55 protein-coding genes and 2 pseudogenes (2 of these 57 cut by a window edge) are annotated in these 57,671 nt (G+C 36.5%); 22 read left to right on the top strand and 35 right to left on the bottom strand.

Annotated elements, in window-relative coordinates:
* Positions 1-62, bottom strand: the 5' end (the start) of a protein-coding gene (locus tag ADM90_RS23085) for a DUF779 domain-containing protein (RefSeq protein ID WP_053997193.1). 298 nt of this gene lie to the left of the window's left edge; only the first 62 of its 360 coding nucleotides appear in the window; the start codon lies at positions 60-62; its stop codon lies off the left edge, out of view.
* A gap of 21 nt (positions 63-83) precedes the next feature.
* A complete protein-coding gene (adh, locus tag ADM90_RS23080) occupies positions 84-1,604 on the bottom strand; it encodes an aldehyde dehydrogenase (protein WP_053997192.1) in 1,521 nt (506 codons plus the stop codon).
* Positions 1,605-1,845: 241 nt separating this feature from the next.
* Here adh and rluF point away from each other — a divergent pair, with 241 nt between their 5' ends.
* Positions 1,846-2,547, top strand: a complete 702-nt coding sequence (gene rluF, locus ADM90_RS23075; RefSeq protein WP_053997191.1) for a 23S rRNA pseudouridine(2604) synthase RluF — start codon at positions 1,846-1,848, stop codon at positions 2,545-2,547.
* A gap of 26 nt (positions 2,548-2,573) precedes the next feature.
* Positions 2,574-3,293 carry a DUF6904 family protein gene (locus ADM90_RS23070; protein ID WP_053997190.1) on the top strand — a complete coding sequence of 240 codons (720 nt, stop codon included), beginning with the start codon at positions 2,574-2,576 and terminating at the stop codon, positions 3,291-3,293.
* 55 nt (positions 3,294-3,348) lie between these two features.
* Here the strand turns inward: ADM90_RS23070 and ADM90_RS23065 are convergent, their stop codons facing one another.
* The 5 genes from ADM90_RS23065 to ADM90_RS23045 all read right to left on the bottom strand — a co-directional run bounded on the left by ADM90_RS23065 (position 3,349) and on the right by ADM90_RS23045 (position 8,032).
* Positions 3,349-4,056, bottom strand: coding sequence for an ABC transporter ATP-binding protein (locus tag ADM90_RS23065; protein WP_053997189.1), 708 nt, complete (start codon positions 4,054-4,056; stop codon positions 3,349-3,351).
* Positions 4,056-4,835, bottom strand: a complete 780-nt coding sequence (locus tag ADM90_RS23060) for an ABC transporter ATP-binding protein (RefSeq protein WP_053997188.1) — start codon at positions 4,833-4,835, stop codon at positions 4,056-4,058. Before ADM90_RS23060 ends, ADM90_RS23065 begins: the two co-directional genes overlap by 1 nt.
* The gene (locus ADM90_RS23055) at positions 4,835-5,770 is read right to left on the bottom strand and encodes a branched-chain amino acid ABC transporter permease (protein ID WP_053997187.1); all 936 of its coding nucleotides are present in this window, start codon (positions 5,768-5,770) and stop codon (positions 4,835-4,837) included. Before ADM90_RS23055 ends, ADM90_RS23060 begins: the two co-directional genes overlap by 1 nt.
* 12 nt (positions 5,771-5,782) lie before the next feature.
* Positions 5,783-6,658 (bottom strand): branched-chain amino acid ABC transporter permease, encoded by an 876-nt coding sequence (locus ADM90_RS23050; RefSeq protein ID WP_053997186.1) that lies wholly within the window; start codon positions 6,656-6,658, stop codon positions 5,783-5,785.
* A gap of 144 nt (positions 6,659-6,802) precedes the next feature.
* Complete coding sequence (locus ADM90_RS23045; protein ID WP_053997185.1) at positions 6,803-8,032, bottom strand: ABC transporter substrate-binding protein; 1,230 nt, start codon at positions 8,030-8,032, stop codon at positions 6,803-6,805.
* A gap of 270 nt (positions 8,033-8,302) precedes the next feature.
* Between ADM90_RS23045 and ADM90_RS23040 the strand changes: the two genes are divergently transcribed.
* Positions 8,303-9,499 (top strand): IS256 family transposase, encoded by a 1,197-nt coding sequence (locus ADM90_RS23040; protein ID WP_053993757.1) that lies wholly within the window; start codon positions 8,303-8,305, stop codon positions 9,497-9,499.
* A 460-nt stretch (positions 9,500-9,959) separates the two neighbouring features.
* Here the strand turns inward: ADM90_RS23040 and ADM90_RS23035 are convergent, their stop codons facing one another.
* From ADM90_RS23035 to ADM90_RS23020, 4 genes are all read right to left on the bottom strand, one after another.
* Positions 9,960-10,424 (bottom strand): class I SAM-dependent methyltransferase, encoded by a 465-nt coding sequence (locus ADM90_RS23035; protein WP_235473803.1) that lies wholly within the window; start codon positions 10,422-10,424, stop codon positions 9,960-9,962.
* Between the two features lie 240 nt (positions 10,425-10,664).
* Positions 10,665-12,425 (bottom strand): CotH kinase family protein, encoded by a 1,761-nt coding sequence (locus ADM90_RS23030; protein ID WP_053997184.1) that lies wholly within the window; start codon positions 12,423-12,425, stop codon positions 10,665-10,667.
* A gap of 17 nt (positions 12,426-12,442) precedes the next feature.
* Entirely contained in the window at positions 12,443-13,126 is a 684-nt protein-coding gene (locus tag ADM90_RS23025) for a DUF4956 domain-containing protein (protein ID WP_053997183.1), read from the bottom strand.
* A gap of 19 nt (positions 13,127-13,145) precedes the next feature.
* A complete protein-coding gene (locus ADM90_RS23020) occupies positions 13,146-13,847 on the bottom strand; it encodes a polyphosphate polymerase domain-containing protein (protein WP_053997182.1) in 702 nt (233 codons plus the stop codon).
* A gap of 181 nt (positions 13,848-14,028) precedes the next feature.
* Between ADM90_RS23020 and ADM90_RS25420 the strand changes: the two genes are divergently transcribed.
* Complete coding sequence (locus ADM90_RS25420; RefSeq protein WP_268766667.1) at positions 14,029-14,154, top strand: hypothetical protein; 126 nt, start codon at positions 14,029-14,031, stop codon at positions 14,152-14,154.
* A gap of 55 nt (positions 14,155-14,209) precedes the next feature.
* Here the strand turns inward: ADM90_RS25420 and ADM90_RS23015 are convergent, their stop codons facing one another.
* The 5 genes from ADM90_RS23015 to ADM90_RS22995 all read right to left on the bottom strand — a co-directional run bounded on the left by ADM90_RS23015 (position 14,210) and on the right by ADM90_RS22995 (position 18,311).
* Positions 14,210-15,613: a sensor histidine kinase gene (locus tag ADM90_RS23015; RefSeq protein ID WP_053997181.1), complete on the bottom strand. Its 1,404-nt coding sequence runs from the start codon at positions 15,611-15,613 to the stop codon at positions 14,210-14,212.
* Positions 15,597-16,283, bottom strand: a complete 687-nt coding sequence (locus ADM90_RS23010; RefSeq protein ID WP_053997268.1) for a response regulator transcription factor — start codon at positions 16,281-16,283, stop codon at positions 15,597-15,599. The genes ADM90_RS23015 and ADM90_RS23010 overlap by 17 nt, the downstream gene beginning before the upstream one ends.
* Before the next feature lie 378 nt (positions 16,284-16,661).
* Positions 16,662-17,096 (bottom strand): hypothetical protein, encoded by a 435-nt coding sequence (locus ADM90_RS23005; RefSeq protein ID WP_053997180.1) that lies wholly within the window; start codon positions 17,094-17,096, stop codon positions 16,662-16,664.
* A 226-nt stretch (positions 17,097-17,322) separates the two neighbouring features.
* The gene (locus ADM90_RS23000) at positions 17,323-17,742 is read right to left on the bottom strand and encodes a hypothetical protein (protein WP_053997179.1); all 420 of its coding nucleotides are present in this window, start codon (positions 17,740-17,742) and stop codon (positions 17,323-17,325) included.
* A 206-nt stretch (positions 17,743-17,948) separates the two neighbouring features.
* Positions 17,949-18,311 (bottom strand): hypothetical protein, encoded by a 363-nt coding sequence (locus ADM90_RS22995; protein ID WP_152928073.1) that lies wholly within the window; start codon positions 18,309-18,311, stop codon positions 17,949-17,951.
* Positions 18,312-18,873: 562 nt separating this feature from the next.
* Between ADM90_RS22995 and ADM90_RS22990 the strand changes: the two genes are divergently transcribed.
* On the top strand, positions 18,874-19,206 hold the full coding sequence (locus ADM90_RS22990; protein ID WP_053997177.1) for a heme oxygenase: 333 nt from the start codon (positions 18,874-18,876) through the stop codon (positions 19,204-19,206).
* Between the two features lie 85 nt (positions 19,207-19,291).
* Here the strand turns inward: ADM90_RS22990 and ADM90_RS22985 are convergent, their stop codons facing one another.
* Entirely contained in the window at positions 19,292-20,305 is a 1,014-nt protein-coding gene (locus ADM90_RS22985) for a YeiH family protein (RefSeq protein WP_053997176.1), read from the bottom strand.
* A gap of 113 nt (positions 20,306-20,418) precedes the next feature.
* Between ADM90_RS22985 and ADM90_RS22980 the strand changes: the two genes are divergently transcribed.
* On the top strand, positions 20,419-21,303 hold the full coding sequence (locus ADM90_RS22980; RefSeq protein ID WP_053997175.1) for a LysR family transcriptional regulator: 885 nt from the start codon (positions 20,419-20,421) through the stop codon (positions 21,301-21,303).
* Positions 21,304-21,315: 12 nt separating this feature from the next.
* Here ADM90_RS22980 and ADM90_RS22975 read toward each other — a convergent pair whose 3' ends face one another.
* The gene (locus tag ADM90_RS22975; protein WP_053997174.1) at positions 21,316-22,233 is read right to left on the bottom strand and encodes a LysR family transcriptional regulator; all 918 of its coding nucleotides are present in this window, start codon (positions 22,231-22,233) and stop codon (positions 21,316-21,318) included.
* A gap of 121 nt (positions 22,234-22,354) precedes the next feature.
* Between ADM90_RS22975 and ADM90_RS22970 the strand changes: the two genes are divergently transcribed.
* Positions 22,355-23,545: a coenzyme F420-0:L-glutamate ligase gene (locus ADM90_RS22970; RefSeq protein WP_053997173.1), complete on the top strand. Its 1,191-nt coding sequence runs from the start codon at positions 22,355-22,357 to the stop codon at positions 23,543-23,545.
* Between the two features lie 75 nt (positions 23,546-23,620).
* On the opposite strand, the gene ADM90_RS22965 is transcribed toward ADM90_RS22970, so the two are convergent.
* From ADM90_RS22965 to ADM90_RS22955, 3 genes and pseudogenes are all read right to left on the bottom strand, one after another.
* Positions 23,621-24,055: a hypothetical protein gene (locus ADM90_RS22965; RefSeq protein ID WP_053997172.1), complete on the bottom strand. Its 435-nt coding sequence runs from the start codon at positions 24,053-24,055 to the stop codon at positions 23,621-23,623.
* 265 nt (positions 24,056-24,320) lie between these two features.
* Positions 24,321-24,849, bottom strand: a pseudogene (locus ADM90_RS22960) (RNA ligase family protein).
* 126 nt (positions 24,850-24,975) lie between these two features.
* Positions 24,976-25,927 (bottom strand): annotated as a pseudogene (locus ADM90_RS22955) (AAA family ATPase).
* A gap of 812 nt (positions 25,928-26,739) precedes the next feature.
* Here ADM90_RS22955 and helD point away from each other — a divergent pair.
* Positions 26,740-29,043 (top strand): RNA polymerase recycling motor HelD, encoded by a 2,304-nt coding sequence (gene helD / locus ADM90_RS22950; protein ID WP_053997171.1) that lies wholly within the window; start codon positions 26,740-26,742, stop codon positions 29,041-29,043.
* Positions 29,044-29,094: 51 nt separating this feature from the next.
* Here the strand turns inward: helD and ADM90_RS22945 are convergent, their stop codons facing one another.
* The 5 genes from ADM90_RS22945 to ADM90_RS22925 form a co-directional block, all read right to left on the bottom strand.
* The gene (locus tag ADM90_RS22945) at positions 29,095-29,850 is read right to left on the bottom strand and encodes an amino acid ABC transporter ATP-binding protein (RefSeq protein ID WP_053997170.1); all 756 of its coding nucleotides are present in this window, start codon (positions 29,848-29,850) and stop codon (positions 29,095-29,097) included.
* A gap of 13 nt (positions 29,851-29,863) precedes the next feature.
* Positions 29,864-30,565: an amino acid ABC transporter permease gene (locus tag ADM90_RS22940; protein WP_053997169.1), complete on the bottom strand. Its 702-nt coding sequence runs from the start codon at positions 30,563-30,565 to the stop codon at positions 29,864-29,866.
* 12 nt (positions 30,566-30,577) lie between these two features.
* Complete coding sequence (locus ADM90_RS22935) at positions 30,578-31,285, bottom strand: amino acid ABC transporter permease (protein WP_053997168.1); 708 nt, start codon at positions 31,283-31,285, stop codon at positions 30,578-30,580.
* Between the two features lie 84 nt (positions 31,286-31,369).
* On the bottom strand, positions 31,370-32,239 hold the full coding sequence (locus tag ADM90_RS22930) for a transporter substrate-binding domain-containing protein (RefSeq protein WP_053997167.1): 870 nt from the start codon (positions 32,237-32,239) through the stop codon (positions 31,370-31,372).
* A 64-nt stretch (positions 32,240-32,303) separates the two neighbouring features.
* Positions 32,304-33,458 (bottom strand): acyl-CoA dehydrogenase family protein, encoded by a 1,155-nt coding sequence (locus ADM90_RS22925; protein ID WP_053997166.1) that lies wholly within the window; start codon positions 33,456-33,458, stop codon positions 32,304-32,306.
* A gap of 285 nt (positions 33,459-33,743) precedes the next feature.
* Between ADM90_RS22925 and ADM90_RS22920 the strand changes: the two genes are divergently transcribed.
* Positions 33,744-34,490 (top strand): hypothetical protein, encoded by a 747-nt coding sequence (locus ADM90_RS22920; RefSeq protein WP_053997165.1) that lies wholly within the window; start codon positions 33,744-33,746, stop codon positions 34,488-34,490.
* 55 nt (positions 34,491-34,545) lie between these two features.
* Here the strand turns inward: ADM90_RS22920 and ADM90_RS22915 are convergent, their stop codons facing one another.
* A complete protein-coding gene (locus ADM90_RS22915) occupies positions 34,546-34,920 on the bottom strand; it encodes a VOC family protein (protein WP_053997164.1) in 375 nt (124 codons plus the stop codon).
* 621 nt (positions 34,921-35,541) lie between these two features.
* Between ADM90_RS22915 and ADM90_RS22910 the strand changes: the two genes are divergently transcribed.
* A complete protein-coding gene (locus ADM90_RS22910) occupies positions 35,542-37,491 on the top strand; it encodes a methyl-accepting chemotaxis protein (protein ID WP_053997163.1) in 1,950 nt (649 codons plus the stop codon).
* 50 nt (positions 37,492-37,541) lie between these two features.
* On the opposite strand, the gene ADM90_RS22905 is transcribed toward ADM90_RS22910, so the two are convergent.
* A complete protein-coding gene (locus ADM90_RS22905) occupies positions 37,542-37,961 on the bottom strand; it encodes a VOC family protein (protein ID WP_053997162.1) in 420 nt (139 codons plus the stop codon).
* A gap of 225 nt (positions 37,962-38,186) precedes the next feature.
* Between ADM90_RS22905 and guaC the strand changes: the two genes are divergently transcribed.
* Together guaC and ADM90_RS22895 are read left to right on the top strand one after the other, a co-directional pair.
* Positions 38,187-39,170 carry a GMP reductase gene (gene guaC / locus ADM90_RS22900; RefSeq protein ID WP_053997161.1) on the top strand — a complete coding sequence of 328 codons (984 nt, stop codon included), beginning with the start codon at positions 38,187-38,189 and terminating at the stop codon, positions 39,168-39,170.
* Between the two features lie 195 nt (positions 39,171-39,365).
* The gene (locus ADM90_RS22895) at positions 39,366-41,099 is read left to right on the top strand and encodes a methyl-accepting chemotaxis protein (RefSeq protein WP_200908586.1); all 1,734 of its coding nucleotides are present in this window, start codon (positions 39,366-39,368) and stop codon (positions 41,097-41,099) included.
* A 428-nt stretch (positions 41,100-41,527) separates the two neighbouring features.
* Here the strand turns inward: ADM90_RS22895 and ADM90_RS22890 are convergent, their stop codons facing one another.
* Positions 41,528-41,752 carry a hypothetical protein gene (locus ADM90_RS22890; RefSeq protein WP_053997160.1) on the bottom strand — a complete coding sequence of 75 codons (225 nt, stop codon included), beginning with the start codon at positions 41,750-41,752 and terminating at the stop codon, positions 41,528-41,530.
* Between the two features lie 358 nt (positions 41,753-42,110).
* On the opposite strand from ADM90_RS22890, the gene psiE reads away from it, so the two are divergent.
* From psiE to ADM90_RS22875, 3 genes are all read left to right on the top strand, one after another.
* Positions 42,111-42,566 carry a phosphate-starvation-inducible protein PsiE gene (gene psiE / locus ADM90_RS22885; protein WP_053997159.1) on the top strand — a complete coding sequence of 152 codons (456 nt, stop codon included), beginning with the start codon at positions 42,111-42,113 and terminating at the stop codon, positions 42,564-42,566.
* Positions 42,567-42,801: 235 nt separating this feature from the next.
* Positions 42,802-43,809, top strand: a complete 1,008-nt coding sequence (locus ADM90_RS22880) for a hypothetical protein (protein WP_053997158.1) — start codon at positions 42,802-42,804, stop codon at positions 43,807-43,809.
* 115 nt (positions 43,810-43,924) lie between these two features.
* Positions 43,925-45,058, top strand: coding sequence for a fused response regulator/phosphatase (locus ADM90_RS22875; RefSeq protein ID WP_053997157.1), 1,134 nt, complete (start codon positions 43,925-43,927; stop codon positions 45,056-45,058).
* A gap of 80 nt (positions 45,059-45,138) precedes the next feature.
* On the opposite strand, the gene ADM90_RS22870 is transcribed toward ADM90_RS22875, so the two are convergent.
* A complete protein-coding gene (locus ADM90_RS22870; RefSeq protein WP_053997156.1) occupies positions 45,139-45,993 on the bottom strand; it encodes a CheR family methyltransferase in 855 nt (284 codons plus the stop codon).
* A 5-nt stretch (positions 45,994-45,998) separates the two neighbouring features.
* Positions 45,999-48,740: an ATP-binding protein gene (locus ADM90_RS22865; RefSeq protein WP_053997155.1), complete on the bottom strand. Its 2,742-nt coding sequence runs from the start codon at positions 48,738-48,740 to the stop codon at positions 45,999-46,001.
* 201 nt (positions 48,741-48,941) lie between these two features.
* Here ADM90_RS22865 and ADM90_RS22860 point away from each other — a divergent pair, with 201 nt between their 5' ends.
* Genes ADM90_RS22860 through ADM90_RS22845 form a run of 4 tightly spaced genes read left to right on the top strand, consistent with a single transcriptional unit; the run spans position 48,942 to position 51,378 of the window.
* Positions 48,942-49,271, top strand: a complete 330-nt coding sequence (locus ADM90_RS22860) for a PadR family transcriptional regulator (RefSeq protein WP_053997154.1) — start codon at positions 48,942-48,944, stop codon at positions 49,269-49,271.
* Positions 49,268-49,675, top strand: coding sequence for a permease prefix domain 1-containing protein (locus ADM90_RS22855; RefSeq protein ID WP_053997153.1), 408 nt, complete (start codon positions 49,268-49,270; stop codon positions 49,673-49,675). The genes ADM90_RS22860 and ADM90_RS22855 overlap by 4 nt, the downstream gene beginning before the upstream one ends.
* A gap of 2 nt (positions 49,676-49,677) precedes the next feature.
* On the top strand, positions 49,678-50,334 hold the full coding sequence (locus ADM90_RS22850; RefSeq protein WP_053997152.1) for a hypothetical protein: 657 nt from the start codon (positions 49,678-49,680) through the stop codon (positions 50,332-50,334).
* A 12-nt stretch (positions 50,335-50,346) separates the two neighbouring features.
* A complete protein-coding gene (locus tag ADM90_RS22845) occupies positions 50,347-51,378 on the top strand; it encodes an alpha/beta fold hydrolase (protein WP_053997151.1) in 1,032 nt (343 codons plus the stop codon).
* 193 nt (positions 51,379-51,571) lie between these two features.
* Here the strand turns inward: ADM90_RS22845 and ADM90_RS22840 are convergent, their stop codons facing one another.
* Complete coding sequence (locus tag ADM90_RS22840; protein ID WP_053994015.1) at positions 51,572-52,696, bottom strand: IS4 family transposase; 1,125 nt, start codon at positions 52,694-52,696, stop codon at positions 51,572-51,574.
* A gap of 181 nt (positions 52,697-52,877) precedes the next feature.
* Between ADM90_RS22840 and ADM90_RS22835 the strand changes: the two genes are divergently transcribed.
* On the top strand, positions 52,878-53,285 hold the full coding sequence (locus tag ADM90_RS22835; RefSeq protein WP_053997150.1) for a MarR family transcriptional regulator: 408 nt from the start codon (positions 52,878-52,880) through the stop codon (positions 53,283-53,285).
* A gap of 147 nt (positions 53,286-53,432) precedes the next feature.
* Positions 53,433-54,092: a hypothetical protein gene (locus ADM90_RS22830; protein WP_053997149.1), complete on the top strand. Its 660-nt coding sequence runs from the start codon at positions 53,433-53,435 to the stop codon at positions 54,090-54,092.
* Positions 54,093-54,492: 400 nt separating this feature from the next.
* Here ADM90_RS22830 and ADM90_RS22820 read toward each other — a convergent pair whose 3' ends face one another.
* Positions 54,493-55,566 carry an ankyrin repeat domain-containing protein gene (locus ADM90_RS22820; RefSeq protein WP_053997147.1) on the bottom strand — a complete coding sequence of 358 codons (1,074 nt, stop codon included), beginning with the start codon at positions 55,564-55,566 and terminating at the stop codon, positions 54,493-54,495.
* A gap of 224 nt (positions 55,567-55,790) precedes the next feature.
* On the opposite strand from ADM90_RS22820, the gene ADM90_RS22815 reads away from it, so the two are divergent.
* Positions 55,791-56,435, top strand: a complete 645-nt coding sequence (locus ADM90_RS22815) for a DUF4386 domain-containing protein (RefSeq protein ID WP_327037055.1) — start codon at positions 55,791-55,793, stop codon at positions 56,433-56,435.
* On the opposite strand, the gene ADM90_RS22810 is transcribed toward ADM90_RS22815, so the two are convergent.
* Both ADM90_RS22810 and ADM90_RS22805 read right to left on the bottom strand, forming a co-directional pair.
* Positions 56,419-57,000, bottom strand: a complete 582-nt coding sequence (locus tag ADM90_RS22810; RefSeq protein ID WP_053997145.1) for a Crp/Fnr family transcriptional regulator — start codon at positions 56,998-57,000, stop codon at positions 56,419-56,421. The genes ADM90_RS22815 and ADM90_RS22810 overlap by 17 nt on opposite strands.
* Before the next feature lie 146 nt (positions 57,001-57,146).
* Positions 57,147-57,671 carry the 3' portion of a malate:quinone oxidoreductase gene (locus tag ADM90_RS22805; protein ID WP_053997144.1) on the bottom strand. It continues 957 nt past the right edge of the window, so 525 of the gene's 1,482 nt are visible here — the last part of the coding sequence; the start codon falls outside the window, past its right edge — the gene reads right to left on this strand; the stop codon is at positions 57,147-57,149.

Here is a 57,671-nt window from a genome sequence, read left to right as displayed (position 1 = left end):
TTTTCTTTTAATAAATCGATGAGTGCTAGCGCCTCTGCCGTAGCTAGTACACGTTCGACCACGCTCATGCACCTCCCTGTAAATTAGAAGAAGCCCAGTTTGTTTTCGCTATAGCTAACCAGTAAATTTTTCGTTTGTTGGTAATGAGCTAACATCATTTTATGGTTTTCGCGTCCAACTCCAGACATTTTATAACCGCCAAACGCAGCATGTGCAGGATAAGCGTGGTAGCAATTTGTCCAAACACGTCCTGCCTCAATTCCACGACCAAAGCGATAAGCTGTGTTCATATCTCTTGTCCAAATACCTGAGCCTAAGCCGTATAATGTGTCATTGGCAATTTCCAATGCTTCCTCTTTCGTTTTAAATGTAGTAACTGCCACAACTGGTCCGAAAATTTCCTCTTGGAAAATACGCATTTTATTATGCCCTTTGAAGACAGTTGGTTTAATGTAGTAGCCATTTTCAAAGCCTTCTCCTACATTATTCTTCTCTCCTCCAATTAGACATTCAGCGCCCTCTTGTTTACCAATATCTAAATATGAAAGAATTTTCTCCATTTGCTCGCTTGAAGCCTGTGCACCCATCATTGTATTTGGATCAAGTGGGTTACCAATTTTAATGGCCTCCACTCGCTGTATCACACGCTCCATAAATTTATCATAAATTGATTCCTGAATTAATGCACGAGAAGGACATGTACACACCTCTCCTTGATTTAACGCAAATAATACAAAGCCTTCTACTGCTTTATCTAAGAAGGAATCATCTTCATCCATAATATCCTCAAAGAAGATGTTTGGCGATTTACCACCCAGTTCTAATGTAACAGGAATTAGATTTTGAGAAGCATATTGCATAATTAAACGACCTGTTGTTGTTTCACCTGTAAAGGCAATTTTACCAATACGTGGATTGGACGCAAGCGGCTTCCCTGCCTCTAAACCAAATCCATTAACAATATTTACGACACCTGGTGGTAATAAGTCTTCAATTAATTCAAACAGCACCATAATAGATGCTGGTGTTTGTTCCGCTGGTTTTAAAACAACACAGTTTCCAGCTGCAAGTGCTGGTGCAAGCTTCCATACAGCCATTAGTATCGGGAAGTTCCAAGGGATAATTTGACCGACTACCCCGATTGGCTCATGAAAATGGTAGGCAACTGTATCGTTATCAATTTGGCTGATTGAGCCTTCTTGGGCACGTAAAACGCCAGCAAAATAACGGAAATGGTCAATTGCAAGAGGGATATCTGCATTTAATGTTTCACGTACTGCTTTACCATTATCCCATGTTTCGGCAACAGCTAGCTTTTCTAAATTTTGCTCAATACGGTCTGCAATTTTAAGTAAAATGTTTGCACGCTCTGTCGGCGATGTTGTTCCCCATGCGTCTTTAGCTGCATAAGCTGCATCAAGTGCAAGTTCAATATCCTCAGCTGTGGAACGCGCTATTTGTGTAAAAACTTGTCCAGTAACAGGAGTGACGTTATCAAAGTATTGACCTTTCACTGGGGGTGTCCATTCGCCACCAATATAATTGTCATATTTCTCTTTGAATTGAACTACCGATCCTTCAGTGTTTGGAAATGCATAAACCATTTTACTTCTCCCCTTTACACAATTTAATGAGAATTGTCTACAAAAAACATTATTTTATATCGGAATAACCATATTTTTATAGAAACCCTCTCATTTAATATATTGTCAGAAACAAAAAATAATTTCAACTTTTTCGAAAAATTTCCCATCTAATTTATTTTTAATAAGAAAGGCTTCTAGCATTCACGCTAGACGCAACGTTAAGGTATACTTAAATTAATATAAAATATAGGAGAACCATATGCGTATTAATAAATATTTGAGTGAAACAGGCATTATCTCTCGCCGAGGTGCTGACAATTGGATAGCGGAAGGGAGAGTAACGATTAATGGAAAGCTTGCATCAGTAGGTAGTCAAGTTGAGGCTGACGATACTGTTTGCGTTGATGGAAAAGAGGTAAAGAAGGAACAACAACTCGTCTATATTGCCCTTAATAAACCTGTCGGCATCACAAGTACAACGGAACGCCATATTAAAGGGAATGTGGTTGACTTTGTTAATCATCCTTTACGTATTTTTCATATTGGAAGACTCGATAAAGAATCAGAGGGGTTATTGTTATTAACCAATGATGGTGATATCGTCAATAAAATTTTACGTGCTGAAAACCACCATGAAAAGGAATATATCGTTCAGGTTGATAAGCCAATTACAGAGGCATTTATTAAAAAAATGGGTGCAGGTGTAGATATTTTAGATACAACAACATTGCCCTGTCATGTTGAAAAAATATCGGACAAAGTCTTTAAAATTATTTTGGAGCAAGGCTTAAATCGCCAAATACGACGAATGTGTACAGCGTTAGGTTATTCTGTTAAGCGTCTACAGCGAATTCGCATTATGAATATTGAGCTTGGAAATTTAAAGATTGGGCAATGGCGCGACTTAACCGACAAAGAACGAACAGAATTATTTAAACTACTCAACTACACACCAAAATAAGCGATTAAAGGGGAGGTGCGAGGACAATGATTGTTATTCGAAGCACGGAACAATTAACAGGGGTACGAATTAGTGGAGATTTTTGGGATTTAGATGAACTGATTAATGCCATTTACAAAATAACTGGGGATGAAAATAAATACTATGATTATCAAGGTCCTCGGCTGCGTATTTTAAGTGTTTGCTATAAACTAAGGCACGCTGCGCTTGGCGAACACCAGTTAGATTTTGTCAATAATGGGCTTAATAAAAATGTTCTTACACAGCATGAGTTAATCTTCCCAAATAAAAATGTCTATTTTGCAACTGAAATACTGTGGCCTGAAATCATTTTTAGCGCAATTGCCTTAAATGATTTTATTGATCTACACCAGCAGTTAAATGATTCGTCCATGTGGGATTATGACATTGCTATTATTCGTAAGTTTCAAGCAGCTATTGCTGATTGCCTAGAGCAAGAGATGAACGAGGAAGATTATGAGGTATTTTTAAAAATGCTGCATGCGAAAAATCCATTAACCTTCCGTTATGCAACACAATATGTTGATGTACTCAATTTAGAATATCTCCAATTAGACAAAGAGGAGCGTAAAGCCCATTTAGCTGCATTTGCAGTGCGATTCATGATTGAGGATCATGACTATGCAGCATTAAAGGCTCAGCTAATGGACGCTGCTATTACAACAAAACAGCCACTACACAATATTCAAATTCAGCTCAAATATCCAGAAGAAATTTTATGGTAAATAAGCGAAAGGGGTGCTGGGAAAGACGAAATCTTCCTCACACCCCTTCCTTCAATTATAAACCACCTAAATAAGCTGCTTTTACTTGTTCGCTTTCTTGAAGCTCTTGTGCTGTACCTGATAAAACTATTTTTCCTGTTTCCAGTACATATGCACGATTAGCAACAGATAACGCCATATTAGCATTTTGCTCAACAAGTAAAACAGTTGTACCCTCTTTATTGACCTGCTCAATAATATTAAAAATATTTTTAACCATGAGCGGTGCAAGACCCATTGAAGGCTCATCCATTAATAACAGCTTTGGCTTTGCCATTAATGCACGCCCCATTGCAAGCATCTGCTGCTCACCGCCTGACAGTGTACCCGATTGCTGCTTACGACGCTCCAATAATCGTGGAAATAACTCAAAAACATGATCCATATCTTTTTTAATTCCTGCTTTATCATTACGCAAATAAGCACCAAGCTCTAAGTTTTCCTCTACGGTCATATTGGCAAAAACACGACGACCTTCTGGAACATGAGAAATGCCTGACTTTACAATAGTTTGAGCAGCCTTTCCTGCAATCGAGAAGCCTTCGTACTCAATAATACCACCCTTTGGCTTCAGCAAGCCTGACAATGTCTTTAACAATGTACTTTTGCCAGCACCATTTGCACCGATTAATGTGACAATTTCACCCTCGTTTACTTCTAAAGAGAGGCCCTTTAATGCTTGAATATTGCCATAATAAACATCTATATTTTGTACTTTTAGCATTAGCCGATAACCTCCTCACCAAGGTATGCTTCAATTACCTTTGGATTGTTGCGAATTTCCTCTGGTGTTCCGTCAGCAATTAATTGTCCATGATCGAGTACATAGATGCGTTCACAAATGCCCATAACTAAACTCATATCATGCTCAATCAGTAAAATGGTTAAGCCAAACTCTTTACGAATAAAGGCAATTAACTCCATTAAATCATGTGTTTCTTGTGGATTCATCCCTGCTGCTGGTTCATCCAATAAGAGTAGTTTGGGATTTGCCGCTAACGCACGAGCAATCTCTAAACGACGCTGCATCCCGTACGGTAAGTTTTTTGCTAGCTCATCCTTATAAACATCTAAGCCAAAGATTTTTAAAAACTCAATTGATTGATGCTCCATTTCTGCCTCACCCTTAAAATGTGCTGGCAAACGGAAAATAGAAGACCACATGGAATGCTTTGCAAGTGAATGGTTGGCTACCTTTACATTATCTAAAACAGATAGCTCTTTAAAGAGACGAATATTTTGGAATGTACGGCTAATCCCTTTTTGTGTTACCTGATAAGGTGCAAGCCCATTTAATTTCAAACCATCAAATGTAATTGTCCCTTCTGTTGGCGTATAAACGCCCGTTAACATATTGAAGCTTGTTGTCTTTCCAGCACCATTTGGCCCAATAAGCCCCACTAGTTCTCCTTGATTGAGGTACATATTCACAGCCTGTACCGCCTTTAAGCCGCCAAATTGAATACCCATATTTTCAACTTTGATAAGAAGGTTCCCAGTCATTATTTTGTACCTCCTTTTTTACCAAACTTAAATAAATCCGTAATTTCCTTTGTGCCCATTAAGCCTGTTGGACGATAAAGCATCACGATAATTAATACTAAACTGTAAATAATCATACGTGTTTCAGGGAAGTTTGCTAGGTATGTTGATACCACTGTTAAGAAAATAGCTGCAATTACTGACCCTGAAAGACTTCCTAAACCACCAAGTACCACATAAATTAAAATATCAAACGACTTTAAGAAGCCAAATGTCGTTGGTTGAATGATGTAAAAGTTGTGAGCAAAAATAGCACCAGCCAGCCCAGCAAAGAAGGAGCCGATAACGAATGCAACTACCTTATAGTAAGTTGTATTAATACCCATCGCATCTGCTGCAATTTCATCCTCACGAATCGAAATACATGCACGACCATGACGAGAATTTGTAAAGTTAGAGATGACTAAAATCGTTAACACAACACCAACAAATGCATATGTCCAGTTAGACAAATACTTTACCTGCATCCCTGCTGCGCCACCCACATAATCCGTATTTAAAAAGATAATACGAATAATCTCTGCGAATCCTAGTGTTGCAATCGCTAAATAGTCCCCTTTTAAACGTAAAGTAGGAATCCCCACAATTAAGCCAGCCCCGGCTGCTGCAAGTGCACCTAAAAGGATTGCCAATGGGAATGGTAGCATTAGCTTTGTTGTAATAATAGCGGATATATAGGCACCCACTGCTAAGAAACCAGCATGCCCAATCGAGAATTGTCCTGTAACCCCGATAACAATATGCAAGCTGACAGCCAGCATAATATTAATACACATCGTAATCAGCATATTTTTATAATAGATATCGATTGCACCTGTTGAAATTAACACTTGGACAACTGCATAGATGACTAGCGCTAATACGGCATAGCCCCAGAAAACTTTAGACTTTTTCATAATACCGCTCACCTACACTTTCTCACGGGCGTTTTTACCAAAGATACCCGATGGTCTGAAGATTAAAATTAAAATTAAAATAACGAATGCCGCTGCATCACGCCATAACGAGAAGCCAAGCGCACTTACTAATGATTCCACAACACCAAGTAGCATACCGCCAACCATAGCACCAGGAATAATACCAATACCACCAAGAACGGCTGCAATAAATGCTTTCACCCCTGGAATAACGCCCATTAATGGGTCAATCTTTGTATAATACACACCAAATATAACACCTGCTGCACCTGCTAAGGCAGAGCCTATGGCAAATGTTGCAGAGATTGTATTATCTACGTTAATTCCCATTAAACGCGCTGCATCCGCATCATGAGAAACGGCTCGCATTGCTTTCCCGATTTTAGTTTTATGTACGATGAATTGTAAAAGAATCATCAGCACAACTGCGACCGTTAAAATTAGAATAGATGTACTACTAATTTGTACACCGAAAATATCCAATGATTTATTTTTAAATACCTCAGGGTATGCTGCTGGTTGTGCGCCTCTGAAGAAAATTGTTGTATATTCGATTAATAACGATACACCAATTGCTGTAATTAACGCCGCAATACGTGTGGCATTCCGCAAACGTTTATAGGCAATACGTTCAATTAACACACCCATAATCGCACAGACTGTCATCGCCAATAACAGTGCAGGAAAGAAGCCAAGCTCCCATTTAGCAATTGCGTAAAAGCCAATAAACGAACCGATCATGAAAACATCACCATGAGCAAAGTTAATCAGCTTAATAATTCCGTATACCATCGTATACCCTAACGCTATTAACGCGTAGATACTACCTAGTGAAATACCATTCACAAGCTGCTGTATCCATTCCATGTGCGTTCACTCCTTTTAATTTTCTGAAAATTGAAAAATAAATGCATACATCTATAAAAATTTATGCTCTCTACTATCATTCTAGTAATCTACAGCATAAAAAAGGAAGGCGTGTTTACCCGCCTCCCCCTTACTTACAAAACATTAAGGATTTACTTTAGAGTTGAACACTTGTTTACCGTCTTTAAATTCAAGAACTGTTGCTGTTTTAATTGGGTTATGGTCTTCGTCAACTGAGAAAGTACCTGTTACTAAAGAAAGATCTTTTGTGTCAGCTAATGCATCTTTAATCGCTTCTCCATCTGTAGAGCCCGCACGTTTAATTGCATCTGCAATATAGTAAATAGAATCATAACCAAGTGCGTTGAATGCATCAGGTGCTTTGTCACCATTTGCCTCTTTAAATGCCTTTACAAAATCTTGAATTTTTTGTTCTGGGTCTTCTGCAGAGTAGTGGTTTGTAATATATGTGTTATTCAATGCCTCTGCACCAGCTAGCTCTACTAAAGTTGGTGAATCCCAACCATCAGCACCCATTAAAGGTACATCAATACCCAATTCACGTGCTTGCTTAACAATTAAACCAACCTCTTCATAATATCCAGGAATAAAAATAAAGTCAGGATTTTTTGATTTAATACTTGTTAACTGTGTACGGAAGTCTGCATCCTTCGCTACGTATGCTTCTTCAGCTACAATGTTTCCACCATTTGCTGTAATCGTTTCTTTAAAGGATTTTGCTAAGCCCTTTGCATAATCAGATGCGTTATCTGCAAAAATAGCTACGTTTTTCACATCTAACTCATTTGAAGCAAAGTTAGCAGCTACAATTCCTTGGAATGGATCGATAAAGCAAGTACGGAATGCATATTCATTCACAGTGCCATCGTCTTCATTTACTGTAATATTTGGTGCTGTACCAGAGCCAGTAACAATCGGAATCTTATTATCATTTGCAATTTGTACAGTTGCTACTGTATTACCTGAAGTGGCAGGCGCTAGCATAGCTACTACGTTATCTTGTGTGATAAGTTTCATAGCTGCTGCAGTTGCCTCAGCGTTTTCGGATTTATTATCTACTTTAATTAGCTCAATTTTCTTACCATCAATACCGCCATTATCGTTAATTTCCTTTACAGCTAGTTCTGCACCTAATCCAATAGAGGAACCATAGGAAGCTACGTTCCCTGAAAGTTCTAGGTTGGCGCCGATTTTAATTGTATCGCCATCTGATGATGAACCACCACCTGATGAAGATGAGCCTCCACCAGAGCCTGAATCGCCTCCATTACCACAACCAGCTAAAACGCCAGCAAGCAATGATGATGCTACTAAAAGTGAACCGAACTTCTTAAGCTTTTTGCTCTCTTTCATAATTAAATTCCCCCTGAAAGTTTTTCAAATATTAGATATTTCTGATAATTATAAACAATAAATTGCATTTGCTCAATAGAAAAATAATTATTTATAACTATCTTTAATAAAAGAAAATATTATTCATTTAAGCCTTTTACATTGTAAAGCATTCTTTATATTTGAGAGTATAAAATATTTTGTGTAAATAGAAAATTCCATAGAAAAAGGAAGACCCTTTCTTGGTAGAATTAAGTCACCACAACCAATCCTAGAAAAGAGGTCTTCCCTATGAATCAGTTTACAACAGAAATTGTCGATGCACTAGTCAAAAAACAAGATATTACCGAGGTTTTTCGTTCGCACTTGGAAATGGCGATCAACTCGCTACTGGCGACAGAGCTGACGGAATTTTTGGATTACGAAAAATACGATCGTATCGGGTTCAACTCAGGCAATTCTCGCAATGGGTCTTATTCGCGTACACTTCACACGGAGTACGGCGATTTAACGCTTCAAATCCCGCGGGATCGCAACGGTGAGTTTAAACAACAGACAGTGGTACCATATAAGCGCTCGAACGATACGCTGGAAGAAACGGTCATTCACTTGTTCAAAAAAGGCATTACGATGGCGGAAATTGCGCAATTAATTGAGAAAATGTATGGGCATCACTATACGCCGCAAACGATTTCGAATATGACAAAGGCTGTTTCAGAAACGGTAGAAGCCTTTAATAACCGTCCTTTGCACAATCGTTACGTATGCGTGTATTTAGACGCGACGTATATTGCCGTGCGTCGTGATACGGTGTCAAAAGAGGCCGTCTATATTGCAGTTGGTATTCGTGAAGACGGCTCTAAAGAAGTGCTTGGCTATACGATTGCCCCAACAGAATCGGCCTACAACTGGCAGGAGCTACTACAAGAGCTCAAAGACCGTGGTGTAGAAGACGTACTTTTATTCGTATCAGACGGCTTAAAAGGCATGGCAGACGCTGTGTTTAATGTGTTTCCAAAGGCAAAATATCAGGTGTGCCTTGTCCATGTGGCACGCAATATCATGCATAAAGTCCGAGTAGAAGATCGCAAGGAAGTGTGCGAGGATTTTAAAACGATTCACCAGGCAAAGAACGCTGAAGCAGCGAAAAAAGCGCTCGAGACGTTCTGCGAAAAATGGGGCAAATCGTATAAAAAAGTCGCACAAGGCTTACTCGAAAACCCGTATTTACTGACGTTTTACGGCTTTCCCAAGGCGATTTGGCGAAGCATCTACTCGACGAATTTAATCGAGTCGTTCAATAAGCAAATCAAAAAATATACAAAGCGCAAGGAACAGTTCCCGAACGAAGAATCGTTGGAGCGCTTTTTAGTGACGCAGTTCGAAGACTATAATCAACGTTTCGCCACACGCTGCCACATCGGCTTCAATCAGGCCCGTGCAAAGCTAGAAGAAATGTTTGAGCAGCTGCACGAACCGGCAAACTAGACCGGGACGCGCCAGCGCGAAATTTGAGTGTGTAGGAAAGGGCTAGCCCTTTCCTACACACTCAAATCAACACTTCGAACAAGTACAATTGAATACACAGGTGATGAGTTCCCTTGAACGGGTGAATCGTCATTTACACAAAAATATTGACAGTACCTTATATTTAGTCTAGTGTGATTTTTCAGTATAATTGTTTCTATGAATTATCTATTAATTTTATACATACAACTAGCAGTAGTGTTAAATGATTATTTTTTTTCCTCGATAAGCTTAACAAATCATTGATTTTCACTACAACAGTCATTAAAAACAAAAGCTGGCTATACAAAAATAGGAGTACCTATTTAATTAATGTCCTCCATAAATAATGATTATTTCCCTGAAAATAATTCAGTAGAATACATCAAAAAAAGATTACTTAAGAGGCAAAATAAAAAACTTAGAGATGACTTTCATTCCTCTAAGCTTTTTTTAAACCAAATACACAAAGGCGTTCATTAAGATTTGTTTCATTTTCTAAATGAATTTCATGAAGTAATTCAAAGGGCGTTCCATGATGTAAGAATTGTAAATAATCATAGGGTGGATAATATAAAATGATATGAATATCTCGCATTCGCTGCTCATAGGATTTCCAAATATTATGAATTACTGTACGGAAAATATGAATCGAAAAGGGATTGAAAAAGAAAAAAACATTATCACATGATTTTACTTCATAGGCTTCAGCAATAGTATGAATAAATGAGATAGGCGCATGAGCATGTTTCTTGTGTAGATAACTTCGCTTATTCTCTTCAGCCTCTCTATAAAATCCTATATCCATTTCTATTCCAATTGTTGGCACACGGAATTTATCATAGACATAAATGGGTACACGTCCTTTCCCACATCCCATATCAATAAAAACAGGATGAGCTGGCATCTCATAGACAGCAAATAACTGTTCTAGTCCAGTATAAGGTGTTGGCTCATAGCGATGATAATGGGACAGCTTAGGGAATCCATATTGTTCCCCAACAGTATTAATATGTAAATATTTATCAAACTAATATTTATCAAACTGATATTCATTCATATAAAAAGGCTCCTCAGCAAAGAATGCTTTATTTTAGCATGAGAAAAGGCAATAACCATATCCAAACGCATTGGATATGGTTATTTTTTAGCGGCCTCTACGTTTAAATTTAACAACAAATAAGATTGCTAGGAGGAGGAATACTAAGGATACCGTTACTGTAAGTACTGTATTTTTATCAATAACAGTTGCTTGATTCGATGGTTCACCATTTGCACCTGGCATCCCCATTTTAAATCCGTTTCCACCAGGACGTTGCATAGGTTCGCCATTCTGTCCCTCCCCTGGACCATTACCTTCCCTGTTAAACGGTGGGCCTTGCGCTGGATCAAAATCCTCTGGAAACTGACTCGGATCAAAGTTTTCTGGCATAGCACCATTTTCATTAGGTGCTGGCATATTTGTCGTTGTAGATGCTTCCACCACAAGCTCTCCTGATAACTGCTTTAAAATAGAAGCCGAGCGTTGTTTAGCAAACTCAGGCAGGCTGTTGTCACCCTCAACTGCTGCTAAAAACTGCTCTGTTGTTGAGAATTTTGTAGGGTCTGCCTCCACATAGGTTGTTAATAGCACCGCTAAATTTTTAGTAATGGATTGTATATACTCCTCTGTTAAATAAGTGGTTGCTAGCTTTTCTAAATAGCTTTCATATTTGGCACGGTACTCCTCATTTACAAGTAAAGCATTGAGCAATGGTCGCTCCTCTAACGTTGTACCAGAAACTGGGGTCGTCACACTAAAATTAATGGCACTCTCATCTAATAGGTTGCCTGACATGCCCATTCCCATATTAAAGACGCCACCTTGTTGCTGTTTATCTTCACCATCTGCCTGAGCAGGTTGTTCATTATTTTGGACAAAAGTTCTTTCCCTATTAGTAGAAGTATTGGCTGGATTTTGATCATTTTCTCCACCCATTCTACCACCACCAGCACCAAAGCCTCCAAATGCCATATTATAATCCCATGGAATAATAGAAAACACCCCATTTTGTTCATACAGATAGTAATTGTGCTTCATATTTCCTTGATAGCTATCTAAATTCACAATTGCTGTATTTACGGCAAAGTAGCGCAACATTTCATCGACATCAATGTATTGCTCAATATCTCCGCCATTATTGATAGCATCCAGCATTTCAATAAGCTTCGATTCATCACTATTGCCTTCATTGGTCTTTAAGCCAATACCTGTATAGTCTGCTAGATCATCACTAATATATTGTAAATCACTGCCTGTTCCATCTGGTTTAAATAAAAAACCATCATTAGAGCCATAGTTATTTGCTAAAAAGGTTTCATCCACGGCCTCCACACCTAAAAACAAGCCGCGTTCCTCACCATTTACAGTGACATACATATAGGAATGAGCTGGCGTTGGTAAGCCCATTTGCTCCATCAATTCATAGGAAATATATTCTCGCATCAATGTAGTGTCACTATAATTATTATTTAAGTTTAATTTTTTCAAACCATATAAGCTTTGTGTATTATCATAATAATCAAAATCAATTTTTAAACTATAGCGATCAGAGTCACTATTCACAACCGAACGTAACGATAAATTGCCCTTTGTGCGAATAGCAACATTTTCTACTTTCTTGCCGTTAACTGTGATAGTGGCCTGCTTTAACTCCTCCTCTGCTGCATTTTCAAGCATATCAGCCCAATCTTCCTCAGCTATTTCAATATCAACGGTTGTGACTTTATTTTTATTAAATACCAAATTCTCATAGGAAAACTCAGTTTTTTTTGTTTCAATGCCTATATTCGGAAGCACCGCATATATCACAGCAAAGAGAACAAGCAGTATCGCCATGCACAGATAGACAATGCGTGTTTTTATCATAGTCTACACCTCTTTTATTACGCCGTGAAATTCCCATCATAGCTAAGCATAATGGCAGATTGCACACCTGGAACCTTTGTTAAACGATCCATCAGTTTAGCATCATTTTGCTTGATACGAATTTCATAAGTTGTTTCAATTTCCCCCATTTGCATAATGGATTTAGACTTCAGCGCGAATTTTTTTGTTTCAGCAGCAATAATGCGCTCTACCTCTGCATTAGCAAGCTCTTCCTCAAGCTTTACAATTAATAAATAAGGATTTTCTACAGTAATTTTATTGACAAATACAAGCAATACAAGTCCAATTAACACAGCGCCAATAATCACTAAGGGTATAAAGCCTGCGCCACATAAAATACCAGAAACAATTGCCCAGAATATATATACTAAATCCATTGGGTCCTTAATTGGTGTACGGAATCGCACAATTGATAGGGCTCCAACCATCCCAAGCGATAGCAGCACATTGGAGCTAATCCCCATAATGACAAGTGCTGTGGCCATTGTCATAATTAACAAGGAAATATTGAAGGAATGTGAGTAAATCACACCATTAAAGGTTTTCTTATAAACCACATAAATAAAAAGCCCGATAAAAAATGCTACTACTAATCCAATCACAGAATCAATCAATGAAAATGATGTTGTTTTTTCTAAAAAATTGGATTTAAAAATATCACTAAAATTAATTGTATCCATCATTCATGTCTCCTTTATATTAGCCGTACATACGACTGAGTTGATATTTTGAATAGGCTTCTGCACGTGTATCCACAGACTGTAGTAAATACTTGATGATATCTGGTAAATATTCATCATATTTCACTTCTAAAATGACAAGGTTTGGCTCCAATACATCCACCATAGGTAACTCTGGATTAAACATATCTGTATTGCGTAGACTTGATTGCACCTTACTATCAAAAGTTACGCGCACATTGCCAAATGGATAGATATAGGCCTCTCGTTCATAATCTACTACTGTTGTTGGCTTAAGCTGGCTATAATGCATCTCTTGGTATAGGTCTCGAATAAGCGCTCGTTTATCTTCCTCCATCCACGCTATATCTCCAACGCGCATTTTCTCATACTCTGCTTGTGAGATGGCACATTTTGTTTTAAAGGTTAAATTATTGCGCTTACTCTTGCGCTCCAAATTAATAATGGCACTGGATTTACCATAGATACGCACTCGATATTTATCGCGATTAATATAGCCCTCTTTTTTCTCATTGAGCACTTTATTGGCAAAATTATCGAAGTATGTGCTCCGAATTAAATATTTGCCATTCTTGCCTGCATGTTTATCTAGTTGCATCACATATTGAAGCTTAGCCTTTAATAACGCATAATCTGGATAGGAGATCGCCTGCTTAATTTCCTTGCGACCATTTGGGTTAAATGAAGTAACAATAGGCATATACATCACCTTTCTTTCGTTTTCTTTAGTCGTGCTAGTGTTGCTTACATGACCTACTATAAAGGGCCTTTGTGTCAGGCAGATGTCAGTCTACTATTTTCTTTTTGTCCTGTTGAAGAAAGCCTGAAACGTTTTCTTAATTTTTCCGTATAGTGAATAAAGAATGGTAGGAGGAATTTTAATGAATCATAATAATAAACTACTAAATAAAAAAAGGTATAATCCCAATATTATAATTCCTATTTTCTTTGGTGCAGGGATAGGTACATTCCTAGGATTAATCGCATATGTAAAAGATTGGCTCTAATTGGACTTAATTCTTTTTATTTTGCCTACAAACATAAGAAAAGGCTACTACGCTCTTATGACGTAGTAGCCTTTTGCAATACAAATTCAAAGCATGTCCCAGAGGTGTCGCTTTCGATTAATCGCAAGTCACCACCAATCGATTGTGCCATCATTTTACTAAGTGGTAACCCTAGACCTAGTCCTCTAATAGTATATTTTTTATTTTCCCCTCTATAAAAACGCTCAAAAATAAATGCCTGATCTTCCAGCGGGATACCATCACCTGTATCTTTCACCACAATAGCTAGTGTAGCCCCCTGATCCATTACAGTGATTGTAATCGTGCCATTGTCCATTGCCTGTTTGGCATTGGTAAATAGATTTGTCATAATTTGCTGAACACGTACAATATCTGCCTGAACCATTACGGCTTGCTCTAGTAAATGTAATTGTACATCTACCCGTTCCTCTTCTTGCATGACTTTCCACTGCATCACCGCATCACGCAGAAGCTGATTAACATTCACAACCTCAAGCTTGACTGGAATAGCATCCACAGCAAATTGATTAAACGCCAGTAAATCACCGACCATTGTTTTCATCTTCATTGTTTCGACCATCGCCATATCAATAAATTCCTTTGCATCCTGTCCAGTTACAACGCCATCTCTAACAGCCTGTAATAAGCCACTTATAGATGTCACAGGTGTTTTCAGCTCATGCGTAACACCTGCTAATAATTCCGTTCGGGTTTTCTCCAGCTGCTCTAGCTTATGTGCCATATTTTCAAAGGAGGTCACAAGCTCATATACCTCTTCTTCCTTACTATCCTGAGGCAAATCAATGGTATAATTTCCTTCCTGCACTTGCTTTGCGGCTTTCGCTACTTGCTTAATTGGATAGGCTAAACGCTTTGATAAAAAATAAATAGCGATCCAGCCTAAAACAGCTAACGCCCCAATTAACAGTGCAAGCTGACCATATGCCTGGTTCACTCTTGTTAAATTGTCGCTTTTTTCCATCACAAGTACCCAGCCCATTAACTTATGATTACTTTCTATTTTTCTTTTCACAACATATTGAATAGATGCTTGCTCATCCGTTATTTTCGCTATGCCCTCTTTGCCATCCAATAAGCTAGCAATATTTTTAACACGATCAGGTGGCACAGGACGATTACTTGTCAATATATTGCCTGCTGTATCTACCACATATAAAATAGGATCAATTTCCCTCATAGTAAAACGTTCTCGATCACCGATAAAGCCCGGAATACCATTTGGCTCAGATGTATCAGTAAGACGATAAACGGTTTCATCTGCTAAAAACGCCATCATCTCTAAGCGATTTTCAAAGGTTGTATGACGAATCCATGCTGCAGAAATCAATGAAATAATCGCTAGCCCGATGAAAAGGGTGAGTAAATAGCGGCTTGTCCAGTAATGGAGTAAGGCAATGCGTTTATTTTTTTGAAACACTTAGCTGATACCCCAATCCACGTAGTGTCTTTATTTCTCCCTCTGCTTCATCCCATTCCTTTAATGCCCTACGTAGCCTCTTAATAGCTAAATCGACGGCTCGATCGCTCCCCTCATATTCCCAACCCCAAATTTGATCGATAAGCTGGTCACGTGTAAACGTTTGGTTCGGATGGTCAGCTAAAAACAACAGTACTGATAAATCTCTTGGTGTTAATATAATTTCTTCCTCTCCTAAAAATACCTGATGTGCCTTACGATCAATTTGAAGAGCTCCATAGCGCTTTATAGAAGTTGGATCAAGATTCCCTGTGGTACGTCGTAACACTGCCTTTACTCTTGCCACAACTTCATCTGCAATAAAAGGTTTAGCAATATAATCGTCTGCACCTTGCTCAAAGCCCTCTAAACGATTATTCACCTCACCTAATGCGGTTAACATAATAATGGGACAAGCACTTAGCTCTCTTATTTCCTTTAAAATCAACCACCCATTTTTCTCGGGCAGCATAATATCTAGCAATACTAAGTCTGGCTGTACCTTATGAAATACATCTAATGCCTGTCCACCATTAAAGCATTGTGTCACCTCATAGCCTACCTTTTTTAAATAAACCGTTAAAACCTGGCTGATTGCATATTCATCTTCCACCACTAATATATTTGCCACAGCCATCCACCTCACTATTAGCCTTTTTTCTATCAGTATAGCACCGAATAATGTCAGGGAAGTGTCAGCTATCGATAATGTCTTTCTACTTTACTTATGATTGATTGCGCATGATAACCCACTCAAAAAATTTCCTCAGTAAAGAGTGCTTTATTTTAGCATGCCCAAAAGTAAAAACCATACCCAAATGCATTGGATATGGTTATGTTTTAGCGACTATTACGCTTAACTGTAACAACAAAGGGCAAAGGTCTTTTTCAACACTAGAAATTTAACAGAAAAGATGGGAAGGCGACAATAAACCTAAAGAATAGATAATCCATGAGCATTTATTCTTTAAGGTATGGAAAAAATGTGCTACTGATTTAAAGGTTTATTTTATTCGCATTTTGTAAGCGTATCCTGTTCGTGCCAATCTAACGTTTCCTTTCTTGTAGTCTCTAATGAACTTCTGTTAGTTGAATATACTGTTTGGATATCCTGGTCTGACATTTTACTAAGATCACAAACTTGCTTTAGCGTATGTCTTGTCTCATTGTTTTCTGTGATTGCTTGTGTACAACCTGGTATCCGATTAAACTTTTTTAATTCTCTTTCATAATAGGGTCTACCATAAACATCTGGATTCCCTGGTGCTGTCAAGGTCCAATCCAACAAATAGACTTTCCCCTCTTTAAACGAATACTTCAAAATAAATTCCTCATTCTCACCAGCTATTTTAGTACAAGTCAAATCTTTATTTTTATCGTTCTCGCACCCTGTTATAATTAACATACAAATTATAATGAAAAATAGAAATATATATTTTTTCATCGTATCCCCCATGGATCAGATCATGTTTTTGACATTATACGATCATGTGTTACCTACGATTCATATCATGAACTAGATTGCACTTTTACATTTATTACATCATTTAACTTGTTCCTATATATTTAAAACCAAAGAATGCTGTAAAATCAACATTCTTTGGTTTCTCATTTTGTCACATTTAGTCGATCATTCAACTTTTTGGACCTTTACATTTATTATCTACAATCTAATGTATCTGTACTCCATGTACATTTACGCCTTGCATAGCATCGTATTTTGATCTTGTAGTTGTATTCGTAAAGTCGATGACTGATCCCAATCCACTACTATTAATATTGTATGCTTTTGAATCCGCTAACGTAACCGCAGATTGGGCATGTTGGAAACTACCATAAGCAGTAAATGGATCCCTATTAGATATAACAATCATGGTTAACCCATGTGACATGGACGTTCCACCGCTTGGTAAAGACATACTAAGACCTACACCACCTGAAATATCTTTTATATTACTATGACCTTTAGTATAATTTTGAACAATAGAACCATTATGTTTTAAATATCCCGTAATACTGCTACGATCATTTAGACCTATACTAAGACCAGGTCTTATAGCGATCACATCGTGGGAACGAGTTGCAGGCATTTGACCCGCTAACCATTCACAGGTCACTTACTCGAAAGTGATCCAGCGGTAACATTAATTGTTAATCGTTTCATAGTCGTTTGGTGAACAGGATATCCTTTCAATTGAACTGGCGGATTTTCTATAAATTCCATCGCTTCCTTTTCAGTAACTTCTGTATCCGTTGTAGAAATTACATTTCCGAGGAAATCAACAACTGTATCTGTTTATATATATTTAGAATGACCTCTTGTTTCTAAAGTTGTATCATTTGCAAGTATATCTACCATATCTTGCGTGAATGTTGCGATTGTATCTTCATCGGATACCCTTGCCAAATTCTTGTATTGATCTTCCGTCAATTCAATATGATTTAAGTTTGTATAATAGGGGAAAGCTTTGTTTTCTGATGTTAGTGCAAATGTGGGCATAGCCTCTGTAAATATTATTATTAACGCCAAACATACTACAGATAAAATTTTTAATTTTGTTCTCCCTCCGTTTTTAAAAATTGAAACGTTAAATTCAAATTTTACTGTATCATGAAGACCATTTATCATCTCAACTCTCCCACTGTTTTTTCGTTTCATGTTGTGGCATCTTGTTAGTGAGGGTGGTGGATGTGTTGTAAAAAGATTTATGAATATTGCGACTACATAATCCGAATTTATTATATAATTCCGTATTATAACATTACTACTCATTTATATAAAAATAGTTAAATAAATATTTTTAATTTAAAAAATGGTGCCGATAAAATTATCATCCATCCCTTAATTAAATTTACAGGAAAAAAGATAACATTTCGATCACCAACACCATGTTTTTTGATGAATTGCATGTTTCCTTCTATACATCAAAATAAATGCCTAATCTTGTTGTTTTAGCAAATATAATTGGACATCTATACATTCTATCTTTTTGCATAACCTTCCACCGCTTCCAATAGAAATTGACTAATATCGACAATCTCATACTTTACTAGAATAGTATCCACCGCAAATCACTAACCAAATACTGTCGGGAAAATATTAGCCGATATAAGGGGCAACTATTGACAATGACTTCTTATGCCACTTATGATTGATTGCGAATGATAATCAATGATAACTCATTCAAATACTTAGTAACTAATAGTAAGGGGGGAAAAGCATGATTATTGTAACGAACCGCATTCAAGTAAAACCAGGCTTTGCTGCAAGAATGGCACCGAATTTTACAAAACCAGGTCCTCTACAACAATTTGAAGGCTTCCATAAAGTAGAGGTGTTAATTTCAACGGATGATCCTACTTATGACGAAATGAGTGTGAATATGTATTGGGAATCCAAGGAGCATTTCCAAGCATGGCGCAATAGCGATGCATTTGCTGCAGCTCATCAACGTCCAGGTTCGGGCTCTGAGGGTGACAAAGCTGATAGTCCGATTATCGGCAGCAAAATTGTAGTTGCGGAACTCGCATCTTCCATTGAAGCTTTACGATAATAAACAACAAGTAACATTTTATACATGATCTTCTGATTCTATCTGAAAAAGCCCTGCATATGAAAATTTTATGCAGGGTCTTTTCTTATAAAAAAATAACGAGTATATAGCCCATTATGGCTAGACAAAGTGAACCAATTAAGCCAGCAATAAAGGCCTTTACACCAAGCTCCTTAAAGGTTTTAATTTCAATATTTAAGCCAAGACCAGCCATCGCCATAGCAATTAAAATATAGGCAATATTCACAATGCTTTGTACTGTATTCGCTTCTACAATACCTAATGAATTAAAAGCTCCCATCGCTAAAAACCCTACAATAAACCATGGAATAATCGATAATGACAAGACCTTTTCCTCACCCTTATCCACCTTTTGATAGAAAGCGCCGATAATAATAGCAATTGGTGCAAGCAGCGCCACACGCGTTAATTTTACAATAACAGCTAGATCCACCGCTTCCTTACCACCAGTAGATGCAGCCGCAATGACATGCGCAATTTCATGTAACGTGCCACCTGCGAAAATCCCGTATTCAGTTGGTGTTAAATGAATAATGGAATAAAGTATTGTATAAATAAGTGTAAATACTGTCCCTAACAATGCCACAATAGCTGCCCCTACTGCCGTTTCCTTTTCATTTGCTTTAATTTGAGGGGCAATAGCTACTACAGCAGCGGCTCCACAAATAGCCGTTCCGCAAGCTGTTAAGATCCCTAGCTTCTGCTCGACTTTAAACATTTTCGTTAATCCATACACAACTATTAATGCAAATAGCAGATCAATAACTGCGATTAAAAAAACGCTGGCTCCTGTATGATAAATATCTACCAAATTTAAGCGCATGCCCAATAAAATGATACCGAACCGTAGCAGCTTCTTACTGGAAAATGTGATACCTGCTTGCCACGAAGCCTGTACTGTAAATGCTGCTCGCCAAGCCACTCCTAATACCATGGCTATCACTAACTGTCCCACCATTGAAAATAACGAAAATGTAGCAATATATTTTGCCGCTAAAGCGATAAAAAATGTTAATAAAATTCCTTTAAAAAAGGCTAGATGAGGAAAATATTTTATGTCATTCTGTCTATTTACCATGATGTTCACTTCTTTCTCCCTTGTTGCTTCCTACTTTATTAAAAAGCTCATCATTAGTAAAATAGATATATATAATTGTTATTATTAATATTTCTAATAATAGGGGTGAGGATATGCAATATGATGCTTTAAAAACATTTGTCACACTGGTAGAGGTCAATAATTTTACAAAGACCTCAGAAATACTTCATATTTCACAGCCAAGTGTCAGCCTACATATTAAAAACTTAGAGCAAGAATTACACACAACATTATTTATTCGTTCACCAAAATCTGTTCAAATTACACCAACTGGCGAAATTCTTTATAAACGAGCAAAACAAATCATGGCTATCACTGAAGCAGCTAGGGACGATATTGCTACCTATCATCACGAGGTACAAGGATCACTCATCATTGGAGCAAGCTTTACCATCGGAGAATATATATTGCCGCCCATCCTAGCCAACCTCCATCAGCAATTCCCACAACTTGAGATTCAAGTTATTATTGGTAATACAAAGGAAATCATTCAATATACTAAATTATTGCAAGTTGATATTGGGCTAATAGAAGGACAAGCTCAGGATCAGGAGCTATTTATACAACCATTTATGCAAGATGAGTTATTTATTGTGAGTGCAAGTGACCATCCTCTAACAAGACAAAAGCCCATTACGGCTGATAAGCTTCAACAACAAAGCTGGGTGGCGCGTGAGGAAGGCTCAGGAACACGTTATTATTTAGATCATTTATTTAGAGCAAATGGTTTACAGATTCATTCGCTTTTAACAATTAGTAGTAATCAGGGAGTCAAAGAGAGTGTTGTACAAGGCCTTGGTCTTTCCTTATTATCTGCCTGTGTAATTGAGCGTGAGGTAAAGAATGGTGATCTGACAACCCTTCCTCTCGAAGGGCAGCATTTTATGCGAACATTTTCCTATCTTTACTCACCAACCATGAAGAATAAGCGTAATGTTGACATATTGATGAATGCATTATTAAAAAAGCTTAGCTGACTTTTACTGTCGCTAAGCTTTCTTCATTGTTTTTCTAGTATTTAACCGCTTATGTTCAATGATCTCCACAAATTTTGTTGCTGCCCTAGAAAGAGGCACAGTTTTTAAATAACATATGCCAATACTTCTTGGTGGAATGCTTTCCTCTAATATTAGCTCATAAAGAAGTCCTCGTTGCAGATAATCCTTAGAAAACTCCTTTGTGACACAGGCAATTCCTAAATTACTGCGCGCAAATTCAAGCACAAGATCATGTGAGCCTAGCTCAAACTCTGGCTCAATATGAATGCCATAACCAACTAAATAATCCTCTACATATCTTCTTGAATTTGATTTTTTCTCAAGAAACACCAGTGGGAATTTTAAAAGGTCTTGATAGCTCAGGCTTTTAGACACTAATGTTTTATATTTTTCACCACAGACAAAAATATCCTGAACATCTGTACATACAGTCAATTGTAATGTTGCATCTTCTATCGGAAAATTACAAAGTCCAATATCTACCTCACCGGATTTAATAAAATTACAAATTTCAGAGGTTGTGCCATTTAGCATTTGTAGCTTTATATTGGGGTACATTGTATGAAATGCCTCTAAATAAGGCATTAAAAAGAAACGAGAAATCGTATCCCCTACCCCAATTTTTAACTGTCCTGTTGTTAAATTTTTAAATTCTAGCAGCTTTTCCTCGCCAGCGTCCAATAGCCCTAATGCAGAGTTGGTATATTCAAAAAGCAGGCTACCCTCTGTTGTTAATGTTACCCCCTTAGGTGTCCGATTAAAAAGACGTGTACCTAGCTCCTTTTCTAATTGCATCATAGCTTGACTAACAGCTGGCTGTGTCATATATAAATCCTTAGCTGCTCTCGAAAAGCTATTATTTTTAGCGACAACACTAAAAACACGATATAAATCTAATTTCCCTATCATATAAGCACCCCTTATAGCTCTTATATAAACTATTAATTTTACTTATATCATTACTGAGGCGTATAGTAAAATTATATGAGTTTTATTTCACTTTACGATTGTCGAATAAGGAGAGATTAAGTTGGAACGTGTAATCGGTACAGTAGTAAGAGGGCTTCGTGGTCCCATTATTAATGAAGGCGATAATATTGAACAAATTGTTGTAGATACAGTATTAAATGCGGCAAAAGTTGAAGGCTATGCTATTGAAGATCGTGATATTGTGACAGTAACAGAATCTGTTGTGGCACGTGCACAAGGGAACTATGCAACAATTGATGATATCGCTGTAGATGTGGCAGCAAAATTCGGTGACGATACAGTGGGTGTGATTTTCCCAATTTTAAGCCGAAATCGCTTCGCAAACTGTTTACGTGGTATTGCTAAGGGTGTTAAAAAGGTTGTTTTAATGCTAAGTTACCCATCTGATGAGGTTGGTAATCATCTTGTAGATATTGACGAGCTAGATGTAAAAGGCATTAACCCTTGGACAGATACATTAAATGAGGTTGAATTCCGTGAGCATTTTGGCTATAAAAAGCATACCTTTACAGGTGTAGATTATATTGAATACTATAAAGAACTTATTGAAGCAGAGGGCGCTACATGTGAGGTTATCTTCTCGAATAACCCTAAAACTATTTTAGATTATACGAAGAGTGTGTTAACATGTGATATTCATACACGCTTCCGCACAAAACGTATTTTAACGGCGAATGGTGCCGAAAAAGTTTACAGTCTTGATAATATTTTAGCTGAATCTATCAATGGCTCTGGCTTTAACGCTGAGTACGGTCTACTTGGCTCCAATAAAGCAACGGAGGATAGCATCAAGCTATTCCCACATACATGTCAGCCAATCGTTGATGGTATTCAAGCAAAAGTTAAAGAAGCTACTGGAAAAACCATCGAAGTCATGATTTATGGTGATGGCGCATTTAAAGATCCTGTCGGGAAAATTTGGGAGCTTGCAGATCCAGTGGTCTCCCCAGCTTTCACAGCAGGATTAAATGGGACACCGAATGAGGTTAAATTAAAATACCTAGCGGATAACGATTTTGCAGACCTGCGAGGAGAAGAACTAAAAGCAGCTATTTCTGATTATATCCAAAATAAAGATGAAGATTTGACAGGTCAAATGGCTGCACAAGGAACAACACCTCGTCGCCTAACAGACCTTATCGGCTCCCTATCTGACCTAACATCAGGCTCAGGCGATAAAGGAACACCGATGATTTATATTCAAGGCTATTTTGATAACTATACAAAATAAACAAAGAGCGGATTTGGCAAATGCATTATTGTCCAAATCCGCTTTTTATATATAGTAGATTCTTTGCTTATACTATTAACGCAAATTTTCAAAAATAGCTGAGCGATGACCTTGGATTGTTTTCATAAAGTTCGTCATCACCTCATTGCGTTTTTTCTTTAGACTTTGTAGATATTGTATTTTCATTTGATGCGAATTACTTACAGCATCTAATTGAGTCGTTAATGCTTCCATCTGTTGGTCTGACGTTGCTACCCCTTCGTTATATAGCGCTGCGATCTGTTCATTTAATCTAACCATTTCTTGATACTTCTGCTCAACAACCACTGTTTGACCTCTTAACTGCTCATCTAATAGCTGTATTCGCTTTGCTTGGATTTCCATTAAAGCTGTTTCTAAATCTATTCCCTCTATATCAAGTGACTGAATTGCTTTATGAGCAGAGACTATTTCTCCTCCACCTATCAATAAACTTAACACTACTGCATTACCAATTAATGTTTCCCTCATATCCATCTACCTCCCATTTTTTATCTACTCTTTATCAAAAATAACAGTTGAAGGTTAAATTTAGGCTAAAAAAATAAAAAAATATCAAAACATTGATTGAACAATACTTTGACATTTGCGTATTCATAGGAGGATGACAGGAGTCGAACCTGTAAGTCCCTTTTATATAGGGCTATGTGACCTTTGCATTCTTCCTCATAATTTAAAATGGATGATTATTTTTTATTCAGTTTTACATTGTTCTCAGTCCCTTCTCGCTCACTTATTAGATGTTTAATTTATTTGGAGTCATTTCTTCCTGTAGCCAATGCTCGCTTGTTAGAATATGTTGTGGTCTAACAAATTTCCCTAAGTTATATTGAAAATCATTATAATGAAAGGCTTCCACATTGCGAATTACATAACCCTCCTGCTCACCATCAAATATTGATTTTCCTGTAAATGTGCGTTTAATTTTCACTTCATCAAAAAGACCTTCATATAAAACAGGAACCGTTTCAATGCCTAATTTAGTTGCATATGCTACTGTTTCATCCCAGCTTAAGCATATATTGTCTTCATTCCAAATACTAAATAAATAAAAATAGCTTGTTAATGCTTGATAGTAATATAGAATGCTTAGCATACACATTTTCACCACATAAGCGCCAACCATCTGGGATTCGATAAGCAAAGCTTGCATGGAATGTTTTCACCCAATTTCTCGAAGGGTGATTTGCTGAATGAATACTTCTTGCATGCATATAATCTTTGTAAAGCGTTGTACCTTCATCGTCTAGCTTTTCAGTTACCACTACTTCCTATCCAATAAAATGGGCAACATTTTTCGCAACCTTATCATCATGTGTATAGCCTCTGCTCCATGGTAAATGAAAGCTCCGTGGATATTTAATATAATTGGTCATTTTCTCACTTCCTTGTTATTTTGCAAATTGGTCTGCCTCACGGAAAAAATAAAGCCTTGTCAATAAATCACCATCTAGTAAATGATAAATTTGGCTACTACCTCTATCACCACCATACTGGAGAAGCATATGAAACTGGACTAAATAAACAACCTTTAGCACAAAATCCTCCTTAAAGCCTAACTCAAATAAAAAATGGCAAACGATTTGTGCAGAAACATTTTCATGCCCAAAATAACCATATCGCTGTTGCAATGGTTTATATTTTTTACAAAATGGCTTGCCAATACCATGAAATAGTGCAACAATTTGCAATGCTAGCTTATCGTTTTCCATATAGTATTCATTTATATAGGAGAAAACAAAATACGTATGCTGGCATAGTAAAAATTGATGGTACGGATTTTCTTGATGAAAGCGATAAATTTCTCTAAAGCATAGGATAGCCTGTAACACCTGAAAAAGCTCCTCATAAGTAGGCTGTCGCTGACTAAGCCCGATAAATTGCTGCATTGAAATACCATAAGGTTCTGTCTCATGTACAATATGTACCTGATCAAATCCTTCTCCTACTGTCGGAAACTCTAAATGTTTTCTCATTTTTTCCATAATCACTAACGGTACTTGTCGCTTGCGCTGTTGATTTCTTGCAACACATTTAGCATAGGGCGTGTCAAAGTAATAGCATTCCTTTTGGAGTGAGCTTGGTAGCTTATGCAATGCAAATATTCTTCGCTCTCTTTCGATATTAGTAGCATCTACAATAACAGAGTGACCCTTTGCCATATGCTGATTCAGCCGCTCATACAAAACACGAAAAACTACCCGCGATTTCTGCTTGGATGCATCACCAAATAACTTCTGGCGTATCACTTGAAAGAATAAATGCATTTTCCTCTTTTGCTAGCTTTTGCACAAATGTACTTTTTCCGCTCCCAGGTAATCCTACTGTAAAAATAACCTTCATATTCTCACCTCTCTTCAAAGATCTATATCGTTTTCATAAAGCAATCCTTTAGCTTTCGCTTGCAATACTAGACTATTGAAGCTACTAGCAGTACAAAAGACAGGAATCATAAACTACCTTATTCCCCTGCCTTCTTGGTCTACTTTCATCCATACAATTTATTATTTCATTCCCCGAGAAATAATATTGTAAATACGTCCTATTCCTACCTTTTTAACCAAATTATAAACACTTTTTTTGAATATAAAGCGAACCTTCAATCAGTGGAGAATTTTCCTCACCCTCACCGATTGATGATAAAGGAATAAAAGTTTAAAATTTCTATTATGTTAATACAGGATTAAAAAGACTTCTCTACCTAGATTAGACACTAAAAAAAGACTATTCTACAGGGTACAGTTTATTAATAGATATTGATGGTAAACAATACTCACTTCATCTGAACGAATTTCCTTACATTTCTGCTGAGATAACGCTGACTACTAGGTTAAAAAATAAAATTATATACGGTAATACACAAAATTGTTCCATTAAATGGGCGTTTTGAAAACAATGAAGGCAGCAAGGGTTTTTGAGGATTTTTCAATAGTGTTCTATTATAATTTTGCTGAAATGAGGAATACTATTGAAATATTTCGCATATAAAAAAGACTGCTCCAACTATTTATGGAACAGCCTCTATCATTCAATTTGCTCTTACTTTGTACCTTTATTATAACATAAATTTACAAAAAATATTAGTCTATATTTCTTTCGTAACTAGCAGTATGATAAATTTCTTAAATGATTATGGAGAGGAATGTGAGGAGACGTTGGAAAATCAAAAGGACTGGTTAGAGGAAAAACATTACCTTGCACATTGTTTAACGATCATTGACGATAAAATAAAGGAGCTTTTGCATAAAGAAAAGGGCTTTAAAGAAAATGCTGGGACGATTAGAAAAACCTTTTGGGATGATGTTCGTGTCAATTTAGATACTGCTGAAGATGTAGATGAAACCTTTATGGCGATTAAACAGCAGGTGGAGCTATTATCAGATTCAGAGCTTGCACAGCAGCGTGCCATTCGTAATATGAAGGTTTATGAACGTTTACAGCAATCGCCCTATTTTGCGCGTATTGATTTTTTACAGGATGGTCAACAAGAGCCCTTAAAGATTTATATTGGTGTTGCTACATTATTGGATCAACAGGATGAAAATATCGTCATTTATGACTGGCGAGCGCCTATATCCAGTATGTATTATGATCACACCCCCGGCGATGCTTACTATACAACAAGTACGGAAGAAATTTATGGCAAGATGCTATTAAAACGACAGTTTATTATTAAAAATGGCGAGCTTCAATCAATGTTTAATACAGGGCTTACAATTGGTGATGATTTATTGCTTGATATTCTTGCGCAAAATGCCAATGAGCATATTCGCAGTATTGTTGCCACAATTCAGGCTGAGCAAAATAAAATTATTCGCCATCTTCGCTCACGCTATCTAATTGTAGAGGGTGTTGCAGGTAGCGGTAAAACAGCTGTTGCGCTTCAACGAGTTGCCTATTTATTGTATCGCTATCGCAATGAAATAACAGCTGATCAAATTTTACTGATTACGCCTAACCAGCTATTTAATCAATATGTCCATACCGTTTTGCCTGATTTAGGCGAGGATAATATGCAGCAGCTAACGTTTACAGAGTATATCGAAAAGCGTTTAGGCCGCCAGTTTCAGTTGGAATATCCTTATGAGCAGCTTGAACAGCTTTTAACGGAAAAGGATAGTACCTTTTATGAAATGAAGCTGAATAGTATTACTTTCAAAGCAAGCCTTGCTTACAAGCAATTAATGGATGAATATATCAGCTATTTGTCTAACAAAGGTTTATTATTTAAAAATATTGTTTTTCGTGGAGAACGAATTATTACAGCTCAGGAAATTGCTGAATACTTTTATTCATTCCCCTCCTCTCTATCCATACCAGATCGTCTACAGCTTGTGAAGAAATGGTTATTGCAAAGGCTCACAAAATTTGAAAAGACGGAATGGACAAAGGAATGGGTAGAGGAGGCCATGGATTTATTAGATACAGAGGCTTACACTAAATCTTATAGTAAACTATTATACGAAGGGCATTTTACGGAAAATTCCTTCGATGACTTCGATCAAGAACAAAAGAAATTAGCCAAGCAAATTGTTAAAAAGCAGTTAAAGCCACTACGCAACTCCATTAAACACTTAAAATTTGTGCATATATTAGGCATTTATCGTCAGCTCTTTGATTTGAATAATACTGTTTATCAAAAATTACAGCATCTTGTGCCAGATCATTGGGAGGACATTTGTCAACAGACACTCCCTAATTTAGCAAAACGTCTAATTACTTACGAAGATGCTGCACCATTTTTATATTTGCAGGATAAAATTGAAGGACAGCAGACTAATACAATGATTCATCATGTTTTGATTGATGAAGCACAAGACTATTCACCATTTCAATTAATATTATTACAACAATTATTTCCAAAGGCGCGTATGACTATTTTAGGTGATGGGCATCAAACCATTCATCCACATACTTTTGATAACCCTTCCCTGCTTAATCCCAAATTATATAGCGAGCAAGCAGAAAAAATGATTTTAACGAAAAGCTATCGTTCGACAAAGCAAATTATCCAGCTTACAGCTAAAATTTTAAATGACGGCAGTGAGGTAGAGGCATTCAATCGAAATGGTCCAGAGCCTTCCATTACCATTGTGCCAAATGAAGTAGAATTAACAGCTCAAATTATCCAAAATATCCACGAGCTATCCCGACAATTCGACACAATTGCGGTTATTTGTAAAACTGCTGCTGAATGTTCTGCTGCCTATAAGCAATTAAATCGCCACGTAGATAGTCAGCTCATTACCCATGATACAAAGCAGTTTAAAAAAGGGATTTTACTGCTACCAGCCTATATGGCAAAGGGAATCGAGTTTGACGCTGTCATTATCTATAATGCCTCTGCTGCTACTTATTCAAGGGAAACGGAGCGTCATTATTTTTATACAGCCTGTACACGAGCTATGCATGAGCTGCATATTTATTCTATCAATAAATTAACACCTTTCCTGCAATAACACTAAAAATCCACCTCGCTATCGTGCTGAGAGTGGATTTTTTACTTTTTATTAAATATAGAATGTATAATCCTCTGGAATGACGCGCTTTAAAAACTTTCTTGTACGCTCCTCTTTTGGGTTTACAAAAATATCATGGGGATTGCCTTCCTCAACGACAACACCGCCATCCATAAAAATAACACGATTAGCAACATCTTTAGCAAAGCTCATTTCATGTGTGACCACAAGCATCGTTGTACCCTCTGCTGCAATATTTTTCATAACCTGCAAAACCTCACCTACTAGTTCAGGGTCAAGCGCAGACGTTGGCTCATCAAATAAAATAATATCAGGATTTAATGCGACAGCACGTGCAATTCCTACTCGCTGCTGCTGACCGCCAGATAGCTGACTTGGATAGGCATCATATTTTTCAGATAATCCTACTTTATCAAGCGCCTTTTTCCCAATGTCCATCGCCTCTGCTTTTGGCACTTTACGTCCAATAATCAGTCCTTCTGTCACATTCTCCAATGCTGTTTTATTGGTAAAAAGATTATAGTTTTGGAAGACAAATGCGACACGCTGACGAATAGCATGTATATCCTTTTTCTTACTATGTTGAAAATCCACTTCAATATCGCCAAATGTCGCATGTCCTTGATCAGCCTTCTCTAAAAAATTAATGCAGCGCAATAATGTTGTTTTTCCTGACCCACTAGGACCTAAAATAACAACCACATCACCTTTATCAATTGCTAAATCAACGCCCTTTAATATTTCATTAGCCCCAAATGATTTATGGATATTTTTAATTTCTAACATGCTTATTCACCTCTTAGACATTCGCCGCTTTGTATTTGCTTAAATATTTTTCATAACGCTTAAATAAGTATTCGACCGTACTACATAAAATTAAATAGACAATAAAGATATCCAAATAAGCCTCTACATAATTGTAGCCTACATTAGCGGCTACCTTTGCCTTCAAGGTAATTTCGGGTAAGGACATAGCATAGCCTAGAGAGGTTGCCTTAATCAAATTAACTGTAGCTGTACAAATATTTGGCAGTGCAACAACTAAAGCCTGTGGAATAATGATACGACGATAAGCTTGGAACGTTGTCAAACCTACAGAATACGCTGCCTCTAACTGCCCCTTTTCAACTGTACTTAATGCAGAACGAAAAACCTCGATCAATATTGCTGTTGAGCTAAAGGCAAAAACGATAAAGGCATACCAGATTGGATTGATTTTATAAATATCATAGGCAATATTATATTTTTCAAAAATCATTTTTAACATTAATGGGATACTGCTATAGATAATAAAAATTTGTATAATAATCGGTGTTCCTCGCACAAAGGACACATAAATTTTTGCTAGATGATGGATAACAGGTATTTTATTAATTCGTGTTAAGGCTAGTAAAAAGCCAAGTGGTAGCGCAATTAGCAAAGCAACAACTGTCACAAGAAGCGCAACTGGCACACCTGATAATGCCACAAAAAATGTTTCAAATAAAAATTGCCAATTCATCGTTACGCCCCCTTACGTTGTTTCTAAGGTCTTCTTACCCTTACCAAATATTTTTTCTAATGTCGTAAAGATTTTTTCAATAATAACGGATAGCACCCAATACACAATGGCTAAAGCAATATAAACCTCTAATGCATGGGCATTAATATTACTTGCAATAATTAAATTTGCCTTACCAACAATATCAATTAAACCGATTGTATAGGCTAGAGCACCCTCCTGTAATAAAGCAATCATGCCATTGCCAAAGTTCGGCAATGCAACAACAAGTGCCTGCGGAAAAATAATTCGACGATAGGCTTGGAATGGTGTGAGTCCTACGCTAACAGCCGCCTCAAACTGCCCCTTTGGAATAGCTAAATAAGCTGAACGAATCACCTCTGACATAATCGCTGCAAATTGTAGTGTAAATGTTATCACGACAAAAATAGCTGTTTCAATTGAATGTAGATTCATGCCAAAATTCTCAGCTAATGCTGGCACACCATAATAGATCAGAAATAATAATACAATGGATGGGGTACAGCGCATAATTGTTGTATATAAATTTGCTAATTTCTGAAGTAGCTTGATAGAAGATAGCTTAGCAGCGGCTAGCAATACGCCAAATATTACACCTAAAATAATCGCAGACCCTGCCACTAAAAACGTAATCTTTAAAAACGGCAATAACACTGGAATCGAATTCCAAATATAGGATGCATCAAAGTATTTATCCATTACCTCACCAACTTTGCTTTTATGAATAGAGACTGCTGAGTGATTACTGACCCAGCAGTCTCTTAAACATTCTTTAGGGATTGACTAACGATTAACGTTCTCTAACACTTCAAATAAATCGCGACCATAAAACTCTGTGCTAATGTCATTTGTTTTCTTTTGTTCTTTAATTTGAGTAATCGCTTTATCGTAGGCATCAGCAAATTTTTGCTCCTTTTTATTGAACAGTGGCCATGTTTTAATAACAGCAAACTCGTTATAAACAACGGCATCTTTTAAATTATAGTAAGGGCCATCTTCCGCAAGAACCTGCTGTTTAAATGGACCTTCAATCATGACACCGCCATCAACACGACCTTCATTTACCCATTGCACAACATCGACCGTAAATGCATCACCAGCCTCTAGCTTTACTTTATTATCTGGATTCGCTGTATTGTACTCATCGATAATTGTGTATTGTGCATTATTAGCAGCAATCGGAGCTAGTGAATAACCCTTTGTCGCAAAATCTGTTAATGTTTTCACGCCCTCATCCTCTTTGCGCAACACAAGACCTGCACTACTTAGCCCTATAAACTCCTGTGGGAAAACAAATTTCTCTTTACGCTCCTCCGTAAAGAATGCATTTTTGACACCTACCTGATATTTACCTTGCTCCACCCCAATTAATAAATCATCACTTGTTGTCCCAACATACTCAAACTCATACTCAGGCAGTAACTCATCTACTAGCTTCATTACCTCTACGTCATAGCCTGTTGGATTGCCATTATCATCAATATAGCTAATAGGCTTAGTCGCCTGATCAAAAGCCACCTTAACTGTACGAACCTTGTCGCCATTACCTGAATCCTTATCAGAGGCTTCACTTGCATTACAGCCTGCTAAAAGTGCAATCGAAGCCAACCCCACCGCTGCAAATTGGAAAATTTTATTCTTTTGTTTTAACATACTGATCATTCTCCTTCATATTCCATGTATTTTCACTGGCAATAAGCCATTTAGCTTTAAGCTATTATTTTTGCTGCTCAAGCGCAGCCGTTGCTAATTTAATAATCGTCATATCATCCATTGGTGGATTATGAAGGCCAGCCCGCCCATTGCGGTAATAGCGTTGTAATGGATTGGACAGTTGCAAGCTTTTTGCCCCAACAACACGCATGGCCTTATCAACGATATCAATAGCTATATTTGTAACGGTATGTTTAGCAACCGCCATTTCATTTGTTAACAGTGCCCGTCTTGCTGGATCATCATAAGCATCAGCTACCCCGTATAGCACAAATCGAGCCTGATCTAGCTTTAATTCAATATCTCCCAAAAGCTGCTGTACATTTGGTAATGTGCCGATTGGAGCATTTAAGCTATTTGGTTGGTAATGGTTGGCAAAATGCAATGCATAGTCACGAGCTGCCTGGGCAATACCTAAATAGGTTGCAGGAATATGTAGTAACCAACCATTTATTTTACCGCCACTAGGATGATTGGGTAATTCTACTAAATACTCTTTTGCGACAACAACATCCTGTAGTACAAGATCATGGCTACTCGTGCCACGCATGGCGGACATTTCCCAATTTTCTTCAATAGATAACCCTTGTGCATCTTTATGGATAAGGAAAAAGCCGATTTGTTGCTGTTCTTCAATCCAAGCAGATGTGAGGAAATAATCGAGCACTGGGGATGCAGTTGTAAAGATTTTGCGGCCATTTAGGCGCCAGCCATCCTTTGTAGAAACTGCATTTGTTCCTGGTCGTCCTCCACGTGTTGGGCTTCCAGTTGCCGCTTCGCTAACAGCTCGGTTGATAAGGGCTCCCTTCTTGATTTTCTGGGCAAACGCTGTTAATAGCTCCTCAGCCCATAGCTTTTTCTCATATATTTCACCCACAACCCCTAGCGTCCAACCAAGGGAAAGGGAGGCATTTTCGTCATAGCTTGCTAGTGTTTCTTGCACAAGCACCATCTCATAGACCGATAATCCTTCTCCTCCGTATTCCTTTGGTAAAGTAAATCTTGGGTAGCCAACTTGTAAAAGTAATTGATGTGCTTTAAACGGAAAACGAGATTGCTCATCTACCTCAGCAGCTTCTGCTTTAATGGGCTCTGCAATAGCTGCTAACTGCTCTAATAAAAACCGTTGTCGCTCTGTTTTTATAAATAAATTTTTCAAATAAATCTCCTTCTTCCTCATGTATCAATTATGTCTTGATGACTCTTATGTCAAAATAATACAAAACTTATAAACTTACTATGATTTAAACGTAAAAAAATTTGCTATTATTTTTATAATGATCGGTACTGAATTTTCTGATTCGTTGAAACTTATCATACGTTTCAGCTTAAAAAATGTCAATGGGTTAATTGCAAGTTTTTTTATTAGTTTAATAAGCATTATAATTTTATGCACCAAGCTTTCTTTTCAACATATGCTAGCACTAAGGAAAGAGGTGGATAGATGACTAATCCTATACATTCGTCACAAAATATAAACGCTGCTGCTTATTCGACTCCACAGGTAATTCAAACAAAATTTGGAGATATTAATGGCGATGGCTTTTTTGAGACTATTTTTTTAATGGGCATAAAACAGCCTGATAGTCCCTTATGGCACAACCTCACATTAGTTATTTTTTATGGGCAAACACAACAAATGGAACAAATCCCATTGAAACAAAGCCTTGGCTATAATCCAACTATTTTTTTAGGCGATTTTACGGGCAATCATATTGAGGATATTATGGCTATTTCTGATACAGGGGGTAGCGGTGGTATTATTAATGGTGAAATATTTTCTTCTGTAAGCAATCGAGTTCGTTCTATTTTTGACGCAGAAACTTTTAGTGATAAGCTTAAATATACTGTCAATTATGTAGATAACTACAAGGCTGTTGTGCAAAGCAAAAGTCCCGCTAAAAGATACACGATTGATTTACAGTATAAGGGCGCCGATTATTTAGCAGAAATTTACAACAAAGATGGTACATTAAAACAGCCTATTGAGGGCTGGGTAGACCCTATTAGTGGGCTATATCCTGTAGATTATAATCGAGATGGTGTATATGAAATTTTGGCATATCAGGCCATTGCCGGTAGATATCATGCAGATGGGCTAGGCTATGTAGAAAATATTTTAACGTGGAACGGTCATGAATTTATTGTAGAGCGCCAAACTGTTGGGATATTCGGAGAAGATTTATCGTAAAAGACAAAATCTGCTCACCCTTTTTGACAAAGGTCGAGCAGATTTTACAAAGTTGTTATTTTTCAATCAAGGCAAAGTAGTTATTTTCAGGATCTGCAAAGTTAAAAACTCTTCCCATTGGCATCATTACTAAATCGCCCACTTTAATTCCCTTTTGCTGAAAATCTTGATACATCTCTTCAATTTGACCTGCGTAAAACATAATAGAAGGCGTACCTAAATTTAGCTCTGGCTGCATTTTGGCAATAAGCCCTTTATTGTGTAAGACAAAGGATGTTTGCGCTTCCTTTGTTGGTGCAATTTCAATCCAACGCATTCCTGCCTCCTCCTGCTCCGCAACAACAACAAAACCTACTTTTTCTGTCCAAAATTTAACTGCGGCATCTTGGTCGTTAACATATAGCATCACTTGCCCAATTTGGTGAATCATAACATCACTTCCTCCTCTTTTGAGCATTAGTATACCTCAATCAACTAACCATTAACACCAGGAAGAGCGCTCATAAAATCCCTCTTATTTTCTACTATATAATACAAAGAAATATCCTTAGTAAATCATCACTATCAAATAGGTATATCGACTTTTACTTCCCGGCTCCAGAAAGCTATATCACAAAAATTTAAGAACAAAAAAATGATCCTGTTCAAAACAAAGATCAACACTTACTATGGTGGAATATGTAAATTGTCTTAAATAGTAAGCTATCTATCAAATCTGGGTTTCTTTATAGCGTAAACCCATATTTTTTCATTATTACATACAAGACTCGCGGAGAGATTTTACGCAGAAAAGCTGCAATAGAAGGTGCTTTATTATAAAAATATAGTAGTGTTAATTTTATTTCCATATTTTTTGGAAGATTATGTTGATTAATAGTCATTTTACTCTTAGAATCAGATTAAAACCTTTGAGCTACTAGCGAACCCAATTAAATGAGTGATGTTTTCTTATACACAGCCCTGTCTATAATTAGCTTATCATTTTCGTGATCTTTTTCGCCTTAGTTGTTCAATAAATACATAGAGACTATCAAGGGAGGGTTACATATTTATGAAACGAATCAGTTTAAGAAAGAAGCTTATCTTTGCCTTTTTAATAATACTTCTTGTTCCTACCATTTTAATTGGTACGATTTCCTTCCAAAGCACCAAGAATCAAATTTTGGAAGAGCAACAAGCGAGCGCAACTGAAAGTGTCCATATGCTGAATACAAATATTACAAGCATGATTGCGCCAAAGGTACATGATATTGAGTATTTTGCAAAAAAATTAAATGAATCTTATTTACAGGACGATAGAAGAGCTGAACTGAAAAGCCTATTTCAGGAATATATCAATACCCATCCAGAAGTAGAATTGCTGTATATAGGTACTGCTGACGGGCGAATTCTCGATGAACCTGTTCATGATTATCCAAGTGATTATGACCCACGTGTTCGAACTTGGTATACGGAAGCCTTTGATAATAAAGGGCAAGTTTCGATTACATCTCCGTATGTAGCAAAATCTACAAATAATATTGTTGTGACCGTTATGCAAACCCTTCCTGACGAATCAGGTGTTGTTGCCCTAGACTTAAATATCTCTGTTTTAAGCGCACTAACAGACGAAACACGCATAGGTAAAACGGGCTTTGCTTCTATTATTGATAACAATAAGCTCTATATTGTAGAGAAGGATAAAGAAAGTGGCTCTGAAGCTACCGAAAGCTACATTGATAAGATTTATGCACAAGATGCAGGTACTGTGATGGAAAATAAGCGTCATTTACAATTTGCTACAAATGAGCTAACCGGCTGGAAAATTGTTGGCACAATGTTTACTGTAGAGGCTACAAATGCTGCCATCTCTACACTTCGTATTAACTTAATCATTATCACTGTTTCTATTATTGCAGGTATTATCTTTATGCTCTATATGATTAAATCAATCGTTCACCCAATTAAAAGTTTACAGCAAAGTGCATTGAAAATTAGTGAGGGTGATTTAACAGAGTTTATTGATATTCATACAAAAGATGAAATTGGGCAGCTCGGTGAAGCTTTTGTTGCTATGAAAGTGAACTTGAAAAAACTTATTCGCAATGTTGACCAAAGCTCACAGCATGTTCAAACAGCTGCACAAGGGCTGTCAGCAAATGCTGAACAAAATATTGCTGCATCCGAACAGGTAACAGAGGCTATGCAGCAGGTAGCCATCAGTACCGAGAAACAAACAACGGGTATCGATCAAAATGCTATTTCAGTTGAAGAAATTGCTAAGGGTGTTGTAGAGGTAGCAGATAGCGCCCTACAAGTGTCAGACCTATCCACTCAGGCTATTCAGTTAGCAGAAGAAGGTGGACAATCTGTTGAGCAAACCGTTAATCAAATGGTCTCTATTCACGACTCTGTTACACAATCAGATACAATGATTAAATCACTGTTTGATCGTACCAAAGAAATAGGCTCTATTATTGAAATTATTAGTGCCATTTCAGATCAGACCAATCTGCTAGCCCTAAATGCTGCCATTGAAGCGGCACGAGCAGGTGAGCATGGCAAAGGCTTTGCCGTTGTAGCAGATGAAGTACGTAAATTAGCTGAGCAATCCCATCAATCCGCAGAGCAAATTTCAGTACTTATTTCAGGAATTCATCAGGATACAGCTAAATCTGTACAAACGATGACAAAGGCTTCAACAGATGTGCAAGAAGGCTTACAATTATCGGAGGATACGAAGGAGAAATTTTCAAGTATTGTCAATAGCCTACGAGAAATGGCACCTAAAATGGAGGATATCTCAGCTTCCGCTCAAGAAATATCCGCAGTTGTCGAAGAAGTCTCTGCAACAGCTATCGAATTATCCGATCATGCTAAATTAAATGCTGCTGCATCTGAGGAAGTAGCCGCTTCAACAGAACAAACCCTATCTTCTATGCAGGAAATTGCTTCCTCTGCCAAAACATTACTTGATATGGCAGATGAACTACAAGGCTATGTAGATCGCTTTCACTATTAAATAAGCAAAGCTGTAGAGAAATTTTACATTCTCTACAGCTTTTTTATTATCTATGCATTTTCCTCATGACTAAATTGCCATTCAATACCAAACTTATCTACCAATGAGCCGTAACATTTACTCCAGAATGTTTCTTGTAGCTCCATCTTCACTTCTCCACCGTCTTTTAGCTTATCAAATGCTTGACGCATCTGCTCTTCGTTATCAGAAACAATAGCTAATGTAATATTGTTCCCTACTGTAAAAGGTGAGCCTGGAAATGTATCTGAGAACATGACCCTACTACCAAAAATGGAAAGTCGTGTATGCATTACAAGGTTTTTAGCTTCCTCTGGTAATGGATAATCAGGACTTTGAGGCGAATCTCCAAATGTCATAATTTCAGCCTTTTCTGTGTTAAAAACATCCTCATAAAATGCTACAGCCTCTCGACAATTACCATTAAAAATTAAATAAACATCTACTGCCATTTCCAACACTCCCTTGCTATATTTTAAAACATCTTTATTGTACATGGATGGCGACTCACAACACAAATTATAAGTAGAAACATCCTTATTTTTAGTCTCCACTGTAAAAACTTTATATTATTTTAGCAAATGCTTTGACATTTACTCAAAAATCATGTAAATTACCAAATGACGAACAATTTAAATTAATTATTAAAAAATATTCGTATTTTAGGAGTGTATATAATGGATAATGTATTTGACTACGAGGATATTCAACTAATTCCGGCAAAATGTATTGTAGAAAGTCGCTCAGAATGTGATACTTCTGTTACTTTAGGAGGGCATAAATTCAAGCTTCCTGTAGTACCTGCAAATATGCAAACCATCATTGATGAAAATCTTGCTACGAAGTTAGCTGAAAACGGTTACTTTTATATTATGCATCGCTTCCAGCCAGAAACACGTATAGGCTTTATACGAGATATGCAAAGCCGTGGCTTCATCGCCTCAATTAGTGTCGGTGTAAAAGAAGATGAATATGCATTTATTGAAGAATTAGCAGCCACTCATTTAGTACCTGAATTTATTACAATCGATATTGCACACGGTCATTCAAATGCTGTTATTCGTATGATTCAGCATATTAAAAAACACTTACCAACTAGCTTTGTCATTGCTGGTAACGTTGGAACACCAGAAGCAGTACGTGAACTTGAAAATGCAGGTGCAGATGCAACAAAAGTTGGGATTGGACCAGGTAAAGTATGTATTACTAAAATCAAAACAGGCTTCGGTACAGGCGGCTGGCAACTAGCTGCATTACGTTGGTGTGCAAAGGCTGCTACAAAGCCTATTATTGCTGATGGTGGTATTCGTACACATGGAGATATCGCAAAATCTGTACGCTTTGGCGCATCAATGGTGATGATCGGTTCTCTATTTGCAGGTCATGAAGAATCACCTGGTGAAACGATTGAAATCGATGGTAAAGTTGTAAAAGAATACTTCGGCTCTGCTTCTGAATTCCAAAAAGGTGAACGTAAAAATGTTGAAGGGAAGAAAATGTATGTAGAGCATAAAGGTCGCATTCAAGACACCCTAATTGAAATGCAACAAGACTTACAATCGTCTATTTCTTATGCAGGTGGTACAAAGTTAGAAGCTATTCGAAATGTTGATTATGTTATTGTGAAAAACTCCATCTTCAATGGAGATAAAGTGTACTAATAAATTGTAACCCCAACTAAGAGTATTACTGCTCTTAGCTGGGGCTTTTTCATTTCTTTTATAACTTTATAAACATTATGGCTATAATGTATTCCAAAATCCCTTATTATATTATCAGAATTTTCTATTTTGTTGGAAATATATATATTATAATAGAACTATCATGCATGTAACAGAGGAACGGAGGTTTTATCTATGATTAAATCAGTGCGTATTAAGCTTGTTAGCCTTGCTATTATTGTTATTTTAATAGCCACTGTACTAGTTGGCACAGTCAATTATTTTATCGCAAAAGGCGAAATGGATGAGGTAGGTCGACAAAGTCTTAAAAACGGCACACTCAGTATACTTGAATTGATTGAACAGCTAGATAGTCAGGTTCAAGAGGGAATCATAACATTAGCAGAGGCTCAAGAAAGGGCCAGAACACAGATTGTTGGTAAAAAAATTGAAGATAATAAACGCTCCATTGATAATCCAGTAAAGTATGGTGAAAACTTCTATTTCTATGTTTTTAAAGAGGATGGTATGGTAGAATCACACCCATCGCTAGACGGGCAAAATATTTCCGATTTACAAACAGAGGATGGACGCTATTTTGTACGAGAAATGATCGAAGAAGCAAAGGCTGGTGGTGGCTATGTTCGTTATGATTGGGCACTACCCACAAACCCTGATGTAGTAGCCCCGAAAATTACGTATGTGGAGATGGACGAGCATTGGGGTTGGATTATCGCCGCTGGTACATATGAAATGGACTTTAATGCGGGCACTAAAAAAGTTTTATATTACACACTCGGTATGACGCTTCTTGCCACAACAATTGGTATGGCACTTTTTTGGTTCTTCTCAGGTCGTATGACGGCTTATATACGTAAAATTATGGTAATGACATCGGATATTGCACAAGGTAAATTAACAGGCGAGAACATTCCTGTTACAACACAAGATGAACTAGGAATACTGGCTAATAACGTCAATAATATGAAACAAAGCTTACATGAAATGGTCAATAATACAAAGAGTAGTGCCACTCAAATGAGAGTCTCCTCAGAGGTACTAAGCGCTATTACAGAGGAAACAACAGCTTCTGCTGAAGAAATCCATCAAGCCATCAATGATATATCAAAGGGAGCTGTCATCCAAGCAGAAGAAGCTGAAATGGCTATTAGTAAAGTAGAAACACTATCAGTACTTATTTCCAATGCGACTGACAAATATAGCGAAATTACAAAAAATATGAATATTATCAATCAATCACAAGAAAATGGTAGACAAAAAGTAGATATTTTACTACAAAACTCAACTGAATATACGCAAGTGATCGAGGAGTTACGCGCAAACTTTTCAAGCTTAACAAATCAAATGAAGGAGATTCATCAAGTTGTCCAAACAATTTCATCAATCTCTGAACAAACCAATTTATTAGCATTAAATGCAAGTATAGAAGCTGCACGTGCTGGGGAGCATGGCAAAGGCTTTGCTGTCGTTGCAGAGGAAGTACGCCATCTCTCTGAGAATACAAATGAAGCTACTAATCGTGTTAGAAATTTATTGCAGCGTATTGAGGTCGATACGGCTAGTTCAGATGAAAAAATGATACACACGCTTCAGCTTTCAGAACATCAGGCACTGTCAATTACTGAAGTAAAAGGAGCCTTTACGTTTTTAGCTGATTCCATTCAGGATATTACAGTACATCTGGTTTCACTCGATAAAGGGATGAATGAAATGGACGAAAACCGTGCAATCGTAATCAAGGCTATTAATGAGATAGCTAGTGTTGCTACAGAATCCGCTGCGGCAACTGAACAAATTAATGCCTCCATTGACGAGCAAAAATCGGCTATAACATCCATCATGCACTCCTCCACGGAGCTTCATACAGAGGCAGAACGCATGCATGACTTAGTAGAACGCTTTACATGACATAAAAAAGAATGCTACACATTGTCTGTAGCATTCTTTTTATTTTTGTTATTTTCCGACAGAAGACTCCCACTTTAAAGAACGTGAAGGAGATAGCCCTGTGAGTAAGTGGAAGATGAATGTCCGTAGGCGTTAGCCTAAATTTCTGCTCAATTAGAACGTATGTGCTGCAATGAACCTGTCCAGATTGTTCTTTGAAAATTGAAGATATGAGGTGGTAACAGGAAAGTTCGTCTGTTACGTAAAATCTTCAATATTCTATCGCTCTGTCTAGCCGAAAAGCAAAAACCAAGCAGTACGCTAGACATCTGAATCCAACGTACAATCATTGCAAGTTTTCCACCGTAGGACTACAGGTAAAGCCTGCTAATATAGCTAGTCGTTGGTCTAGTATTCGCAGGAATCCCACACTTCTACAAGTGGGTAGTTCAAAGTTTGTTAATGAGTGCGTAAAGTGTTTCCTTTAATTCTGCATCATGTTCAGAAAGGCCTACAAGGTTTCCTAGACGTTCACGTAATACAGGGCGCTCAATTACTAGCTTTTCATCAAGCACTTGTACAAGTAGTTCAATAATAAGACGATCACGGACATTTAATGCTTCTTCTAAACGTTCTGGTGTAATTTTCGCATCAGATTTCGCAGATTTTGCCATTTTAAAAACCCCTTTTAAATTTTATATTCATGCATATCTATTTTAGCATACCAGTAAATTATTTTGAAAATTTTCTTTTACCAATTATACATTTGCGTAATAGCTTATGGATTTTTCGAGCATGCAGGGGAAAAGTTTATGATATATGTCTGGGCTTTTCTCTTGATTTTCATAGGCGTCGAAAGCATACACCCATCTCACCACCTAGCGAAGTAGAAGCCTAGTTCTGAATCAAAGCGAAAAATAAACTAAAACTTTACAAAAGGGAAAACAGAAGTTTACAGTAAATTGTTATATTTATATCATAATGTCATATAATGAACTGGAAATATTTCTAACAATGAACGGGAGGAATTGTATGCATCAAAAAAATTCAACATATTTACAGCTTATAAAGGCTATTCCAAAGTCTCTACAACTTTTTCTCAATGCCTGTCTTATCCTATTAGCCCTTATCCTGTCCTTTTTGCTATTTAAAGAGCTTATAGAATTTCTGAAAATCTTAATATTTTCTAAGGAAGAGGGCGATTATAAGCTATTCCTTGCTAATATTCTTATTTTCTTTTTGTATTTTGAATTTATCACAATGATTATTAAATATTTTAAAGAGAATTATCATTTTCCGCTTCGCTATTTTATCTATATCGGTATTACAGCCATGGTTCGTTTAATTATTGTTGAACACGATCATCCTCTTAACACTTTAATGTATTCTTTGATTATTCTTATACTGATCATCAGTTACTTTATTATTAATATCACACCGCTTGAAAGACCCACACGTTCATCGCTTTTTATAAAAAAAGAGCATTAAATGAATTGCTCCTATTTTGCAACCGCTCTTTTGTTAGCGTTAAGCTCCTACAACAATATTTACAAATGTTAAAAAATCCTGTTCCTTTATATAGGCCTCACTCGTTCCCCTCCATTTTCGAAGCTTGGCATATCGTTTAAAAATATTTTATATTCATTTTCATACCCCACAATAACATATATTACCACTATAATTGAATAAGCTTAAAATTTAATGATCGAGGAGGCATCCATCAATGACTTTAATGGATATTTATATTGATGAAGTAACGAAAAGACTCCATAAAAATAAGCGTGAAGAAGTAAGGCTTGAGTTAAAGGCTAGCATTGAAGCTATGCTACCACAGGAATATTCAGAAGCAGAGGTGAAGGCAGCACTAAAAAAGCTTGGAAGCCCTGTAGAGGTTGCTGCAAGCTATCAGAAGATACCTCGTTTTTTTATGAGCGTCAACGTTTATGACCAATATATAAGAACATTGAAACTCGCTATACCTTGGGCCATTTTTATTACAATTGTTGTTCAAATTATCGAGAAGGTTATGCTTTATACAGGAAATGAGGCGCTCCTTTCTGCAGTTATTTCAGCCTTTACCATGACCATTATCGCTATTTTTTCTGTGTTATTTCATGTATTGTTTTGGATTACAGTTATTTTTCTTGTGATTGACCGATTTGGCAAGGACACTATTCAATTGCCCTTTATCCCAAATACGAAGCAATGGACACCTGAGGATTTAGCAGACATTAAAATTATTCCTAAAGAAAAGGTTATTTCTTTAAGTGAAGCTATTTTCAGCCTTATAGGAATCGCTATTTTTTCTTTTGTTTATTGGAATGCCAATCGTCTATTAGGCATTTATACTACGAATGATAATGGCAGCTTAAAATATGTTATGCCCATCTTCAATCAACATGTTTTGTTCCTATTTGCTCCAATCATTTTATGCTGTATCCTCTTAAGTCTTATTTTAGTATTTTTAAAATGGCGTACAGGTCAATGGACAATGCCCATTGCCATCATGAATGCACTGCTTCAAATTCTAGGAACCATTGTTTTTATCCTAATAGCCATTCACCCTGATATCCTTCATAGTGCCGCTATTCCTTACATTGCAGCTATTATCGAAACGACTTCAGCAAAAGTGACTTTTACCATAGATAAAATTTTACTTGTTAGTATTATTATTACCGTTTTAGCCAATGCATTTGATATTTATCAAGGGTTTAAAAAAGCAAAAAGTTAAATTCCCTATACTTTTAGATCATCAAAATACCCTTACTCACTAATGTTTTGTATAATAATAGAATTAATAATAATTGAGATGCATGCCAAATCAATCAGAGTAAGGGGAAATAACTATGACCATTCTTCTAGTAGATGACAATCAAGTCAATTTGTTTGTCATTGAAAAAATACTAAAAAGCGCAGGTTATACAAACTGTGTTTCTTTGGCATCCGCCTATGAGCTATTTGATTATTTACGTTTAGATACACAAAATACAGTAGATTTAATTTTATTAGATATTATGATGCCAGAAATTGATGGGATTGAAGCCTGTAAACGTATTCAGCAAAACGAAAGATTAAAAGATATTCCAATTATATTTGTTACAGCACTTGAGGATAAAAGTAAACTAGCTGAAGCATTAGATATTGGTGGCGTAGATTACATTACAAAACCGATTAATAAAACAGAGCTGCTTGCTAGAATTCGAGTTGCCCTACGGTTAAAGACAGAATTAGATTGGCACAAACAGCATGAAAAGAAAATAACCTATGAACTCGATTTAGCTACCCATGTACAGAGAAGCTTACTGAGTCCTCCATTAGATGAAAAGGATATTCGCATTGGCGTTTCCTATCTACCATGCTCTAATTTAGCAGGGGATATGTATTATTGGCATAAAATAGACGATCATCGCTATGCCATTATTTTATTAGATATGATGGGACATGGTATATCTGCAGCACTTGTTTGTATGTTTATTTCCTCTGTACTAAGAGAGGCTGTGAAACAATTAAATGATCCGGAGCTTGTTATTAAGGATCTGAATCGCTATATGACCCTTTTACAAGACGGAAAAGACAATAATCTCCATTATTTCACAGCGATTTATTTAGTCATTAATACAAAGGAAAAAACAGTTGAATACATAAATGCTGGACATCCTGCTGGGTACGCACTCATTGATGAAAAAACATGTATACCATTAAACCAAGGTAGCTGTGCTGTCGGCTTTTTTGATGAAATTGATGTGTCCAAGCAATTTATTCAATATGAGCAAGATATTCAAATTGTTTTGTTTACAGATGGTGTTTTAGAAGCAATGGGCCCCTGTGAAATAGAGGCAGAGCAACATTTGCAGGCGCTTACATCCACTAAATGGGAATACTCACAAAATCTAATTGATAATTTATTGCCAAAGGACAAACAAAAAAATCAGCCTGATGATATGTGTGTAGTAATGATTCAAGCAAATGCAAGCTCTTAAATGGAAAAAAACCGCACCTTCAATTGTTAGATAGTATCTAACAATTGGGGCGCAGTTTAAAGTAAAGTAGATTTTTATGATCAATGCTTTTTTTGATAAATTCTCTCGTTACATGCAATTTCTGCATAGTTTGAAATAACCTCTTCAAATCGCAATGTTTCTTTATCCCCCAAGCATAAAAACCCCTGATCACTTAAGCTTTCATAAAGCAACTGATGCACATAACTTTGTAGCTGAGGTGAAAAATAAATCAACACATTTCTACATAAAATAACATGAAATTCATTAAATGATTGATCTGTGACTAAATTGTGCTGAGCAAAAATAATATTTTTCAGTAAAGTAGGGTGGAAGTAGGCATATTGATAATCAGTCTTATAGTATTCTGAAAAAGCATGCGCCCCTCCAGCCAGCATGTAGTTTTTCGTATACGCCTGCATTTTATGGATTGGAAAGATGCCCTTTTTTGCCTTTTCTAAAACTTGCTCATTCATATCCGTTGCATAAATCATAGCCCTCTCCATAAGCCCTTCTTCTTGAAGCAAAATAGCCATTGAGTATACTTCCTCACCTGTTGCACAGCCAGCGTGCCATATCCGGATTTCTGGATAGTCTCGTAAAGACGGGATTACCTTTTCGCGAAAGGTTTTAAAAAAGCTAGGATTGCGAAACATTTCCGTAACATTTATTGAAAAATCGTTTAAAAGCTGCTCTAAAAACGCTTTATCATGAATAACCTTTTCTAGTACACGAGAAATTGTTGGGATATTATTTATTTTCATCCTATTATAAATTCTTCGTGAAATGGAGGAACGATTATATTGTCGAAAATCAAAACCTGATAAACGATAAATAGCCTCTAGTAACAACTCAATCTCTAATTTTGTTTGCTTATCTAATTGTATTTTCTGCTCCAAAGGCTGCATTTGTTCCATGTGTATTAACTCCCTTTAGATACTAGCCATACTCTTAAAACCGATAATAATTGATCTAAATTTAATGGCTTACTAATATAGTCAGATGCACCAGCCTGCAATGCTTTATCACGATCATTTTTCATCGCCTTTGCAGTCAATGCGATAATTGGTAAATCTGTTTGTTTCATTTGTTGTCGAATAATGGTCATCGCCTCATAGCCATCCATAATTGGCATCATAATGTCCATAAGAATGAGGTCAACATTATGATTAGCCTGCATAATCTCTATACTTTCAAGCCCATCCTTGGCAACAAGAATATTCATTCCTCTTTTTTCAAGAGCTGTTTTTAATGCATAAATATTACGATGATCATCGTCCACAATTAAAATATTTTTCCCTTGAAAGACCTCTACTTCATGCTGAGAAACTTCTTCTTTTTCTTGTGGCTGTTCTTCTATTAATGCAACTTCCTCAACTGTAACCGCAACCTCATTCATAGCGAGCTTCTGACATTGCTCCTCTTCGATACCATTTGGTAAACTTGGAATCGTTAAGGTAAAGCTACTACCTTGCCCCTCTTCACTTTGTAGTGTAATCCAACCACCAAGTAATTTAGCAAACTCCTTACAAATCGATAAGCCTAATCCTGTACCACCATATTTCCGCACAGTAGCCCCGTCTGCTTGTTGGAATGATTCAAAGATAAGCTGATGCTTGTTCTTTGGAATGCCTATACCCGTATCTGACACTGTAATTTCTAGCCAATCAGCACTCACCTCTTGCATATTGCTTGTTAGCTGCTGCTGTGTAAGCTGCTGAATCGTTAAGGTTACTGAGCCACTTTCGGTAAACTTAAAGGCATTTGATAATAAATTCTTTAATATCTGATGGAATCTTTTTTCATCTGTATAGAATATATCCACAACGTCATTTGCTTTCGAAATCAAGAAAGCTAAATTTTTCTTTATCGCAACCGGTGCAAAGGTATGTTCCATTTGGGTAGGTATCTCGTTCATATTTACTTCATTAAAAATCATATCGAGCTTCCCTGCCTCAACCTTTGATAAATCCAAAATATCATTAATTAGTGCCAGCAGATCCTCACCAGAGGAATGAATAACCTTAGCGAATTCTGCTTCCTCGTCTGTTAAATTATTGTGGCTATTTTCTGCTAACATTTCCGATAAAATCAAAATACTATTTAAAGGTGTTCTTAATTCATGTGACATATTGGCTAAAAACTCAGATTTATAATTGGAATTTAAGATAAGCTGTTCCGCGGTTTCCTCTAATTCCTTCTTCGCCTTTTCTAATTCTTTGGACTTCGACTCTGCCTCTTTTGTTCGTTCTTCAAGCTGTTCATTAATGATTGTTAGCTCCTCTGTCTGCATTTGTAGCTCCTCAGACTGTGTTTGAAGCTCCTCTGATTGAACTTGTAATTCTTCAGTCATTGCTCTCGATTCGTTCAATAAACGCACTATTTCCATACGTCCTAAGACACTATTAATCGTTAATCCAAAGTTTTCAATAACCTGCTTCACCAATTCTTGCTGTAAATCATTAAAGCTAGTCATTGTTGCCAGTTCAACCACTGCAATTACTTCGCCTTCAAAAATAATTGGAACTAATAAAATATTTTGAGGCCTCATTTCTGCCAAACCTGTTCGAATTAAACGATAATTTTGCGGTATATTATCATAAAATAATATTCTTTTTTCTAAAGCACATTGGCCAATTAACCCCTGCCCTATTTTAAAGCTATTTATCCCAAGGAGATCATCTCCATCAGCAAAGGTAGCCTTTTTCACAAAAAGTACTTGATCCTCTATCTCCTCTCGGACGTAAAATGCACCAAGGGAAGCTTCTGTTTTTTGTGCCACCTCTGAGAGAAACGTCTCCGCCAATCCTGAAATCGCTGAAATACCTTGGTATTTCTTGACAATATCAGCAATATTTGTTTGCAGCCATTCTCTTTTTTCAACAGACTCTAATAATAGATTTGTTGCATCAGCAAGCTCATTCACTTCATCATTCGTCTTAACATGAATTCTTCTTTTGAAATTACCCTTTGTCACTGCAATTTCTTGGATTGTTTGCATTACCTCTGTGATCGTTTTCACAATAGACTGGGAAATTCCATTAGCTATAATAATAGAAATAGTAGAAATAACAATTAAAATACCAAATAAACCACTCGTTAACTGACTATTTTTCTTATCTAATTGATGAGCTTTGGCCTGTGTATAATTATTTTCAGCCGAGCGAAAAGACTCAAATAAATTACGCATTTTTTCTATGTCTTGGCGCCCATTATCTACTTTAAAAAATTCATTTAGTGCTGCTGTATCATTATCCTTTGTAAATTGAATCGTTGGATTACCTGAAGTTTCAATCCAATGCTCAATCGTCTCCTCTATCTCCTTTAGTTTTTCCCGCTGGGTTGGTTTCTCTTTTAATTGAAGATAAAGATCATTAAAATCAGTTTTCCAACTTTTAGCCGCATTATCATAAGGCTCCAGGTAACTTGGTTCACCCGTAATAATAAAGGCTCGCTGACTTGATTCCATATCTAATATATATTTCTCAATATTATTCGTAAGCTCCTGAACTTTTGCATCATATTTAATAATATAATTTCTTTCCTCCTGTAAAGAGGTAATTTGATGATTTAATATAATAATTGCTGCAAGTAAGCAAAGGATTATAACGATATAACCTAATGTAATCTTGGAGCGTATTCCTAATTTAAGTCTATTCAACATTTGGTTCTCCTACCTTTACATCTCAATCTATTCTTAATTACTAGTATACAATCAAAAAGAACAAATGTGTTGATTTCCGCTATGGCTCATCTATACCTCTCCTTAAAATTAGCTATATAAAGAGATATTACTTTGACAGGTAGAGTAATATTTGCTAGTATTACTCTGACAGATAGAGCAATAAACTAAAGCAGGTGACTTATGGTTCGAAGTGATATTATCCGAGGACACTTGGATGCAATTATTTTACGGCTAATTTCAGAAAAGGACCGCTATGGCTATGAAATTTCTCAGGAAATAAGTCTCCGTACAAACAATCGCTTTCAAATTAAGGAAGCAACATTGTATGCAGTTTTTCAGCGACTTGAGAAAAAGGATATTATTGAAGCCTATTATGGAGATGTTTCACATGGTGGTAAAAGAAAGTATTACCGCATTACTCCATTAGGTAAAGCCTATTTAAGTGAATTAGTAAAAGAGTGGTCGGCAGTAAAAGAAATTATCGACTTATTTATGGAGGGCTTAGAATGAAAAGAATAAAAAACCATATTGATGAGCTTTTTAAGGATATTCCGCATAACCACGAAACCGAAATGGTCAAACAAGAAATCATTGAAAATCTTGAAGAAAAAGTATTTTATTTGATGGAGCAAGGAAAAGAACAAGAGGATGCCATTCATAAAGCTATTGTAGAGTTTGGCGATATGGAGGATTTAAAAAAGGAGCTTGGTGTTAAAGAGCCTGCCAAAAAAAGCATGGCTAAATTAAATTTGGAGTTTTCTATTTGGGGCAGCGGTCTAATTATTGCAGTTTTTATTTTTATGAACCTGTATTACACACCTCACACAATTTGGGCGATCTATCCAATCTTTGCAATCCTTTGGTGGCCACTATCTATGTATTTCGTATGGTCACGCAAGAAATGGAGTGAATAACTATGAAAAACCTCATTAACTTTTCAATAGCAGGAAGTTTAATGACCATTATTTTTTTAGGCATCGTCAATTACATTACCTCTCCTCAAACATTATGGCTTATTTATCCCTGCTTATTGCTATTGCTATGGCCCATTACGTTAATTTTTATGGTAAAAAAAATGTATAAACAATATTCTCTCGTTTGTAGTGCGATGATTATCGCATTTCTTATCGTAGAAAACTATTTATATGCGCCACATCATCTATGGTTTGTTTATGCCATTTATCCGATTATTTGGTGGCCAATCCTGATGTACTTAGATGAAAAAGCTAAAACATTACAGGTAGCACTAATTGGCTGCGTATCCACGATTATTTATTATTCTTTATTAAATATGATTGTATCTCCTCAATATCCTTGGGTGATTTATCCTACATTTTTAGTGTCATGGTGGCCTCTAGCTTTATATCATGCACAACGAAAAACTTTTGTAGCATTTTCCGTAACAGCTACTTTACTAATTAGTATTTTTTTCATTATAGTAAACGTTGTTTCTTCACCAGGTGTTATATGGGCAGTCTACCCTATTTTTGTTACGTTATGGTGGCCTCTAAGTATGTACTTTTATGTGTATAAAAGAAGAATGTATCATGCTACTTTTATGAAACGCATGTAAAGAAGGTATGCTATGAAAACATTTAAAAAGTTCATTAAATATCTTGTCTTGATCATGACCTCCTTACTTTTATTGGCACTTATATTTCCAACATGGACATCATCTATAAAAGACATAAACAGCATCAGTACGCTAGAACAGGTAGAAATCAACGGTAGTGACCATGAAATCATGATACGGGGCCAAAACAAAAATAATCCTGTAATCCTCTTTGTCCATGGTGGACCAGGTTGCTCTGAAATACCCTACGCTAAAAAATATCAAGATTTATTGGAAACTGAATTTACAGTGGTAAATTATGATCAACGAGCTAGTGGGAAGTCCTATCATTTTTTTGAGGACTACTCAAATCTTTCATCTGATTTGCTTGTGGAGGATTTATTAGCACTGACTGACTATATTGCTAATCAGCTAAATAAAGAAAAAATCATCTTAATTGGTCATTCCTACGGTACATACATTGCCACACAAGCAGCTGCTAAAGCTCCTGAAAAATATGAGGCCTATGTAGGGATTGGACAAATGAGTAATACCATTGAAAGTGAGATGGACAGTTTACACTTTACGATCAAACAGGCTCAACTTAAGAATAACACAGAGGATGTTGCACATTTACAAAGATTAATGGAAGAAACCAGTAATGGTAAAACATTTACGCCTCGTCATTTAGTGAGCAAATATGGAGGGGCTACAAGACTCATTGATAATCCTGATGGAAATATGTTAGGGATGCTTTTTAGTACAGAATATAATTTGCTGGATATTATTCGCTATAACAAGGGTTTATCCTTATCCCAAGAAGTATTAGTAAAAGATGTCCTACAGCACCCACTTTCAGCTAAAGTCAATTCACTAGTCCTTCCCTTCTATTTTGTAATGGGGAACTATGATTATCAAACATCATCGAATAGTGCTAAAAAGTACTTCGACCAACTGGTTGCCACGAAAAAAGAATTCATAGCATATGAACAATCTGCTCACTACCCCCAATTCGAGGAAAAAGAGAGGTTTTTCGAATGGATGCATACGACTTTTAAAAAGTAAATATTTCTTGAAGTACTTCTACACTTGGTATCATTTATTTAATTAATATCACTAGCGTCGCATAAACAAAGTCTGAATTTTCAGTTTTGGTTTTTCCCGATTTTAATGAAAAATCGAAAACACTAAAACCGAGGTAGTAAACATCCATTTTTTTACTATAACCTTTGACGAGTGCAACAGAGACTAGAAAGCTTTATGGGACGCTATTTTCTTGGATTTTGCGTAACCAAATGTGTGCGGATTTCCATAAAGCAGCTTTTAAATACCGACTAATTTGTAAGTAGGTTCGCTTACTTTTCGTGTTCAACTGGGCCAGTACATTCAAACAGTATACAATCATCGCGATGTAAACTTGGTTATGCACAGCTTGCTCGCTCTGCCCGTAAAACTTTTTGATATTCAAATGTTGTTTCATCCATTTGAAAAACAATTCGATTGCCCAGCGTGATTTGTATAGTTCAGCGATTTCATCTGCACTTAAATCAAATCGATTCGTGAGTAATTGTAACTCGTTTCCTTTTGTATCCAGTACTTTTATCAAACGAAACACATTCTCAGGTCGATTTTGCGTCGTTCCGATGACGACCATTTCATCGGATAAAACCGGTGAATTTTCCGCTAACTCAAATGGTTCAATCAGGCGTATAACCGCATTTTTTCTCAAACGAGAGACGAAGAAGTAGCCTTCATCTGTCATGCGATCGAACCGTTCATAATCCAAATAGCCACGGTCAAACACATACATGCATTCTTTGTCATCAACGAGTACTTCAAGCTGACCGCGATCATGTTCAACCGCGTTTGTAAGCACCGCTTTGTCTGGATAGGAACAACCTTTTTCCATAAAGACAAGGCGCAAATGAAGTTTGATTCCAGATTTGGTTTTACGAAATTTTGCCCATCTATGATTATTCAGGTTCAATGGTAAAGTGCTTGAATCAATGATTTTCGGTGGAGTCGTCATTTTTCGTCTATTTTGAAAATCTGTCTTTTCATGAATTTGTGCAACTAAGTCTAGAAAAATCGTTTGAAAAAACTCAGTCGGAATTTGATTCAGTCGTCTACCTAATTGAGAGAAACTGATCGAATTGAGGTTCGTTGCGTTCTGCAATTCTTCCGAAAAGACACAATCACTTAATGCCCGCAAACTCTCCGTTTCGTGGAGTTGTGCAAATAGTAATAATCTCATAAATGAAGCCATATGAAGCTTCTTTGTATAGTAATTTAATCGGGAGGCTTTCACCAGTTCTTCAACTAAGTCAGTCGAAATAGGTGAAAACCATTGTTCAAATGATGTTTTTCGTGTAAACTTATCCATGCGATGTCCTTTATTTTGGATTTGGATAGGTACCTACCACCAAACCATTATAAAGGCTTTTTTTATGCGATTGATAAGTTACAGAAAATTCTAATTATAATAGTAGGCTTAATTATTTTAATGCGACGCTAGTGAATTGCTATATAATTTAATTATTAAATATTTTAACGGACGTGATTATATGGCAGAAAATCTAAACCATGTAGAAATTATTATGAAGGAAATGCTGGAAATACAGCAGAAGTCGAAAATGTTTGTAGATCTTTTATCTGAAGGAGAAGCGTTATCACAAAACCAATTAATTTTGCTTCTACAGCTAAAAATAAATAATGGGATGAAGGCAACCGAAATTGCTGAATTCTTCAGTGTCACTCCTGGAGCTGTGACCTCCATGTGCGATAAACTGGAAAAACTAGCGCTGATACAACGCATTAGAGAAAATAATGATCGTCGTGTCGTCAAAATGGCTTTAACAAATGCTGGTGACAAAAAGGTCCAAAATATTTTTTTAAAGTTTTCTCAGGATAAACTCACAGATATGGCAAGCATCTTACGTGAAGTCAATCAATTAATGAATAAAATTTTTTAGGATTTCAACAAATTGAAATCCTTTTTTTATTGCTTCAATTTTAAGCAATATTTTTATTATTGACAAAGAGGAGTTACCTATAATTTAATTAATATATATTTTAATTATTAAAATATATATTAATTAAATTAAATTGAGGTGAATTTTATGTTTCAACAACTGCGTACGCTAACACTTACAAATGGCCGTATTAAACATTTGGATGTTGAGTATGAGCAATTAAATATTCGAGGAGCTGTAGCGTTACATCAAGAAGTTCGCATGAAAAAGGTGTCTACACATGGTCATAGCTCCTTTTATTTTCCTACTATTGTACAGGTATTTAACAGTACAGGCTCATGTACATTAAAGGATTATTGTGAAATCGATGAACTGACAAATGCCGGTAACATTAAAATAAGCAATGGTTGTGTCCAAAAGATCACTAGTTCTGGGAGATTAATGATTGAAGGAAAATTACAGTGCGAACATTTCGAGGCTCTTGGTATAGTGAAAGCCGCACAATTAGTGGCTAATCATTTTCATTTGAAATTATCAGGAGAAAGTAAAATTGACAGGCTACTAGCTGAAAACGTGGTGATAGAAAAGGATAAAGTGACACTTCTTCCCCTATTTAAGAAAAAGTTAATTTGTCACACGATCAGTGGAAAACAGTTAAAACTATCTTATACAAGTGCAGCGATTGTTGAAGGTGAAGTAGTTATAGTAGGAGAAAATTGTCTAATTGAGAGGCTTTATTATACAGATGAGTATTCAATCGCTTCAAACGCAGTAGTGCATCACATTATTCGGAGAGAAAAAGAATGACATTCCTAAAAATGCTACAAGCTTTTTTTTGCTCACTAGCTTTTATTGTATTGGCCGTTCTTTATGTTGGATTACTCTTAAGTGCTGCATTATCCGTACTCGCTGGTTTTTTACGAACATTCGGATTGGATCAAATTAAAATGAGTATCTGGTATAACGTAGATATTCCTGTTATGTTCAGTATTCCTTTAGCACTTCTAGTAGCTGTATTTCTGCTCTTTTGTGCCATATACGTCAAACGTTCTATCGTATTCTGTATATCAAAGCTTCGAGGATAGAGCGATAAATAAAAGCGTTAAAGAAATAGATATTTTAACGCTTTTATTTAGCTTTTATATCGTCTATAAATATACCTTTAATGATACCTCATCCTCAAAAAGGGGCATTTTAAGCCACCTTGCTAAAGCTCCCCTTCAAGAAAATGAATAAGATATTTTTCCGGTTTAGTAAGGAACTCTTTAAAACTACATAAATCAGCATATTCCTCATGCTCCACATCATAGCATCCAATCTTTCCCTTTGGATTCCAAACAATTTCGATATCAGAATAATTATCAACAGATGCTGAAAGTCGGAGAAGTTTTTGACCGCCGAGCTTCATCTCAATTGTGTCAGTGAGCTTAAAAAACTCAATATGCTGAATGTCATAATCATTTGGGGCAAGCTTAAGATGCAATTGATTTCCTGTCAGAAACTCAACCAATTCCTCTGGTAATTTGTATTTTTTTAATGCCCCTTTTTTGTGCTCTATCGTATGAAGCTCTATAGGCTCACGTGCTTTCAAATAATCCGCTAACTCCCTATTTTTCATACCTACCGCAATTGTGTAAGCTCTTTCTCCACCTTTCTCTGCTAACGTAATATCTGCTCCCTGTTCAACCAAATATTTTACCATACCTAAATTACCCATACGTGTGGCAACAGTTAATGGTGTGGCGCTATAAGGATAGACCATATCTGGCTGTTGATAATTAATATTTACCCCATGGTCAAGTAAATATGAAACTATTTTCATATCATAATTTGATACAGCCTGCCGCAATAATGCTCCACCATGCTGTCGAATATCAAGCCCCAGTTCGTGGATAAGTGGAATATTCCCTTTATTCCCATAGTACGCTTGCGAATAGGCTGCAGATCCAACCTGATTATCTCCATCTAATTTTGCCCCATGCTCAACAATATAGCGAACTAGCCTCTCCTTACAATATCGAACAGCCTTTAAGAAAGCAGGGTTCTTTTCAACATTCAGATTCACATTATGCGCTACCAATAGTTTTACTACATCAAATTGTTGTGAAATCAACGCTAAATCTAATGGACTTAATGATGTGTGCTTACTTAATGGAATAGCCTCTTCAATATTCCAACCATTATCCAGTGCATTTTGTAAAGCAGAAATATCACCATTATAGATATGCATGGCGATTTTCGGTAACTGAGGAAACGTTCCAATATCTTGTAGCTTAATCATCAAATAAATAGCCCCTTTCCTGCATTTACAAATAGTATAGAAAACATACTGCTTTCAGGTAATTTAGTCAATTAAATAACTCTCTTGATTTAAGTTAATGCCTCTGCACAATACTTTCTCTTAAAATAAAAGTAAACATATAGAAAGGGGCTATATTTGCAATGCACATCACTACACAAAAGCTTTCCTCTCAAAGGAAATCCGCTTTTATTGGGGGAATATTTTTGATTATCATGGCTGCGGCTGCATTTTTTTCCTATGGCTATGCTCATCAAAGTCTTGTAGTTAACGGAAATGCCTATGATACTTTTGCTAATCTAAAGTCGTCCTCCACTCTTTTCAAAGCTGAGATTTTCTCTTGGCTTATTATTTTAATTGCAGATATTATTGTTGCTTGGGCATTTTTCATTTTTTTGAAGCCGATACACAAGCAACTTGCACTTCTTGCAGCTTGGCTTCGTCTTATATATACAGCTATTTTGGCTATCGCTATTGCTCATTTAATCCTTGTGCTACTTTTAACAAGCAATTCCGCTCCATTGTTAAATGTCGAAGAGCAAGCGATGTTGTTTTTGAATGGATTTCAAGTAATTTGGGATATGGGATTGATTATTTTCGGAGGGCATTTAATGGTTGTAGGCTATATTACAATGCAGTCTTCTACCATACCTAAAATGATAAGCTTTTTATTATTACTAGCTGGCTTAAGCTATATTATCATGCATACATTGTTGACGTTTTTCCTGCAATTTGAAAAGACGATAGCCATTTTCCAAGCTATTTTAAGCATTCCGATGCTTCTAGGGGAAATTAGCTTTGGTATATGGCTAGTAGTTAAAGGTGGAAAAATCATTAAAAATGGTTATTAAGACGCTTTTTAATCCTGCTTAATGATTCAGGGGTAATGCCAAGGTAGCTTGCCAATTGATGCTGAGGAACACGATTGATTAACGAAGGTCTTTTCTTGATGAATGCTTTATAGCGTTCTTCTGGTGATAATGCAATAAAAGTTGCTAATTCATCTTGCATCTCGCCAAAATTATGCTCAATCATTTTACGGGTCATGATTGCAAGCTGTGTATATTTGTTGTACATCTGTTCTTCAACAATAAGGTCACCTACAACCACTATACAGTCTTCTAAGCAAACAAAAGTATAAGAAGATGCTTTATCCTGCTTATGATGCTGAAAGCTTGTAATAGCCTGCTCCTCTGTATAAAAATTGGAGGTTACCTCTTTTCCTGCCTCATCTAAAGAATATTGTCGAATACAGCCTTGTAAGACAAAGTAGCATTTTGTTGGAATATCTCCTTGTTGAAGAAGTATTGTTCCTTTTTTAACTTCCTCAATTTGTATTTCATTTACAATAGCTAACTTCTGTTCTTCACTAAGGGTTGTATATTTATCCATGTACTTTATAAGGATATCTTTCATTGGGTCCTCCTTTTAAATAAATGGTATATTTTACAGACTATTTTAATATATATAATAATATAAGCTATTTTCCATCAAATAAAAATGGAACCCTCAATCTTTAAAAGATTGAAGGTTCCATATAGAAACGCTTACATAAGTTACCTTTATTTTAACTGAAGTGCTTGATCTGTAGTTTCATTCACTTCTTTTAAAAGCTCTGGGTTTTCTGCTAAAGATAATCCATAAGATGGAATTATTTCTTTAATTTTTGGTTCCCATTCTTTTATTTGTTGTGGGAAACATTTATTGATAACCTCAAGCATAACATGTACAGCTGTAGACGCACCTGGTGAAGCTCCTAGTAACGCTGCAATTGAGCCATCAGCAGCACTTACAACCTCTGTACCAAATTGAAGTGTTCCTTTACCGCCTGCTTCTGTATCTTTAATAACTTGTACACGTTGACCAGCTACAATAATGTCCCAATCATCACTTTTTGCATTTGGAATAAATTCACGTAATTCTTCCATGCGTTGCTCTTTTGACAGCATAAGCTGTTGGATTAAGTATTTCGTTAATGCCATTTCTTTAACGCCTGCTGCTAGTAATGTTGCAATATTATGCGGTTTTACAGAAGCAAATAAATCCATATTTGAACCTGTTTTTAAGAACTTTGGTGAGAAACCTGC

Origin of the sequence: Lysinibacillus macroides, assembly GCF_001281525.1 — a bacterium.
Taxonomy (GTDB): domain Bacteria; phylum Bacillota; class Bacilli; order Bacillales_A; family Planococcaceae; genus Lysinibacillus; species Lysinibacillus macroides.
The sequence above is the reverse complement of the archived record's forward strand: the minus strand, read 5'-3'. Positions and strand labels throughout refer to the sequence as shown.

Excerpts from the sequence above, each read along its gene's own strand:
- ADM90_RS23060 (WP_053997188.1), bottom strand. The coding sequence starts at position 4,835 with ATGACTGGGAACCTTCTTATCAAAGTTGAAAATATGGGTATTCAATTT.
- ADM90_RS22905 (WP_053997162.1), bottom strand. The coding sequence starts at position 37,961 with ATGGCAGTAGATGTTTATTTAATTTTTAATGGTAATTGTCGAGAGGCT.
- ADM90_RS22890 (WP_053997160.1), bottom strand. The coding sequence starts at position 41,752 with ATGGCAAAATCTGCGAAATCTGATGCGAAAATTACACCAGAACGTTTA.
- ADM90_RS22910 (WP_053997163.1), top strand. The coding sequence starts at position 35,542 with ATGAAACGAATCAGTTTAAGAAAGAAGCTTATCTTTGCCTTTTTAATA.
- ADM90_RS22930 (WP_053997167.1), bottom strand. The coding sequence starts at position 32,239 with ATGTTAAAACAAAAGAATAAAATTTTCCAATTTGCAGCGGTGGGGTTG.
- ADM90_RS22980 (WP_053997175.1), top strand. The coding sequence starts at position 20,419 with ATGCAATATGATGCTTTAAAAACATTTGTCACACTGGTAGAGGTCAAT.
- ADM90_RS23045 (WP_053997185.1), bottom strand. The coding sequence starts at position 8,032 with ATGAAAGAGAGCAAAAAGCTTAAGAAGTTCGGTTCACTTTTAGTAGCA.
- ADM90_RS22865 (WP_053997155.1), bottom strand. The coding sequence starts at position 48,740 with ATGTTGAATAGACTTAAATTAGGAATACGCTCCAAGATTACATTAGGT.
- ADM90_RS22995 (WP_152928073.1), bottom strand. The coding sequence starts at position 18,311 with ATGAAACGAAAAAACAGTGGGAGAGTTGAGATGATAAATGGTCTTCAT.
- ADM90_RS22810 (WP_053997145.1), bottom strand. The coding sequence starts at position 57,000 with ATGAAAGATATCCTTATAAAGTACATGGATAAATATACAACCCTTAGT.
- ADM90_RS22945 (WP_053997170.1), bottom strand. The coding sequence starts at position 29,850 with ATGTTAGAAATTAAAAATATCCATAAATCATTTGGGGCTAATGAAATA.
- ADM90_RS23040 (WP_053993757.1), top strand. The coding sequence starts at position 8,303 with ATGAATCAGTTTACAACAGAAATTGTCGATGCACTAGTCAAAAAACAA.
- ADM90_RS22860 (WP_053997154.1), top strand. The coding sequence starts at position 48,942 with ATGGTTCGAAGTGATATTATCCGAGGACACTTGGATGCAATTATTTTA.
- ADM90_RS23050 (WP_053997186.1), bottom strand. The coding sequence starts at position 6,658 with ATGGAATGGATACAGCAGCTTGTGAATGGTATTTCACTAGGTAGTATC.
- ADM90_RS22830 (WP_053997149.1), top strand. The coding sequence starts at position 53,433 with ATGTTTCAACAACTGCGTACGCTAACACTTACAAATGGCCGTATTAAA.
- ADM90_RS22880 (WP_053997158.1), top strand. The coding sequence starts at position 42,802 with ATGACTTTAATGGATATTTATATTGATGAAGTAACGAAAAGACTCCAT.
- ADM90_RS23065 (WP_053997189.1), bottom strand. The coding sequence starts at position 4,056 with ATGCTAAAAGTACAAAATATAGATGTTTATTATGGCAATATTCAAGCA.
- guaC (WP_053997161.1), top strand. The coding sequence starts at position 38,187 with ATGGATAATGTATTTGACTACGAGGATATTCAACTAATTCCGGCAAAA.
- ADM90_RS22820 (WP_053997147.1), bottom strand. The coding sequence starts at position 55,566 with ATGATTAAGCTACAAGATATTGGAACGTTTCCTCAGTTACCGAAAATC.
- ADM90_RS22935 (WP_053997168.1), bottom strand. The coding sequence starts at position 31,285 with ATGGATAAATACTTTGATGCATCCTATATTTGGAATTCGATTCCAGTG.
- ADM90_RS23035 (WP_235473803.1), bottom strand. The coding sequence starts at position 10,424 with ATGCCAGCTCATCCTGTTTTTATTGATATGGGATGTGGGAAAGGACGT.
- ADM90_RS25420 (WP_268766667.1), top strand. The coding sequence starts at position 14,029 with ATGAATCATAATAATAAACTACTAAATAAAAAAAGGTATAATCCCAAT.
- ADM90_RS22835 (WP_053997150.1), top strand. The coding sequence starts at position 52,878 with ATGGCAGAAAATCTAAACCATGTAGAAATTATTATGAAGGAAATGCTG.
- ADM90_RS22850 (WP_053997152.1), top strand. The coding sequence starts at position 49,678 with ATGAAAAACCTCATTAACTTTTCAATAGCAGGAAGTTTAATGACCATT.
- ADM90_RS22920 (WP_053997165.1), top strand. The coding sequence starts at position 33,744 with ATGACTAATCCTATACATTCGTCACAAAATATAAACGCTGCTGCTTAT.
- adh (WP_053997192.1), bottom strand. The coding sequence starts at position 1,604 with ATGGTTTATGCATTTCCAAACACTGAAGGATCGGTAGTTCAATTCAAA.
- ADM90_RS23005 (WP_053997180.1), bottom strand. The coding sequence starts at position 17,096 with ATGAAAAAATATATATTTCTATTTTTCATTATAATTTGTATGTTAATT.
- ADM90_RS22915 (WP_053997164.1), bottom strand. The coding sequence starts at position 34,920 with ATGATTCACCAAATTGGGCAAGTGATGCTATATGTTAACGACCAAGAT.
- ADM90_RS23025 (WP_053997183.1), bottom strand. The coding sequence starts at position 13,126 with ATGGATACAATTAATTTTAGTGATATTTTTAAATCCAATTTTTTAGAA.
- ADM90_RS22940 (WP_053997169.1), bottom strand. The coding sequence starts at position 30,565 with ATGAATTGGCAATTTTTATTTGAAACATTTTTTGTGGCATTATCAGGT.
- ADM90_RS23030 (WP_053997184.1), bottom strand. The coding sequence starts at position 12,425 with ATGATAAAAACACGCATTGTCTATCTGTGCATGGCGATACTGCTTGTT.
- ADM90_RS22870 (WP_053997156.1), bottom strand. The coding sequence starts at position 45,993 with ATGGAACAAATGCAGCCTTTGGAGCAGAAAATACAATTAGATAAGCAA.
- ADM90_RS22985 (WP_053997176.1), bottom strand. The coding sequence starts at position 20,305 with ATGGTAAATAGACAGAATGACATAAAATATTTTCCTCATCTAGCCTTT.
- ADM90_RS22965 (WP_053997172.1), bottom strand. The coding sequence starts at position 24,055 with ATGAGGGAAACATTAATTGGTAATGCAGTAGTGTTAAGTTTATTGATA.
- ADM90_RS22840 (WP_053994015.1), bottom strand. The coding sequence starts at position 52,696 with ATGGATAAGTTTACACGAAAAACATCATTTGAACAATGGTTTTCACCT.
- ADM90_RS23000 (WP_053997179.1), bottom strand. The coding sequence starts at position 17,742 with ATGCCTGCAACTCGTTCCCACGATGTGATCGCTATAAGACCTGGTCTT.
- ADM90_RS22990 (WP_053997177.1), top strand. The coding sequence starts at position 18,874 with ATGATTATTGTAACGAACCGCATTCAAGTAAAACCAGGCTTTGCTGCA.
- ADM90_RS22975 (WP_053997174.1), bottom strand. The coding sequence starts at position 22,233 with ATGATAGGGAAATTAGATTTATATCGTGTTTTTAGTGTTGTCGCTAAA.
- ADM90_RS23020 (WP_053997182.1), bottom strand. The coding sequence starts at position 13,847 with ATGCCTATTGTTACTTCATTTAACCCAAATGGTCGCAAGGAAATTAAG.
- ADM90_RS23070 (WP_053997190.1), top strand. The coding sequence starts at position 2,574 with ATGATTGTTATTCGAAGCACGGAACAATTAACAGGGGTACGAATTAGT.
- ADM90_RS22895 (WP_200908586.1), top strand. The coding sequence starts at position 39,366 with ATGATTAAATCAGTGCGTATTAAGCTTGTTAGCCTTGCTATTATTGTT.
- ADM90_RS22875 (WP_053997157.1), top strand. The coding sequence starts at position 43,925 with ATGACCATTCTTCTAGTAGATGACAATCAAGTCAATTTGTTTGTCATT.
- psiE (WP_053997159.1), top strand. The coding sequence starts at position 42,111 with ATGCATCAAAAAAATTCAACATATTTACAGCTTATAAAGGCTATTCCA.
- ADM90_RS22845 (WP_053997151.1), top strand. The coding sequence starts at position 50,347 with ATGAAAACATTTAAAAAGTTCATTAAATATCTTGTCTTGATCATGACC.
- rluF (WP_053997191.1), top strand. The coding sequence starts at position 1,846 with ATGCGTATTAATAAATATTTGAGTGAAACAGGCATTATCTCTCGCCGA.
- ADM90_RS23055 (WP_053997187.1), bottom strand. The coding sequence starts at position 5,770 with ATGAAAAAGTCTAAAGTTTTCTGGGGCTATGCCGTATTAGCGCTAGTC.
- ADM90_RS22855 (WP_053997153.1), top strand. The coding sequence starts at position 49,268 with ATGAAAAGAATAAAAAACCATATTGATGAGCTTTTTAAGGATATTCCG.